Origin of the sequence: Olsenella uli, from assembly GCF_016900775.1 — a bacterium.
GTDB classification, from domain to species: Bacteria; Actinomycetota; Coriobacteriia; order Coriobacteriales; family Atopobiaceae; genus Thermophilibacter; species Thermophilibacter uli_A.
The window spans coordinates 112220-168609 of the sequence record NZ_JACJKN010000001.1 but is presented as its reverse complement, the minus strand read 5'-3'; the positions used below and the strand labels follow the sequence as shown (position 1 = coordinate 168609).

53 protein-coding genes (2 of these 53 running past the window's edge) are annotated in these 56390 nt (G+C 68.5%); 25 read left to right on the top strand and 28 right to left on the bottom strand.

The genetic code is table 11. From position 1 onward, the window contains the following. Both H6A23_RS00795 and H6A23_RS00790 read right to left on the bottom strand, forming a co-directional pair. Nucleotides 1-1279 carry the 5' portion of an FtsX-like permease family protein gene (locus H6A23_RS00795; RefSeq protein ID WP_353652985.1) on the bottom strand. Its footprint begins 2699 nt before the window's first position, so only the first 1279 of its 3978 coding nucleotides appear in the window; it begins with the start codon at nt 1277-1279; its stop codon lies off the left edge, out of view. Nucleotides 1280-1294: 15 nt separating this feature from the next. After that, nucleotides 1295-1996 (bottom strand): ABC transporter ATP-binding protein, encoded by a 702-nt coding sequence (locus tag H6A23_RS00790; RefSeq protein WP_204830298.1) that lies wholly within the window; start codon nt 1994-1996, stop codon nt 1295-1297. A gap of 174 nt (nt 1997-2170) precedes the next feature. Between H6A23_RS00790 and H6A23_RS00785 the strand changes: the two genes are divergently transcribed. Then, on the top strand, nt 2171-2716 hold the full coding sequence (locus tag H6A23_RS00785) for a TetR/AcrR family transcriptional regulator (RefSeq protein WP_204830297.1): 546 nt from the start codon (nt 2171-2173) through the stop codon (nt 2714-2716). Between the two features lie 28 nt (nt 2717-2744). Here the strand turns inward: H6A23_RS00785 and H6A23_RS00780 are convergent, their stop codons facing one another. The 4 genes from H6A23_RS00780 to H6A23_RS00765 form a co-directional block, all read right to left on the bottom strand. Continuing rightward, the gene (locus H6A23_RS00780) at nt 2745-5183 is read right to left on the bottom strand and encodes a homocysteine S-methyltransferase family protein (RefSeq protein ID WP_204830296.1); all 2439 of its coding nucleotides are present in this window, start codon (nt 5181-5183) and stop codon (nt 2745-2747) included. A 325-nt stretch (nt 5184-5508) separates the two neighbouring features. Then, nucleotides 5509-6219 carry a vitamin B12 dependent-methionine synthase activation domain-containing protein gene (locus tag H6A23_RS11625; RefSeq protein WP_204830295.1) on the bottom strand — a complete coding sequence of 237 codons (711 nt, stop codon included), beginning with the start codon at nt 6217-6219 and terminating at the stop codon, nt 5509-5511. A gap of 3 nt (nt 6220-6222) precedes the next feature. Beyond that, a complete protein-coding gene (locus H6A23_RS00770; protein ID WP_204830294.1) occupies nt 6223-7092 on the bottom strand; it encodes a methylenetetrahydrofolate reductase in 870 nt (289 codons plus the stop codon). 298 nt (nt 7093-7390) lie between these two features. Further along, a complete protein-coding gene (locus H6A23_RS00765) occupies nt 7391-7909 on the bottom strand; it encodes a prepilin peptidase (RefSeq protein ID WP_204830293.1) in 519 nt (172 codons plus the stop codon). Between the two features lie 214 nt (nt 7910-8123). On the opposite strand from H6A23_RS00765, the gene H6A23_RS00760 reads away from it, so the two are divergent. The 5 genes from H6A23_RS00760 (at nt 8124) to epsC (ending at nt 12643) form a co-directional block, all read left to right on the top strand. Then, entirely contained in the window at nt 8124-9227 is a 1104-nt protein-coding gene (locus H6A23_RS00760; RefSeq protein WP_204830292.1) for an acyltransferase family protein, read from the top strand. 49 nt (nt 9228-9276) lie between these two features. Then, nucleotides 9277-10455, top strand: a complete 1179-nt coding sequence (locus tag H6A23_RS00755) for a cation diffusion facilitator family transporter (RefSeq protein WP_204830291.1) — start codon at nt 9277-9279, stop codon at nt 10453-10455. A 44-nt stretch (nt 10456-10499) separates the two neighbouring features. Then, the gene (pth2, locus tag H6A23_RS00750) at nt 10500-10934 is read left to right on the top strand and encodes an aminoacyl-tRNA hydrolase (RefSeq protein WP_204830290.1); all 435 of its coding nucleotides are present in this window, start codon (nt 10500-10502) and stop codon (nt 10932-10934) included. Nucleotides 10935-11081: 147 nt separating this feature from the next. After that, nucleotides 11082-11993: a cysteine synthase A gene (gene cysK / locus H6A23_RS00745; RefSeq protein WP_204830289.1), complete on the top strand. Its 912-nt coding sequence runs from the start codon at nt 11082-11084 to the stop codon at nt 11991-11993. Next, complete coding sequence (epsC, locus tag H6A23_RS00740) at nt 11993-12643, top strand: serine O-acetyltransferase EpsC (RefSeq protein WP_286165703.1); 651 nt, start codon at nt 11993-11995, stop codon at nt 12641-12643. The genes cysK and epsC overlap by 1 nt, the downstream gene beginning before the upstream one ends. Nucleotides 12644-12726: 83 nt before the next feature. On the opposite strand, the gene H6A23_RS00735 is transcribed toward epsC, so the two are convergent. The 4 genes from H6A23_RS00735 to H6A23_RS00720 are packed head-to-tail and all read right to left on the bottom strand — an operon-like array spanning nt 12727 to nt 16353. Beyond that, on the bottom strand, nt 12727-13230 hold the full coding sequence (locus tag H6A23_RS00735; protein WP_286165702.1) for a pyridoxamine 5'-phosphate oxidase family protein: 504 nt from the start codon (nt 13228-13230) through the stop codon (nt 12727-12729). Beyond that, the gene (locus H6A23_RS00730; protein WP_204830288.1) at nt 13227-13706 is read right to left on the bottom strand and encodes a GNAT family N-acetyltransferase; all 480 of its coding nucleotides are present in this window, start codon (nt 13704-13706) and stop codon (nt 13227-13229) included. Before H6A23_RS00730 ends, H6A23_RS00735 begins: the two co-directional genes overlap by 4 nt. Then, the gene (locus tag H6A23_RS00725; protein WP_204830287.1) at nt 13681-14907 is read right to left on the bottom strand and encodes an ATP-grasp domain-containing protein; all 1227 of its coding nucleotides are present in this window, start codon (nt 14905-14907) and stop codon (nt 13681-13683) included. Before H6A23_RS00725 ends, H6A23_RS00730 begins: the two co-directional genes overlap by 26 nt. After that, nucleotides 14908-16353: an alpha/beta hydrolase-fold protein gene (locus H6A23_RS00720; protein ID WP_204830286.1), complete on the bottom strand. Its 1446-nt coding sequence runs from the start codon at nt 16351-16353 to the stop codon at nt 14908-14910. A gap of 201 nt (nt 16354-16554) precedes the next feature. Here H6A23_RS00720 and H6A23_RS00715 point away from each other — a divergent pair, with 201 nt between their 5' ends. From H6A23_RS00715 to H6A23_RS00695, 5 genes are all read left to right on the top strand, one after another. Then, nucleotides 16555-16932, top strand: coding sequence for a hypothetical protein (locus H6A23_RS00715; RefSeq protein WP_204830285.1), 378 nt, complete (start codon nt 16555-16557; stop codon nt 16930-16932). A gap of 82 nt (nt 16933-17014) precedes the next feature. Beyond that, nucleotides 17015-18496 (top strand): DUF1846 domain-containing protein, encoded by a 1482-nt coding sequence (locus H6A23_RS00710; RefSeq protein ID WP_087351776.1) that lies wholly within the window; start codon nt 17015-17017, stop codon nt 18494-18496. Between the two features lie 5 nt (nt 18497-18501). Next, nucleotides 18502-19329, top strand: coding sequence for a Cof-type HAD-IIB family hydrolase (locus tag H6A23_RS00705; protein ID WP_204830284.1), 828 nt, complete (start codon nt 18502-18504; stop codon nt 19327-19329). A 144-nt stretch (nt 19330-19473) separates the two neighbouring features. Further along, nucleotides 19474-20322, top strand: a complete 849-nt coding sequence (locus H6A23_RS00700; RefSeq protein ID WP_204830283.1) for a Cof-type HAD-IIB family hydrolase — start codon at nt 19474-19476, stop codon at nt 20320-20322. After that, a complete protein-coding gene (locus tag H6A23_RS00695) occupies nt 20319-21332 on the top strand; it encodes an asparaginase (RefSeq protein ID WP_204830282.1) in 1014 nt (337 codons plus the stop codon). Before H6A23_RS00700 ends, H6A23_RS00695 begins: the two co-directional genes overlap by 4 nt. 81 nt (nt 21333-21413) lie before the next feature. Here H6A23_RS00695 and H6A23_RS00690 read toward each other — a convergent pair whose 3' ends face one another. From H6A23_RS00690 to ettA, 5 genes are all read right to left on the bottom strand, one after another. Continuing rightward, nucleotides 21414-23204 (bottom strand): putative ABC transporter permease subunit, encoded by a 1791-nt coding sequence (locus H6A23_RS00690; protein ID WP_204830281.1) that lies wholly within the window; start codon nt 23202-23204, stop codon nt 21414-21416. Continuing rightward, nucleotides 23204-23983 (bottom strand): ABC transporter ATP-binding protein, encoded by a 780-nt coding sequence (locus H6A23_RS00685; RefSeq protein ID WP_204830280.1) that lies wholly within the window; start codon nt 23981-23983, stop codon nt 23204-23206. The genes H6A23_RS00690 and H6A23_RS00685 overlap by 1 nt, the downstream gene beginning before the upstream one ends. A gap of 164 nt (nt 23984-24147) precedes the next feature. Then, nucleotides 24148-25116: an L-lactate dehydrogenase gene (locus H6A23_RS00680; protein WP_204830279.1), complete on the bottom strand. Its 969-nt coding sequence runs from the start codon at nt 25114-25116 to the stop codon at nt 24148-24150. 236 nt (nt 25117-25352) lie between these two features. Beyond that, nucleotides 25353-26045 (bottom strand): hypothetical protein, encoded by a 693-nt coding sequence (locus H6A23_RS00675; protein WP_204830278.1) that lies wholly within the window; start codon nt 26043-26045, stop codon nt 25353-25355. A 108-nt stretch (nt 26046-26153) separates the two neighbouring features. Next, the gene (gene ettA / locus H6A23_RS00670; protein ID WP_204830277.1) at nt 26154-27833 is read right to left on the bottom strand and encodes an energy-dependent translational throttle protein EttA; all 1680 of its coding nucleotides are present in this window, start codon (nt 27831-27833) and stop codon (nt 26154-26156) included. A 515-nt stretch (nt 27834-28348) separates the two neighbouring features. Between ettA and H6A23_RS00665 the strand changes: the two genes are divergently transcribed. From H6A23_RS00665 to trmB, 3 genes are all read left to right on the top strand, one after another. Further along, complete coding sequence (locus tag H6A23_RS00665) at nt 28349-30016, top strand: putative manganese-dependent inorganic diphosphatase (RefSeq protein WP_204830276.1); 1668 nt, start codon at nt 28349-28351, stop codon at nt 30014-30016. 105 nt (nt 30017-30121) lie between these two features. After that, the gene (gene yfbR / locus H6A23_RS00660) at nt 30122-30724 is read left to right on the top strand and encodes a 5'-deoxynucleotidase (protein ID WP_204830275.1); all 603 of its coding nucleotides are present in this window, start codon (nt 30122-30124) and stop codon (nt 30722-30724) included. A 112-nt stretch (nt 30725-30836) separates the two neighbouring features. Further along, entirely contained in the window at nt 30837-31688 is an 852-nt protein-coding gene (gene trmB, locus H6A23_RS00655) for a tRNA (guanine(46)-N(7))-methyltransferase TrmB (protein ID WP_204830274.1), read from the top strand. Here the strand turns inward: trmB and H6A23_RS00650 are convergent. Next, nucleotides 31685-32590, bottom strand: a complete 906-nt coding sequence (locus tag H6A23_RS00650) for a glycerophosphodiester phosphodiesterase family protein (protein ID WP_204830273.1) — start codon at nt 32588-32590, stop codon at nt 31685-31687. The genes trmB and H6A23_RS00650 overlap by 4 nt on opposite strands. Nucleotides 32591-32785: 195 nt before the next feature. Between H6A23_RS00650 and H6A23_RS00645 the strand changes: the two genes are divergently transcribed. Continuing rightward, nucleotides 32786-34588, top strand: a complete 1803-nt coding sequence (locus H6A23_RS00645; RefSeq protein WP_204830272.1) for a DUF3825 domain-containing protein — start codon at nt 32786-32788, stop codon at nt 34586-34588. A gap of 333 nt (nt 34589-34921) precedes the next feature. Then, the gene (locus tag H6A23_RS00640) at nt 34922-36130 is read left to right on the top strand and encodes an NADP-dependent isocitrate dehydrogenase (protein WP_204830271.1); all 1209 of its coding nucleotides are present in this window, start codon (nt 34922-34924) and stop codon (nt 36128-36130) included. 87 nt (nt 36131-36217) lie between these two features. Here the strand turns inward: H6A23_RS00640 and H6A23_RS00635 are convergent, their stop codons facing one another. After that, nucleotides 36218-36925, bottom strand: coding sequence for a YdcF family protein (locus tag H6A23_RS00635; protein WP_204830270.1), 708 nt, complete (start codon nt 36923-36925; stop codon nt 36218-36220). A 124-nt stretch (nt 36926-37049) separates the two neighbouring features. Between H6A23_RS00635 and amrA the strand changes: the two genes are divergently transcribed. Then, nucleotides 37050-38480 carry an AmmeMemoRadiSam system protein A gene (amrA, locus tag H6A23_RS00630; RefSeq protein ID WP_204830269.1) on the top strand — a complete coding sequence of 477 codons (1431 nt, stop codon included), beginning with the start codon at nt 37050-37052 and terminating at the stop codon, nt 38478-38480. After that, entirely contained in the window at nt 38477-39340 is an 864-nt protein-coding gene (gene amrS / locus H6A23_RS00625) for an AmmeMemoRadiSam system radical SAM enzyme (RefSeq protein WP_204830268.1), read from the top strand. Before amrA ends, amrS begins: the two co-directional genes overlap by 4 nt. A 262-nt stretch (nt 39341-39602) precedes the next feature. On the opposite strand, the gene H6A23_RS00620 is transcribed toward amrS, so the two are convergent. Further along, nucleotides 39603-41024, bottom strand: coding sequence for an amidophosphoribosyltransferase (locus H6A23_RS00620; protein WP_204830267.1), 1422 nt, complete (start codon nt 41022-41024; stop codon nt 39603-39605). A gap of 186 nt (nt 41025-41210) precedes the next feature. Here H6A23_RS00620 and H6A23_RS00615 point away from each other — a divergent pair, with 186 nt between their 5' ends. From H6A23_RS00615 to H6A23_RS00605, 3 genes are all read left to right on the top strand, one after another. Then, nucleotides 41211-42149 (top strand): 3-hydroxyacyl-CoA dehydrogenase, encoded by a 939-nt coding sequence (locus tag H6A23_RS00615; RefSeq protein WP_204830266.1) that lies wholly within the window; start codon nt 41211-41213, stop codon nt 42147-42149. A 130-nt stretch (nt 42150-42279) separates the two neighbouring features. Next, nucleotides 42280-43569, top strand: a complete 1290-nt coding sequence (gene eno / locus H6A23_RS00610; protein WP_204830265.1) for a phosphopyruvate hydratase — start codon at nt 42280-42282, stop codon at nt 43567-43569. A gap of 324 nt (nt 43570-43893) precedes the next feature. Continuing rightward, entirely contained in the window at nt 43894-45087 is a 1194-nt protein-coding gene (locus H6A23_RS00605) for a diphosphate--fructose-6-phosphate 1-phosphotransferase (RefSeq protein ID WP_204830264.1), read from the top strand. Between the two features lie 36 nt (nt 45088-45123). On the opposite strand, the gene H6A23_RS00600 is transcribed toward H6A23_RS00605, so the two are convergent. The 4 genes from H6A23_RS00600 to H6A23_RS00585 all read right to left on the bottom strand — a co-directional run bounded on the left by H6A23_RS00600 (nt 45124) and on the right by H6A23_RS00585 (nt 47449). Further along, nucleotides 45124-45540: a PaaI family thioesterase gene (locus H6A23_RS00600; RefSeq protein WP_204830263.1), complete on the bottom strand. Its 417-nt coding sequence runs from the start codon at nt 45538-45540 to the stop codon at nt 45124-45126. Further along, entirely contained in the window at nt 45531-46211 is a 681-nt protein-coding gene (locus tag H6A23_RS00595; protein WP_353652984.1) for a pentapeptide repeat-containing protein, read from the bottom strand. Before H6A23_RS00595 ends, H6A23_RS00600 begins: the two co-directional genes overlap by 10 nt. Before the next feature lie 2 nt (nt 46212-46213). Further along, on the bottom strand, nt 46214-46876 hold the full coding sequence (locus H6A23_RS00590; RefSeq protein ID WP_286165701.1) for a copper homeostasis protein CutC: 663 nt from the start codon (nt 46874-46876) through the stop codon (nt 46214-46216). Between the two features lie 210 nt (nt 46877-47086). Then, nucleotides 47087-47449 (bottom strand): arsenate reductase family protein, encoded by a 363-nt coding sequence (locus tag H6A23_RS00585; RefSeq protein WP_204830262.1) that lies wholly within the window; start codon nt 47447-47449, stop codon nt 47087-47089. A gap of 86 nt (nt 47450-47535) precedes the next feature. Here H6A23_RS00585 and H6A23_RS11620 point away from each other — a divergent pair, with 86 nt between their 5' ends. Next, nucleotides 47536-48552 carry an HNH endonuclease gene (locus H6A23_RS11620; RefSeq protein WP_204830261.1) on the top strand — a complete coding sequence of 339 codons (1017 nt, stop codon included), beginning with the start codon at nt 47536-47538 and terminating at the stop codon, nt 48550-48552. On the opposite strand, the gene H6A23_RS00575 is transcribed toward H6A23_RS11620, so the two are convergent. Then, nucleotides 48549-49004 carry a hypothetical protein gene (locus tag H6A23_RS00575; RefSeq protein ID WP_204830260.1) on the bottom strand — a complete coding sequence of 152 codons (456 nt, stop codon included), beginning with the start codon at nt 49002-49004 and terminating at the stop codon, nt 48549-48551. The two genes, H6A23_RS11620 and H6A23_RS00575, sit on opposite strands and share 4 nt — an antisense overlap. 621 nt (nt 49005-49625) lie before the next feature. On the opposite strand from H6A23_RS00575, the gene H6A23_RS00570 reads away from it, so the two are divergent. Continuing rightward, a complete protein-coding gene (locus tag H6A23_RS00570) occupies nt 49626-50246 on the top strand; it encodes an HAD family hydrolase (RefSeq protein WP_204830259.1) in 621 nt (206 codons plus the stop codon). Here the strand turns inward: H6A23_RS00570 and H6A23_RS00565 are convergent. From H6A23_RS00565 to H6A23_RS00555, 3 genes are all read right to left on the bottom strand, one after another. Continuing rightward, the gene (locus H6A23_RS00565; protein ID WP_204830258.1) at nt 50243-51484 is read right to left on the bottom strand and encodes a serine/threonine-protein kinase; all 1242 of its coding nucleotides are present in this window, start codon (nt 51482-51484) and stop codon (nt 50243-50245) included. The two genes, H6A23_RS00570 and H6A23_RS00565, sit on opposite strands and share 4 nt — an antisense overlap. Nucleotides 51485-51715: 231 nt before the next feature. Further along, on the bottom strand, nt 51716-52135 hold the full coding sequence (locus tag H6A23_RS00560; protein ID WP_204830257.1) for an XRE family transcriptional regulator: 420 nt from the start codon (nt 52133-52135) through the stop codon (nt 51716-51718). A 31-nt stretch (nt 52136-52166) separates the two neighbouring features. Then, a complete protein-coding gene (locus tag H6A23_RS00555) occupies nt 52167-52679 on the bottom strand; it encodes a DUF5067 domain-containing protein (protein ID WP_204830256.1) in 513 nt (170 codons plus the stop codon). 157 nt (nt 52680-52836) lie between these two features. Here H6A23_RS00555 and H6A23_RS00550 point away from each other — a divergent pair, with 157 nt between their 5' ends. Together H6A23_RS00550 and H6A23_RS00545 are read left to right on the top strand one after the other, a co-directional pair. After that, a complete protein-coding gene (locus H6A23_RS00550; protein WP_286165700.1) occupies nt 52837-54096 on the top strand; it encodes a Wadjet anti-phage system protein JetD domain-containing protein in 1260 nt (419 codons plus the stop codon). Between the two features lie 694 nt (nt 54097-54790). After that, nucleotides 54791-55624 carry a hypothetical protein gene (locus tag H6A23_RS00545; protein WP_204830255.1) on the top strand — a complete coding sequence of 278 codons (834 nt, stop codon included), beginning with the start codon at nt 54791-54793 and terminating at the stop codon, nt 55622-55624. A gap of 237 nt (nt 55625-55861) precedes the next feature. On the opposite strand, the gene H6A23_RS00540 is transcribed toward H6A23_RS00545, so the two are convergent. Together H6A23_RS00540 and H6A23_RS00535 are read right to left on the bottom strand one after the other, a co-directional pair. Then, nucleotides 55862-56200, bottom strand: coding sequence for a P-II family nitrogen regulator (locus H6A23_RS00540; RefSeq protein ID WP_204830254.1), 339 nt, complete (start codon nt 56198-56200; stop codon nt 55862-55864). A gap of 12 nt (nt 56201-56212) precedes the next feature. After that, nucleotides 56213-56390, bottom strand: the 3' portion of a protein-coding gene (locus H6A23_RS00535) for an ammonium transporter (RefSeq protein ID WP_204830253.1). The gene runs 1100 nt beyond the window's last position; the window shows 178 of its 1278 coding nt (coding positions 1101-1278); the start codon falls outside the window, past its right edge; it ends in the stop codon at nt 56213-56215.

The window sequence follows — 56390 nt, the reverse complement described above, 5'->3', positions numbered from 1 at the left end:
CGATGGTCCCTGGGAGCGAGTCCACGGCCGCCTGGGCCTGGTCGCGCTGCTCCTCGAGGTCGCCTATCGTGACCCCCTCGGCGACCTCGACGCCGGAGATGTTCGCGCGCACGGCGTCGAGCTGGGCCTGGCCGTCTCGAAGCTGCTGCTCGGCGCCCGGAAGCGCCGCCTCGTACGCGGCGAGGCCCTGCTCATACGCGGCGAGGCCGTCCTCGTACTCCGCGGCGCCCTCCTCGAGCGTGCGGAGGTTCTCGTCGATCGCATCCTGGGCGTCCTCGAGCTGCGCGAGGGCGTCCGCGCGCTGCTCGTCGAGCTCGCGCTGGCCGTCCGCGACCTCGGCACGCCCCTCGTCGAGCTCCGCCTGCCCATCCACGAGCTCCTGCTCGGCTTCGGCCAGCTCCTCGAGGGCCTCGGCCTCCGCGTCGTCCACCTCCTCGGCGGCGTCGGAGCGAACCTGCTCCCCGCGGGCGCGCTCGCGCTCGGCGCGCGCATCCTCGACGCTCTGGAGCACCTCGTCCACGATGCCCTCGTACTCCGCCGAGTAGCAGAGCGGGTCGGCGGCCCCCTCGACCATGACGTACGCCACGGTATAGACGCTCGGATCGACGACGTCGTCCCCCGTCACGAAGAAGGAGTACTGCGAGCCTCCGCTCGAACGGAAGGACATCGTCCCCTCGCCCGCGTTGATCTCCATCGGGTCGAGCACGGACCCCACGATCGTGTAGTCCCCGCGCCCGAAGACCTCACTCGAGCCGGAGTCGAGCGCGGACTCATCCTCGCCGGACTCCTCGCCGTCGTCGGCGCCGTGGAAGCTCACCGAGTCCCCGACGGAGAGGCCGGAGTCCTTGAGGTAGCGCGCGGTCACCGCCACCTCGCCCGCGAACTCGGGCAGGCGACCCTCGAGCACGAGCGGCTCGTTCATTCCCGAGGCGGAAAGCGCCTTGACGTCCACCTTCTCCGAGGTGGTGCCCACCGTCGTGTAGCACGTCTCGGCGTAGCCCCCCTCGACGGCCTCCACGCCGTCGAGACGCGAGAGCGCGTCCACGTCCTCGTCCGTGAGCCCGAGGGTCGACTGCACCCGCACGTCAAAGAGGCCCTGATCGTCAAAGAAGGCGTCGGCGGAGTTGCGCAGGTCCACGCATGCCGCGCGCAGGCCCACGAGCATGGTCACGCCAAGCGCGGTGATCGTGGCGAGGGCCACGAAGCGCTTCAGGCTCCCGCGCACCGTGCGCAGGACGTCCTTTGAAAACGCAGGGGATATGCCGCCCCGTGCCGCCACGTCCCTCTCGCCCCGCTACCACTCGATCTGGGCGATGGGCCTGGGGTCGGGGTTCACGGTCATGTCCGTCACCCGCCCGCTCTTGAAGCGAATGAGGCGGTCGGCCATGTCGGCGAGCGCCGCGTTGTGCGTGACGATGATCACGGTGATGCCGTCGCGCCGGCAGGTGTCCTGCAGGAGCTGCAGAATCTGCTTGCCGGTGACGTAGTCGAGCGCTCCTGTGGGCTCGTCGCAGAGCAGGAGCTTGGGGTTCTTGGCTATGGCGCGCGCGATGGAGACGCGCTGCTGCTCGCCGCCGGAGAGCTGGGCCGGGAAGTTGTCCAGGCGCTCCGCCAGGCCGACCTTCTCGAGCGTCTGCGCCGCGTCGAGCGAGTCGGGGCAGATCTGCGCCGCCAGCTCCACGTTCTCCAGCGCCGTGAGGTTGGGCACGAGGTTGTAGAACTGGAAGACAAAGCCCACGTCGGCGCGCCGGTACATGACGAGGTCGTTCTCGCTGGCGTGGCTGATGTCGCGCCCGCCCACGACGACCGTGCCCGACGTCGCGGAGTCCATGCCGCCCAGGATGTTGAGGGCCGTGGTCTTGCCGGCGCCGGAGGCGCCCAGGATGACGGCGAGCTCGCCCTTCTCCACGACAAAGCTCGCGCCGTCGAGGGCGTTGATCTTGGCGCCGCCCTCGCCGTAGCTGCGCACCACGTCGGAAAACTCGATGTAGGACATGCCATCTCCGATTACTCGACAGCGTGTTGTCTAAAGGGAAGTATACTGGTCCCAACCGGCGAGAAGAACCTCGGCTCGACACCGGGTGCGCAAGTGTCGAGTCCTCTCCGCGCGCACGAAGCCACCTCGTGGAAGAGGGGCTGCCACTTTTCCACGCTCGGGGACGGGGGATCCATGAGAAAGCAGCCGCAGGTCACCGAGCAGACGCGGGCCAACCTCCGCCAGGCGTTCTGGGAGCTCTACCGCGAGCGGCCCATCGAGAAGATCTCCGTGCGCGAGATCACGGACCGCGCGGGCTACAACCGCGCCACGTTCTATCTCTACTACCACGACGTCTACGAGCTTCTGGAGGAGATCGAGGGGCAGGTGCTCGGCGTCATCGACCACCTGGTCAACAAGCGCCTGCTCCAGGGGGACCGGCTCGACTTCTCGCAGCACATGAGCCTCATCCTCCGGCTCGCCGAGAAGTCCCGCGACTACACGCGGGTGCTCCTCGGCGACCACGGCGACCCGGCGTTCACCCAGCGGCTGAAGGAGATCATCAGCCCGCTCGTGGACCGCTTCTTCCTGCCGGCAGAGCCCCTCGGCGAGCAGGCTGAGCGCATCGTCCGGGAGTTCTACCTCTCGGGGATCGTCTCCGTGATCCGCACCTGGACCGCCGAGGACAGGCCCATGCCCATCGCCCAGCTCATCCAGCTCGTGGTCGGCATCGTCATGTGAGGCGCCCCGGGGCCCGGGCGGGCCCGGGCTAGCGCCCGAGCACCTCGCCGGCGATGCGCGCGGTCTCCGTGGCGTCCTTGGCATAGTAGTCCGCGCCCACCATCCGCGCGTACTCGGGCGTGAGCACCGCGCCGCCCACGACGACCTTGCACCACGGGGCGCGCTCGCGCAGGAGCTCGATGGTCTCGGCCATGGCTGGCACCGTGGACGTCATGAGCGCCGAGAGCCCCGCCAGGCGCACGTGCCGCTCCACCACGACCTCGGCCACCGTCTCGGGCGCCACGTCTCGCCCGAGGTCGATGACGTCGAAGCCGTAGTTCTCGAGCAGCATGCGCACGATGTTCTTCCCGATGTCATGGATGTCGCCGCGCACCGTGCACACCACCACGGTGCCCTTGTCGCCCGCGGGCGCGCCGTCCTTCTCGCTCGCCGCGCGCACCACCTCAAAGCCCGCCTTGGCCGCCTCGGCAGACGCCATGAGCTGCGGCAGGAAGAAGGTCCCCGCCTCAAAGCGCCGTCCCACCTCGTCGAGCGCCGGGATGATGGCCTCGTTGATGACGAAGAGCGCGTCATGCGCGAGAAGGACCTCGCGCACCGCGTCGGGGACGGGGCCGCCGCGGCCGGCGAGCACGAGCGCGCGGATGCGCTCCACGGGGTCGTCCGGCAGGCCCGCATCGGCGGCGGGCGCGGCCGGGGCGCCCTTCTCGCCCGTCCCCGAGGCGGCGGGGGCGGCGTCCGAGCGGTCGGCGTAGTGCTCCACGTAGAAGCGCGCCTGCTCGTCCTCGCCGGAGAGCACGCGCCAGGAGTCCACCACGTCCATCATGCGCCGGCTCCCCGGGTTGATGATCGCGAGGTCAAGCCCAGCCGAGAGCGCGGCGGCGAGGAAGGTGGCGTTGACAAGCGGGCGGAACGGCAGGCCAAAGCTGATGTTCGAGACGCCGAGCACGCAGCGCACGCCCGGCAGCTCCGCCTTGACGCCGTGGATGGCGTCGAGGATCGCGCGCGGCGCGGCCTGGTCGGTGGAGGCGGCCATGGCCAGGCAGTCGATCACGACGTCGTGGCGCGGGATGCCGGCCGCGTCCGCGGCGGCCACGATCTTGCGCGCCACGGCCACGCGCCCCGCGGCCGTGGGCGGGATGCCGTCCTCGTCCAGGGTGAGCCCCACGAGCGCGCAGCCGTAGCGCGCGGCGATGGGCACCACGGCCGAGAGCACGTCGGCCCGGCCGTTGGTGGAGTTGATGAGCGGCTTGCCCGGGTAGCTGCGCACGGCCGCCTCGATGACCGCGGGGTCCGCCGAGTCTATCTGCAGCGGCAGCGTGGTCACGCCCTGGAGCTCGTCCACAAGCCGGCACATGACGGCGCGCTCGTCGATCTCGGGCAGGCCGGCGTTGACGTCCAGGATCTGGGCGCCGGCCGCCTCCTGGGCGATGGCCTCGCCGAGCACGTGGTCGTGGTTGCCCGAGCGCAGGGCCTCCTTCATCTTCCGCTTGCCCGTGGGGTTGATGCGCTCGCCGATGACGCCCACCTGGCCGGGCGCGAGCGCGCAGAGGCCCTGGGGGCCGCACACCGCAAAGCGGTCGGGACGCTCGCGCCGCACGGGCGCACGTCCCGCAAGGAGCGCACGCTCGGCCGCGATGTGCGCCGGCGTGGTGCCGCAGCAGCCGCCCGCGATGGTGACGCCCGCGTCCAGCATGCCCGCCACGGCGGCGGCGTACTCCTCCGGGCCGATGTCAAAGACCGTCCGGCCGCCCACGACGTGTGGCAGGCCGGCGTTGGCCTGCACCATCACGGGGCAGCTCGCCCAGGGCAGCATGCGCGCCACGAGCGGCGCCACCTCGGCCGGGCCGAGCGAGCAGTTGATGCCCACGACCGCCGCCCCGAGCGAGGAGAGCGTGAGCGCCGCGACCTCCGGCGTGGTGCCAAGAAACGTCCGCCCGTCCTCCTGGAAGGTCATCGTGACAAATGCCGGAAGGTCCGAGTTCTCCCGCACGGCGAGCAGGGCGGCCTTGGCCTCGGCGAGGTCGGCCATCGTCTCTATGATGAAGAGGTCCGCGCCCGCCGCCTGGGCGGCGCGCACCTGGCGGGCAAAGAGCTCGTAGGCGTCATCGAAGGAGAGGGTCCCCATCGGCGCGAGGAGCTGCCCCGTGGGGCCGATGTCGGCCGCCACGTAGCACGGGCGCGCCGCGCGGGCGCAGGCGACGGCCGCCGAGAAGACCTCCTCGACCGTGGCCGCGGAGCCGAGCTTCTCCGCGTTGGCGCCAAAGGTGTTGGTGGTCACCACGTCGGAGCCGGCCGCCACGTAGGCGGCGTGGATCTGCGTCACCACCTCCGGGCGCTCGAGGCACAGAAGCTCCGGCAGCTCCCCGGCGGCAAGCCCGCGCTCCTGCAGCTGGGTGCCCATGGCCCCGTCAAAGAGCAGAAAGCCGTCCCCGGCGAGAGCCGCCGCGAGGGTGTCGTCGTTGGTCATGGCGCCTCCTTGCGCACGTTCTTCTCGGTCGTTCTTATCGCACGTTCTTATCGACAGCATCCTAGCAGCCGATGGTTTCCGGCAAGGAAACGCGCGCCCGTTGCGGATAATTGGGTCGTGGCAATTCACGGTCCGGGGGCGTTGCCTCAATCGGGGCTGTGGCAGCAATCGCGCTGCCATTACCCCAAATCCCGCAACATGCCTATAAGAACGCCCAGGTGACGCCACGCACCGATTGCCATAACCCCGTTTTTCGCAACCCCCGCGCGCCGGCGGGCGCCACAACCCCGCCCCTCGCAACGCGCCCCCTCCGCACGTCGCGCGCTCAGCCGCGGCAGGTGCTCCCGGCGCGCAGCAGCACGCAGAAGTCCCGGCAGGGACAGCCCGCGCAGCTGGCGTGCGCGGTGCCGCGCGGCCGCTCGAAGAGCCCCACCACGGCGGTCACGCTTTTGGTGGGCGACATCAGAAGCGCCCGGGACAGCGTGATACCCAGGGCGCGCTGCGCGTCGAGCGCGGCGAGAAGGGCGGGCTGGGTCGCAAGCGGCAGGTCGCCGTAGCCCGGCGAGAAGCGCGTCCCGCAGAAGAGCCCGCGCGAGGCGGCCTCGGCCACCACGCTCGCCTCCGCGGCGTCGGCCGCGCGCTCCACGGCGGCCGTGCCCGCCGCGTCGAAGACCACCTGCGCGAGCGGGTCGGTGAGCGAGAGGCGCCTGAGCTCGGCCTCGACCCCCATCCCCACCGTCACGGCGAGCGCACCCACCGCCACGGCGCCGTCCAGGTGCTCGGCGATGGAGCGGCCGCGGAGCTCGAGCGAGGTCCCCGCGAGCGAGATGACGGGCACGCCGCCCTTCTCGCCGCGCGCCGCCACGTCGAAGACGCCCCAGGAGCCGCGGGGGCGGCACGCGGCCAGGCAGCGCGCCACGACCTCGTCGATGCGCGCGTCCAGCTCGGGCGTGATCGGCTGGCCGGCGTAGCCGAGGTAGCGCAGGACCTCGCCGCGGTCGACCGAGCGGACGTCATAGGACTCGACGGTGGCCACGCGCTAGGCCCCCAGGTATCCGCAGGCCACGAGCGCCTCGCGGGCGGCGTGCGCCACGGACGGCTTGTTCATGCTGTAGACGTGCAGGCCGTCCACGCCGTTGGCGGCGAGGTCGGCCAGCTGCTCGCAGGCATACTCCACGCCGGCGCGCGCCTGGTCGGCCGGGTCATCCCCGGCGAGCACGAGCCGCTTGACCACCTTGGCCGGGATGGAGGCGCCGCAGGTGAAGGCCATGCGCTGGATCTGCTTCACGCTCGTGAACGGCATGATGCCCGCCACGATGGGCAGGCGCACGCGGTGGCGCAGGCACTTCTCGCGGAAGCGATAGAAGTCCTCGTTGTCAAAGAAGAGCTGGGAGACCAGGTAGTCGGCGCCCGCCTCCTGCTTGAGGTAGAGCGAGCGGAAGCTCTCCTCCTCGGTGGGCGACTCGACGTGGCCCTCCGGGTAGCACGCGGCGCCGATGCAGAGGCCGGAGCCGGAGGAGCGCAGGTGCGCGATCAGGTCTGAGGCATGCTCGAAGTCGATGGGCTCGCGCCCGGGGGCGCGGTCCCCGCGCAGGGCGAGCACGTTCTCGACGCCGGCCTCGGCGAGCGATGCCACGTAGGCGTCCACGTCGGCGCGCGTCGAGCCGAGGCACGTGAGGTGCGCGAGCGCGGTGATGCCGAGGTCGCGCTCGATGGAGGCGGCAATGGGAACGGTGTTGGCCGAGTTGCCCGAGCCGCCGGCGGAGTACGTGACGGAGATCCAGTCCGGGCGGTCTGCCGCCATCTCGCTCGCCACCGCATAGGCGGTCTCGAGCGGCAGCTCGCCCTTCGGCGGGAAGATCTCAAACGAGAACGTCTGCCGCGCGGATAGCTTGTCTGTGATCCTCATGGTGTCCCCTCTCCTCGCCCCTATTCTAGCGGCACGCGCGCGGCTCGCGGGCCGCGGCACATGACGCGACGGCGGGGCGGGCATGGCGCGCCGCCCCGCCGCGGGGGTCTCCCAGGCACGACGGTCGGGGGCCGTCGTGCCCGAATACGTCGCGCACCCGGCGCGGGGCACGGGAGGCGACACCCTAGATATAACCCTCGCGCGCCCGATATGCGCGCAGAAAGTCGCAGACGGCAGGCCATAGGCCCTCTACGTCGGGTTCTGACGACGGGCGCGCGGCGAGCGGACGCCGGCGCGGCTACGCCTGCCACGGCAGGCCAAGAAGGACGATCCCCAGCGTCGCCGCGGCGATCCCCGGCGCGAGGGGCACGCCCGCCACGGCCCCGCGCCCGCGCCTGGCGCCGCCCGCCGCGACCCGACGCGCGAGCAGGACCGTCGCCCAGAGGGCGAGCGCCGCCGCGCAGGAGAGCGCCACGCACGCAAGCCCCCAGACCGGCCCGAGCCACACCCCCGCCGCGGCGAGCAGCTTGATGTCCCCGCCCCCGACGCCGGGGGCGCCCCGCACCCGCCACGAGACGAGCGCCGCCGCGAACATCACGGAAAGCGTCGCGAGCGCGCCCGCGGGCGCCGCCGCAAGGGCCGCCGCCTCGCCTCCCGCCGCGCGGGACAGCGCCGCGGCGAGCCCCGAGGCGGCGACCGCGACGACGCACCCATTTGGTATGACCCGGCGTGCCAGGTCCTCGGCCGCGGCGAGCCCGAGCGCCGCGGCGAGCGCGGCGCACGAGGCCACCCAGACGACCATGCCGACAAGAGCCATCTCGTCTCCCCTCTCCCGGACCGTGCGAGCATTCTAAGGGGCCAGGCCGCGCCGCGGGGCGCTCCCGCACGGCCCAAGATCGGTGCCAGGAGGCGATTTGTGCCCTCTCAGCTGGCATTCTTTCAAAACCGACGCCCGGCGTCAGATTCGTGGCAGATTCGCGGAAGGCCGCCCCCCGGACGTATACTTGAGCCCACCCCGACGAAAGGACCTCATGACGACCGCGCACGCCCAGGCCCCCCGCAACGCCCGCATCGAGGCGCTCAGGCTCGTGGCCATACTCGCGATCGCCGTCTTCCACACCTTCCAGCCATGGTTTGCCGCCGCGACGGCTGACTCCTGGGACGTCTGGGTGACGAGCCCCGCCATGCTCGCGGCGCTTGGGTGCATAAGCCTGCTCGGCGCATACGGCAACCACGTCTTTTTCCTCATATCGGGCCTCTTCCTCATACCGCGCGCCGCGGCCGGCGCCGACGAGCCCGGCTACTGGCGCGAGCAAGCGAGAAGAACCGTCCGGCGCGCGGCCGTCATCCTCCTGACCGTCGCGCTCTACGTCCTCGGCGCGCTCGCGGTGGACGCCTGGGTCGCCCCCATCGAGGGGCTGTCGCTCGAGAGCCCGCTCTGGATCCTCTCCTGGCTCGAGTTCGTCTGGGTCTATCTCGTTATCGTGCTCGCCACGCCGCTCATGGGCTGGGCCTGGCGCCGCGTCCGCCGACCCGTCCCCGTGGTCTGGGCGCTCGTCGCCTGCGTCTTTGCCGTCAACGCCTACATCGCCTTCGTCTCTCCGGGAGACGAGGTCCGCGGCCTCCTCGAGTGGCGCAAGCTCATGAGCGCCGTCAGCTACCTCGTGGCGTTTCTCGCGGGCGGCGCGCTCGCCGAGCGCAGGATCGGCCGGCCCGGACGAGCGCTCAGCTGCTGCGTGGCGGCGTCCGTGGCGGTGGAGGCCGCGGCGGCGCTCGCGGGCAACACGGCCCTTCTCGAGGCGCTCTCCTTCAAGTCGACCTCCGCCCTCTCCTTTGCGCTCGCCGTCTGCTCGGTCGCCGCGGCCGCCGCGCGCACCGACGAGCGCATGCCCGCCCGCGCATCCGCGCTCGTCCGCCGGCTCGCCTCGTCCATCCTCGGCTTCTACGTCGCCCAGGCGCTCCTCTCCCCCCTCTGGCGCTCCTTCGGCTGGGACCTCTGCCTCGCGGCGCTCGACCACGGGGAGCTCTCCCTTCTCGCCGCGGGCGTCATCTGGAGCGCCGTTCTTCTCGCCGTTCTTCTCGCCTTCGACCAGCTTGTGAGGATTCCCCTGCTCAGGGCGGTCCGCATCCGCTGAATCTGGGTATACTTCTCCCTTGCCGAGCAGATGGGCAGGGGGGATTGGCATGACGGGCTGGCTGATACGGACGTTTGTCCCTAACGCTGAGGACACGGGGGACCCGACGGTCCGCACGCGCTACGGGCTCGTGGCGAGCGTCACCTGCATCGTCTGCAACGCCCTGCTCTGCCTGGGCAAGGGCGCCGTCGGCGTGGTGGCGGGCTCGGTCTCCATCGTGGCCGACGCCGTCAACAACCTCTCCGACGCCTCGAGCAACGTGGTGAGCCTGCTCGGCTTCAAGCTCGCGAGCCGCCCCGCCGACGAGGACCACCCCTACGGCCACGGGCGCTACGAGTACCTCGCCGGGCTCGTCGTGGCGGTGCTCGTGTGCGCCATCGGCATCAACCTCGTCATGAGCTCGGCCAACAAGATCGCGCACCCCGAGCCCACCGAGTTCGGGCCGGCCGTCGTGGCGGTGCTCGTCCTGTCCATGGCGGTCAAGCTCTGGATGGCCGCGTTCAACCGGCGCCTTGGGCGCACCATCTCATCGGAGACCCTCGAGGCCACGGCCGTGGACTCGAGAAACGACGTCATCGCCACGGCGGCGGTCCTCGCCTCCGCCGTCGTCTCCCAGCTCACCGGCGTGGACCTCGACGGCTGGGCGGGCCTGGCCGTGGGCGGCTTCATCCTCTGGAGCGGCGTGGGCCTCGTGCGCGAGGCCGTGAGCCCGCTTCTGGGCAAGGTCCCCGACCCGGTCTACGTCGAGCACATCCGCTCCAAGATCATGAGCTACCCCGGCGTGCTCGGGACGCACGACCTCATGGTGCACGACTACGGCCCCGGCCGGCAGTTCGCGAGCGCGCACGTGGAGATGGCCGCCGAGGGCAACCCGCTCGACCAGCACGACCTGCTCGACAACATCGAGCAGGACTTCAAGGACGACGAGGGGCTCGTGATGACGCTCCACTACGACCCCATCGTCACCAACGACCCCAAGGTGCGCGACATGCGCCACTGGATCGACCTCGCCGTGAAGGACATCGACCGGCGGCTCTCCATCCATGACCTGCGCTGCGTGCCCGGCCCCACGCACACCAACGTGATCTTCGACTGCGTGCGGCCCGCCGACTGCGCGCTTTCGGCCTCCGAGCTGCGCGCCCGCATCTCCGAGCTCGTGCGCGAGCGCTACCCGCGCGCCATCTGCAAGATCACCGTCGACGAGTCCTACGTCTCCTCCCGGCAGTAGGCGCGCCCGCCCCCACTGTCTCGCCCCGTACAGATTGGAGCCCCATGCCGTCCAGCAGCTACCTCTCGAAGCAGATGATCGTCATGCGCCGCGACCTCAAGATGCGCAAGGGCAAGATTGCCGCGCAGGCGGGCCACGCGTGCGTGGAGGCCACCCTCATGGCGCTCGTGCGCGAGGGCCGCGCGGGGCAGCTCCGCGCGACGGACGCCTGGGCGTGGCTCGAGCATGACGAGGCGGACCGCTCCCCGCTCACGGACTGGTTCGACGCCGGGGTGGCCAAGGTCTGCGTCTACGTGGACTCCGAGGAGGCGCTGCTCGACCTCGCCGCGCGCGGGCGCGAGCTCGGCCTTGCGGTGGCGCTCGTGCGCGACGCCGGACACACCGAGTTCCATGGGGAGCCCACCTACACCTGCCTCGCCTTCGAGCCGCTTCCCGCCGAGACGATCGACCCCCTGACCGGCGAGCTCCCGCTCTACTAGTTGCCTAAAAGGGCCTGTCCCCTTTTAGGCATGTTTCGACCCCGTAATTCCTACTTGCGCGCAGGGGTTATACGTGCCACCCTATCGTCAGCGAGCGTCGCCGCAGCGACCACCTCGCGGCCAGCACACATACCAAAGGAGGCACCCATGCGTCACGCGCGCACCGTCGAGGCCCTCGTTGGCTCCACCCCCCTGGTGGACCTCTCCGACCTCACCAGCAGCCCTGCCACCATCCTCGGAAAGCTCGAGGCCGCCAACCCCGGCGGCTCCGCGAAGGACCGCGTCGCCCGCGCCATGGTCGACGCCGCGGAGCGCGAGGGACGCCTCGCCCCCGGGGGCACCATCATCGAGCCCACGAGCGGCAACACCGGCGTCGGCCTCGCCATGGTCGCCGCCGCCCGCGGCTACCGCCTCATCCTCACCATGCCCGAGACCATGAGCGTCGAGCGCCGCCGCCTCGCCGCGGCCTACGGTGCCGAGGTCGTGCTCACGCCCGGCACAGAGGGCATGGCGGGCGCCGTCGCCCGGGCCGAGGAGCTCGCGGCGGCCACCCCCAACTCGATCATCGCGGGACAGTTCGACAACCCCGCCAACCCGCGCGCGCACTACGAGACCACCGGCCCCGAGATCTGGGCGGACACCGAGGGCTCCATCGACGTCCTCGTGGCCGGCGTGGGCACGGGCGGCACCATCTCCGGCTCCGCGCGCTTCCTCAAGGAGAAGAACCCCGAGGTGCGCGCCGTCGCCGTGGAGCCCGCCGAGTCGCAGGTGCTCGCCGGCGGCGCGGCCGGACCCCACAAGATCCAGGGCATCGGCGCCAACTTCGTGCCCGGCAACTTCGACCGCTCCGTCGTGGACGAGATCGTGCCCGTGGCCTCCGACGACGCCGTCGCCACGATGAAGCGGCTCGCCGGCGAGCTCGGAATCCTCGTGGGCATCTCCTCGGGCGCGGCCGTCGCGGCCGCCCTCTCGCTCGCCGAGCGCCCGGGCATGGAGGGCAAGACGATCGTCGCCGTCCTGCCCGACACGGGCGAGCGCTACCTCTCGATGGACCTCTGATGGACGCCGTCGCCATGGCCACCGCGAGCAGCCCGGCGCAGGGCGAGAAGAACGCGCGGCTTGGGCTGCGCGCCATGATTCGCGAGGACGCCCAGGCCGCCTTCGCGCGCGACCCGTCCGCGGAGAGCGTCTCCGACATCACGCGCTTCTCGGCAGGCTATCGGATCGTGCGCGCCTATCGCGTCCAGCACTGGCTCTACGAGCGTGGGCACCGCTCGCTCGCGCTCTGGCTCGCCACGCGCTCCCGCATCAGGTACGGGGCCGAGATTCACCCCGCCGCCCAGATCGGCCGGCGCTTCACCATCGACCACGGCGTGGGCGTGGTCATCGGCGGGACCGCCGTCATCGGGGACGACTGCCTCATGTACCACGGCGCCACCCTCGGCATGACCGGCAAGCACGGCGGCAAGCGCCACCCCACCCTAGGCAACAACGTGCTCGTCGGGGCCGGGTCCATCCTCCTCGGCACCATCACGGTGGGCGACGGCGCCCGCGTGGGCGCGGGGTCTGTGGTGGTGGACGACGTCCCGCCCCACACCACCGTCGTGGGCAACCCCGCCCGCGTGGTGCGCACGCGCGAGTGCCCCCTCTTCGACGACGTGGTCTGCGTCACCGACGACTCCGGCAAGAGCTGGCTCGTGGAGAAGTAGCACGCAGGGGCGACCTGACAAAGGTGACAGGGTCGTTTGTCATCATGACAAACGACCCTGTCACCTTTGTCAGGTCGCCCCTGTCAGGCCCGGCGCTTGCCCGTGAGGTGCGAGATCTCGACGCGCCACACGGCCACGCGCTCGAGCGCCGGCTCGGAGAATGAGACGGGCGCGCCGGGGGCCATGTGGTCCATGATGCACGCAAGACCGTGCACCTTCTCGCCCGCGTCGCGCACGCGCGCAATGCCGCCGACCGCCATGACGCTCTCATACGCATACGAGTACGCGCAGGCGAAGTCGCCCTCGATCACGCCCGCGGGCACGTCGAGCTCGAGCGCCACCACGGGGTCGGCATCCCACGCCTCAGCCTTGCGCCCCTCGCCCGCCGAGTGCATCCAGAAGACCCAGCGCGGCTCGTCGTCCTTCTCGCCTAGCACCTCGTAGCCAAAGCTCATGGGCACGACGAAGGGGCCCTCGTCGTCCGCGGAGCCGACGTGCAGGACCTGCGCCCTATCAACGATCGACCTCAGCTCAGCCAGGTCCGTCACCTCGCGGTGGGCGCGCCGCATCGCCCGCGGTGCCGTCATAGCACCTGCTCCAGGCACGTCTTCTGCGGAACGAGGCCCATCGCGTCGTAGAACGCGCGCGCCCCGGGGTTGCACGACCACACGTTGAGCGTCAGGTTGTGGCACCCGAGCTCGCGCGCGTGCTCGACGACACGCCGATAGAGCGCCGTCCCCACGCGCCGCCCGCGGGCCCGCTCGTCCACGCAGATGTCGTCCACGTAGAGCGAAAGGATGGGCTGCATGTTGTTGCTCGAGCGGAAGTCCTGGACCTCGCAGAACGCATGGCCGAGCACCTCGCCCGGCGCCGCCCCCTCCTCCACGGCCACGAAGACCGGGCGGGCGTCATCGGCAAAGATCGCCAGCAGCTCCTCGTCCGTGTACTTGCGGGTTCCCGCGCGAAAGAGGTCGGGCCTCCCCGCGGCATGGACCTCCAGCACCTGCCGCAGCAGGCTCGTCACGCCGGGCAGGTCCTCACTTCTCGCCCTTCGGACCATCATGGCCAAAGCGCCTCCTCTCCTGGACGTACGCCACAAACTCGTCGGCCTCCCCAGAGGTCGCAAAGCGCGCCGTGTACTGCTGGTCCCCCAGGTCATCCGAGAGCGCGGCGGGGACGCGTCCGCACGAGACGATGGCATCCCCCCAGCGCGCCATGATCTCCTCGTGCGCGCGACGGTACCGATGGACGTCCCTTCGGGCGGCATAGACGCAGACCGCCGGGTCGCCCGTCGGCTTGCAGCGAAGCTCGTCATGGCACACCATGTCCGCCCATGCCTGGTAGACGTCGATGCCGTGCGCCTGGCAGATCATCTCCGGGGTCGAGCCCCCGGGCGGGCGGACGTTCACCTCGAGCCCCACGTAGTCGCCCGCGGCGCCCAGGCCGGGGCGGTCGTGCGCGAGGCGGAAGAACTCCATGTGCACGAGGCGGCTCGCAAGGCCGAAGGAGCGCGCGAGCGCCCGGCCCGCCCGGGCGAGCGCCGGGTCGACGGTCGGCAGGGACCGATAGCTCAGGTCGAGCTGCCGCTGCGCGACGTCGGCCATCGAGGGCGGGAACTCCTCCTGGTTCTCGAGCAGAGGCTCCCCCCGGCTGTCGAGAAGGGCGTCGTAGGAGCAGATGTCGCCCTCGACGTACTGCTCGACCACATACGGGACGTCCCCGTGGTCCGCGATGAGGTCGCGAAGGTCGTCATCACTCGTGAGCAGGCGCGCCCCGCCCGACCCCACGCCGACCTCCGGTTTGGCGAAGACGGGGAAGTGGCCCATCTCCCCGATGAACCAGCGCGTCTCGTCGAAGGTGGTGAGGCGCGTCTGGCGGGCCGTGGGGACCCCGGCGGCGGCATAGAGCGGCTTCTGGGCGGCCTTGCTCTGCCATGCGGCGATCTGGGCCGGGAGCGGGCCTGTGCGGACGTTGAAGTCCTCGCGCAGGCGCGCGTCCTGGGCGAGCCAGTGCTCGTTGTTGGACTCCACCCAGTCGACCTTGCCGTACTTGAACGAGAAGAACGCGACGGCGCGGAAGACCTGGTCGTAGTCCCCGAGGTCGGAGACCCAGTAGTACTCATCGAGCGACGCCCTGACCTCGGGGGCCAGGGCGTCGTAGGGCGTGTCCCCAATCCCGAGGGCGCGCGCCCCGTTGCGGCGGAGCGCGGCGCAGAACTTCCAGTAGACCTCGGGGAACTGCGGGGAGGCAAAGACGAAGTTCATTTACTCGGCGCTCGTGTCCTGCTTCTTCGCGGCCGAGCGGGTCGTCCTCTTGGCGGCCGGCTTCTTGGCCGCGGGCTTCTCGGCGGCCTCGGCCTTGGGTGCGGCCGCCTTGGCGGCGGGCTTGGCGGCAGCGGTCTTGGCGGCAGCGGTCGTCTTGGCGGCAGCGGTCGTCTTGGCGGCAGCGGTCGTCTTGGCCGCAGTCGTCTTGGTAGCAGTCGTCTTGGTGGCAGTCGTCTTGGTGGCAGTCGTCTTGGTGGCCGTGGGCTTCTTCGCGGCGGTCATCTTGGTGGCGGTCGTCTTGGTGGCCGCAGCCTTCTTGGTGGCGGCGGGCTTCTTCTCGGCGGGCGCGTCCTCCGCGGTGGCCTTGGTCGCGGCGGCCGGCTTGGCAGCGGCCTTGGTCGTGGCCTTGGCGGCCGGCTTCTTGGCCGCGGCGGCCTCGACCTTCTCCTCCGTGGCGGCAGCGGCCTTCTCCGCGGCAGGCTTCTTGGCCGCGGCGGACTTGGCGATGGCCGCCTTCTTCGTCGCGGCCGGCTTCTTGGCGGCCGGCTTCTCCTCCGTCACCGCAGCGTCCTTCTCGGCGACCTTCTCCACGCTCTTCTCGGCAACCTTCTTCGCCGCCGGCTTCTTGGCTGCGGCGCGCTTGCGGGCAGGTGCCTTCTTCTTGGCGGCTGCGGCGGCCTCGCGCTCGGCAGCCGTGGTCTTCTCCACGTCCTCGAGCACGATGGGCATGAAGTAGCGCACCTGCTTCTTCCACCAGAACCAGGTGTGCGAGACGTCGCCGCCCCAGTAGTCGCACCACGCCTCGACGCCCAGGCGCTGGAGCTGCGCGTCGATCTCGCGCGTGGTGCGGAGGCTCTCGGCCTCGCTCGGCTCCTGGCCGCAGCAGAACAGCAGCTGGCGCTGGTTGTAGAGCGCGATATAGGGGTGGTCGGTCGGCATGTTGGGAAGGAACGCGCACGGCGTGTTGTCATAGAGCGTGGCGTCCATCCAGTCGCCAAAGAAGCGGCTGGCGTCGTAGACGCCCGAGAGACAGACGCAGCCCTGGAAGAGGTCGGGGCGGCGCAGCGCGAAGATCGCGGCGTGGGTGGCGCCCATGTCAAAGCCGAGCGCCAGCGGGCGCGCGTCGGAGCCGCTCACCTCGGCCACGAGCGGGACGAGCTCCTCGCAGACCGCCTGGTAGTAGGCCTCCTGGCGGGCGGCGCGCTCGACGGCGTAGCCGTCGGAGCCCCAGGACTCGCCATCGACGTTGCTGACGCAGAAGAGCTGGATCACGCCGGCGTCGAGGTAGTCGGCCAGCTCGTCGACGAGTCCGACCTCCTCGAGGTTCTCCGGGCGCTGCCCGAGCGGCGCGAACGCCATGACCGGCTGGCCGGCAGACCCGTACACGATGACATCGAGGTCCTCGCCGAGGATCTCACTGTGACGAACGACCATCTTCTTGTCCATAGTTACTCCCCCGTGAGCACGGACTATCAAAAGCAAAGCCGTATTCTAGCGCTTATGGGCGCGGCCTGTGTATTTCGCGCGTAAGGCCTGTACCAAATGGAAACGATGCGGACCTCGATTTGCGCCCGGGAGCGCTTCTGGAACACAATGCTCCATACCCAAGAAGCCGCAGGCAGCGGCCGCAGGACAACGGGGGGCCTCATGAGGGACAAAACACGGCGGGTGCTTGCGGGCGCGGCGAGGTCGCTTCGGCTTGGGGGCGTCGCCGCGCTGGCGCTTGGCGCCGTCGCCTTCGTCTTTGCCCTCCTCACCCACGGGCTTGACTGGAAGGTCGGGCTCGACTGGGCGTGCAGGCTGCTCTACGTGACGGGGGCGCTCTGCCTTGTCGTGGGCGGGTGCGGGCTTCTCGTCTCCGGGCGCGAGCGGGCAGACGGCGCCGCGTCCCCCAACGAGGACGACGCCCCGCGCGCGTTCTGGCGCGAGGTCGGCCTTCCCTGGGAGGTGGCCATCTGCTTCGCGGCCGTGGTCCTTCTTGCGGCGGGAACCGTGGTGGAGATGCTCGTTTTGCTCGTCCGGTAGGTTCTGAGACGGGGGCGCGGGTAAGGCGTGTTACCCTTTCTGATTGGCTCACCGCCCAGAAGAGCAGAGAGGACCCCCGCAGATGCGCATAGGATTTGACAACGACAAGTACATCTCGCTTCAGGCGGAGAAGATTCGCAAGCGCATCGGGCAGTTCGGAGGCAAGCTCTACCTGGAGTTTGGTGGCAAGCTCTTTGACGACTACCACGCGAGCCGCGTCCTTCCGGGCTTTGAGCCCGACTCCAAGATCCGCATGCTCGAGAGCCTCAAGGAGGACGTCGAGGCGATCATCGTCATCAACGCCGACAACATCGAGAACGCCAAGCGCCGCTCCGACATCGGCATCACCTACGAGGAGGACGCGCTGCGCCTCATGGACTCGTTCCGCTCGCGCGGGCTCATGGTGGGCGGCATCTGCATCACCCACTTCACCGGGCAGCCGCACGCCGAGGCCTTCCAGCGCCGCCTTGAGGGCATGGGCGTCTCGGTGTGGCGCCACTACCTCATCGACGGCTACCCCTCAGACGTCAACCACATCGTCTCCGACGAGGGCTTCGGCAAGAACGACTACATCGAGACGAGCCGCCCGCTCGTGGTGGTGACCGCCCCCGGCCCCGGCTCGGGCAAGCTCGCCACCTGCCTCTCGCAGCTCTACCACGAGAACAAGCGCGGGATTGCCGCCGGCTACGCCAAGTACGAGACGTTCCCAGTCTGGAACCTGCCGCTCAAGCACCCTGTGAACGTCGCCTACGAGGCGGCCACGGCCGACCTCGACGACCGCAACATCATCGACCCGTGGCACCTCGAGGCCTACGGCGAGGTCACCGTCAACTACAACCGCGACGTCGAGACCTTCCCCGTCCTCAAGGCCATGATGGAGAAGATCGCCGGCGAGAGCCCCTACCAGTCTCCCACCGACATGGGCGTCAACATGGTGGGCCTGTGCATCTCCGACGACGAGGCCTGCCGCGAGGCGGCCAAGAACGAGATCGTGCGCCGCTGGTTCACGGCGGCGGAGGAGCTGCGCCGCACCGGCGAGGGCACCGAGGCGCTCGACAAGATCGAGCTGCTCATGCGCCAGACCGACGTCACCTGCGACTACTCCCCCGCCCACCAGGCTGCGCTCGCCAAGGAGGAGGACACAGGCGGCCCCGCCGCAGCCATGGTGCTCCCCGACGGCACGCTCGTGACCGGGAAGACCTCCGACCTCATGGGTGCCGCAGCGTCGCTTCTGCTCAACGCGGCGAAGCACATGGCGGGCATCCCCAAGCAGACCTACGTCGTGAGCTCCGAGGCGCTCGCGCCGATCTGCCACCTCAAGACCGAGCACCTGCGCAGCCGCAACCCGCGCCTGCACTCCGACGAGATGCTCATCGCCCTGTCGCTCTCCTCCGCCACCAACCCCCAGGCCGGGGAGGCCGTCGACGCGCTCGACCAGCTCGCCGGCTGCGACGCCTACTTCTCGGTCATCATCTCGGAGGCAGACAAGAGCACCTACCGCAACCTCGGCATCAACGTCTGCTGCGAGCCCAAGTACGAGCGCCACGGCTACTACCACCGCTAGACGCCATGGCCTACCAGCTCATTGCCCTCGACATGGACGGGACGCTGCTCGACGGCGCCAAGCGCGTGCTGCCGTCCTCGACCGAGGCGATCGAGGAGGCGCTCGCCGCCGGGAGGCACGTGGCAATCTGCTCGGGCCGCTGCCCGGCCATGGTGGAGGTCAGCCGCGACGAGCTCGCCGGCATCCGCTACGCGATCTGCGGGAGCGGGACGAGCCTCTATGACCTCGACGAGCGCAGGCTGCTCTGGGAGACGCGCCTCGACCACGACGCGCTCGTCCGCATCCTCGACGCCTGCGAGGGCACCGACTGCCTCCTCGAGCCGTTCGTGGGCAGCTCCTTCCTCTTCGAGAGCGACGCCCTCGAGCGCATGCCCGGCTTCGGGCTCGGGGTCTACGTCGAGTCCTACCGGCGCGCCGGCCGTCCCGCCGAGGACATGCGCGCGCTTCTCCGCGACCCGCGGACCCACGTCCAGAAGATCAACGTCCACTTCCGCGACGAGGCCACCCGCGAGCGCGTCCGCGCGCTCGTGAGCGACCTGGGGCTCGGCCTCGTGGACTTCGAGACGGCGAGCCTCGAGTTCTCCCCCACGGAGGCGAACAAGGGCACCGGCATGCTCGCCCTCGCGGAGCTCCTCGGCGTGCCGCGCGAGGCGACGATGGCCGTGGGCGACGCCGACAACGACCTGCCGATGCTGCGCGACGCGGGCCTCGGCGTGGCGATGGGCAACGCCAACGAGCGCGTTCGGACGGCGGCCGACGTCGTGGTGGCCGACAACGACCACGGCGGCGTCGCCGAGGCGATTCGCACCTACCTGCTGGGTAGCGCGCACTAGGAGCCCGGATGCCGCACAGGCCCCTCAGGGAGAGGCGTGCGCGGCAGAATTGGGGAGTTGTGCGGTATCGCGCGACGCGGCCGCCACGACGGCGCGCCGCCCGCTATCCTGTTGCCGCAGGCGACGCCACAAGGAGGAGGACCCGTGGAATACCAGCTCATGGCAATAGACATGGACGGGACGCTGCTTGACAGCTCCAAGCGCGTGCTGCCCTCCTCGACCGAGGCGATCGAGGAGGCGCTCGACGCGGGCCGTCAGATCGCCATCTGCTCGGGGCGCTGCCCGGTCATGATCGAGATGGACCGTGACGACTTCACCCGAGTCCGCTACGCGATCTGCGGAAGCGGCTCGGCGATCTACGACCTCCACGAGCGGCGCCTCCTGCGCGAGACCACGCTCGACCACGCCCTTCTCGACCTGGCGCTCGAGGCCTCCGAGGGCGAGGACTACATCTGCGAGGCGTTCTCCGGCCCCGGCTTCTACTTCGAGTCCGACATGGTCGAGCGCATGCCCGACTACTACATGGGCATCTACGTGCCGCTCTACGCAAAGACGGGCACGCCCATGGAGGGCTTCGAGCGGCGCCTGCGCGAGCCGTCGTTCCCCGTACAGAAGTTCAACCTGCACTTCCGCACCCCCGAGGCGCGCGCGCGGGTGCGCGAGCGGCTCGAGAGCGCCCCGCTCGAGCTCGCCTACTCCGACGAGGCGAGCCTGGAGCTCTCCCCCATCGGCGTCAACAAGGGCACGGGCATGCTCGAGCTCGCCGAGCTGCTCGGCATCCCGCGCGAGGCGACGATCGCGATCGGCGACGCCGACAACGACCTGCCGATGCTGCGCGACGCGGGCCTCGGCGTGGCGATGGGCAACGCCAACGAGAACGCGCGCGCCGCGGCGGCCGTGACCGTCGCCGACAACGACCACGGCGGCGTGGCCGAGGCCATCCGCCGCTTCCTGCTGGGCGCGGGCGACGCCCGAGGAGGCGAGCGCGCGTGAGCAAGAGGCGCGTGCTCCTCATCGCGACCGGCGGCACCATCGCCTCGACCGAGGACGGCTCCGGGCTCGCCCCCACGATGACCGGGCCCGAGCTCGCCCGGCAGGTCCCCCTGCTCGACACCCTCTGCGAGCTGGACTTCGTCCAGCCCATGAACATCGACAGCACCAACATGCGTCCGCGCGACTGGCTGTGCATAGCGCGCGAGGTGCGCCGCGCCTACGACGCATACGACGGCTTCGTGATCCTCCACGGCACGGACACCATGGCCTACACCGCCGCCGCGCTCTCCTACCTCATCCAGGACAGCGAGAAGCCCATCGTGCTCACGGGCTCCCAGCAGCCGATGGCCAACCCCTTCACCGACGCCAAGCTCAACCTCTACCAGAGCGTCCTGTACGCCTGCGACCCGGCGTCCCACGACGTGAGCGTGGTCTTTGGCGGCAAGGTCATCTGCGGGACCCGCGCACGCAAGCAGCGGACCATGAGCTTCAACGCCTTCTCGAGCATGAACTACCCGTCACTCGCCTACATCCGCGGCAATGGCATCGTGCGCCCAGCAGGCATGGCACCCGCGCCCGCAGGCCACCACCGCCCGCGCTTCTACGACGCCCTCGACGAGCGCGTCATCGTGCTCAAGCTCACCCCGGAGCTCAAGCCCACGATCTTCGCCCTCCTCAAGCCTGACTATGACGCCATCATCCTCGAGACCTTCGGCATTGGCGGCATCCCGGCGTACGACGAGTCCTACCAGCGGGCGATCTTCGACTGGGTCGACTCCGGCCGCGCCCTCGTGGTCACGACGCAGGTGCCGGAGGAGGGCCTTGACCTCGGCGTCTACGAGGTCGGTCATGCGTACGCGGAGAAGGACGGAATCCTCAAGGGCGATGACATGACCACCGAGGCGCTCGTCGCCAAGACGATGTGGGCGCTTGGCCAGACCCATGACCCCGCAGAGCTCTCGCGCCTCTTCTACCAAGAGATCAACCACGATCGCATGCCAAAAGGCTGACAAAGGTGACAGGGTCGTTTGTCATGTTTTTCATGACAAACGACCCTGTCACCTTTGTCAGCCTTTGTCCGGCGGCCGCGGCTAGCGCTCGCGACGGGAGAGGCTCCGCGCGCAGGGACCGAGCACCCACCACGCGAGGGCCGCGCACTCGAGCACAAAGATCGCCAGCGCAAGGCCGAGCGCCACAGGCGCCGCGAACGCGCCCCAGAGCACGCAGCCCAGAAGCGCGAGCGCGGGCAGCGCCATCACGACCGCACCAATGACGAGCCCGGCAAACACCATCAGCGTGGCGCCGCCGCCCTTGACGAGCTGCGCCTCGTTATCCCACGTGAGCCGCGGGAAGAGCGCCCCCAGCCCAAGCGAGAGAAGGCCCAGGGAGATCGTCGCGCCGAGGTAGACCAGGATGAGATATGCCCCCGACGCCGCGGGCACGCCCAGCGCCACGATGGCAATCACAAAGAGGACGAGCATCGGCACCGAGGAGAGCGCGAACGGCGCCACGAACTTGGCGGCCAGATACGCGCTCCAGTTCATGGGCAGGCCGCGCATGAAGAAGAAGTCCTCGCCGTCGCGGCTCACGCCCATCGTGAACGAGTAGGACGAGAAGCCCAGGAAAAGGCCAAAGACGAGCACGACCACCGCGCACCACACGAGCGCGGGGCTGTCGAGGGCCAGAAGGCTCGTGAGCTCGCGCGCCATCCCGAGCAGCGCCGCCGGGTCCAAGCCGGCGTCAGACGCCTGCGAGACGCCCACGACGCCGCTCACCACGATGATGGCGATGAAGTAGAGCGGCATGAGCAGCGAGCTCAGGACAAACTGGTTGAAGAACACCGGCACGCGCACCATCATCTTCCAGTCGCGGCTGAGGTTCGCCGCGAGCGCGCCCCGCGTGCGCGTGACCTGCGAGAGCTCCGCCCCCTCGACGCGGCGGCCGCGCTTGCCGCCCGCGCCCTGGAGCGCCTGCACGCCCTCGAAGTACCAGCGCCGGGAGACGGCGGAGAGCACGGCGGCATAGACGGCCACGCTCGCGAGCATGGCGAGAAGCCCGCCTGCCGCCACGAGCGCGTCTCCCGAAACGACAAGCCGCGCGAAGAGCGACGGCGGGCACAGAAGGCCCATCACGACCGCAGGGGCGCCACCCGAGAGCAGCTGCTCCGAGCCCGAGGCGAGCGAGGCCAGGCCGTCGCCCTGGAGCGCAAACTGGCTCCCCACGCCAATGACGAGCACGAGTACGATGATGATGCCGCCAAAGACGCGGGAGAAGCGGTCCTTGTCGTGCGCCAGGCGCGAGAAGCGCATGATGGGCACGCAGACGATCACGAGCGCCAGGTTGACCGCCACGGCGCACAGCACAAACGCCAGCGTCATGGCCACCCACGCCCCGGGCCCGGCCCCTGCGGACAGCAGGCACCCCAGCCCCACCGGCAGAAGAATGAGGTCGCCGATGATCGACATCCCCAGGAAGTGCGCGAGCTTGGCCCACATGATCGTGGTGGCCGAGACGGGAAGCGTGAGGTAGTAGCCGAGGTCGCGCACAAAGTAGAGGATGTTCACGGCCTGATAGAGGCCAGTGAGCAGCGTGAGGCCCACAAGGCATACCACGCAGAGGCTAAACGCCACGTAGGGCGTGGTGCCCACCTCCCCCAGCATGAAGCCCATCATGAAGAACATCGCCGCAAGGAGCAAAAACAGGAAGCCCATCGCCACCTTGCGCGCACCCGCGCCGAGCGACCCCCAGAGCCCCTTGCGCGACTCGCCGTCGCCGCCGAGGCCCATGCCCGTGCTGTCCAGGTGCTGCTCGCCGCGCATGATGACGCGCAGCATCACGCGGAACTGCCGCCAGGAGAGGCCCTGGGCCGCCGCGCGCGCCATTACCGCGCCTCCCCTGCGGCGGCGCCGTCCTTCTCGCCCTGTGCAAACGGCGAGTTGTCAGACGTGAGCTCGAGGAACATCTCCTCGAGCGAGCCGTTGGACCGGAAGTGCTCGCGCATCTCGTCGACGGTGCCCACGAAGAGCAGCTCGCCGTGCGCGATCACGCCGACGCGGTCCACGACCTTCTCGGCCACGTCGAGCACGTGCGTGGAGAAGAGCACGGTCTTGCCCGCGTCCGCATGGCGGCGCATGGACTGCTTGAGCAGCCACGACGCCTTGGGGTCGAGGCCGGTCATCGGCTCGTCGAGAATCCAGATGGCCGGGTCGGGCAGCAGCGCGCCCATGATCATCATCTTCTGGCGCATGCCGTGGGAGTAGGACTGGATCTGGTTGTCCAGCTCGCCCTCCATGCCGTACTCGTGCGCGAGCTCGGCGATGCGCTGGGCCCGCACGGCGTCCGACACCTCGTAGACGTCGGCGATGAAGCGCAGGAACTCGTGACCCTTGAGGCGAAGCAGGTGGTCGGGCGAGTCGCTCACGTAGCAGAGGTTTCTCTTGGCGGCGAGCGGGTCGGTGGCCACGTTCACGCCATCGAGCTCGATCGTGCCTGAGGTGGGCGCGAGCACGCCGGCGAGCATGTTGAGCAGCGTGGACTTGCCTGCGCCGTTGGGGCCGAGCAGGCCGAAGATCTCCCCTGAGCGAATCTCAAGGGAAAGGTCGCGCACGGCCGTGGTCGCGCCGCCGTCGTAGGACTTTGACACGTGGTCAATCTTGATCATGGGTCTCCCGTCTCTGGGGCCAGCCGGTCATGTGCGCCATTCTACGCTAGGAGAACCCCCCCCGGCAAGTTATGGGTGACTTGACAAAGGTGTCAGGGTCGTTTGTCAGGTTTCCTGACAAACGACCCTGACACCTTTGTCATGCCCGGATCTCTGCGGGACGGCTACTCCTGCTCGGGCAGGACCTTCTCGCAGTAGTCGCGAATGATCGAGCAGGACTTGCGCATGGCGCGACGCTCGTCGTAGGAGAGGTCGATCTCCAGCACGGAGTCGACACCGGTGCTGCCGATGACGCAGGGCACGCCGGCGGAGATGCCGGACTCGCCGTACTCGCCGTCGAGGTGGGCGGAGAGCGGCACCACGCGCTTCTCGTTGTGGAGGATGGAGGTCACGAGCGCGGCCACCACCGAGGCGATGCCGAACTCGGTGCAGCCCTTGCCCGAGATGATGGCGGCGCCGGACTCGCGCACGCGGCGCATGATGTCGGCAAAGTCGATGGTGTCCACCACGTCATCGCGCAGCGACAGATACTCGCGCAGGCCGATGCCCTCGACGGAGATGCGCGAGGTGGGGATGAACATCGAGTCGCCGTGCTCGCCCATACAGAAGGCCTGGATCTGGCGGCTGGAGACGTCGATGGTCTCGGAGAGCACGCGGCGCAGGCGCGCGGAGTCGAGCGAGGTGCCGGTGCCAAAGACCTGGTTGCGCGGCAGGCCGAGCTTGCGGTAGAGGTACTCCACCACGATGTCGGCCGGGTTGGAGACGCTGATCAGGATGCCGTGGAAGCCGGACTCCTTGAGCGGGCCCACGATGCCGTCGAGCACCTTGATGGTGCCGTCGAGCATCTGGAGGCGCGTCTCGCCGGGACGGCGGCTGCGGCCGGCGGTGAGGATCACGAAGTGGGCGTCCGCGCAGTCGGCGTAGTCGCCCACGCGGATGGTGAAGGAGTCGCCGAGGCCGGAGGCCAGGTCGTCGAGGTCGAGCGCCTGGGCGCGCGCGGCGTCCCGGTTGACGTCGAGAAAGACGATCTCGTTCACGAGGTGCTGGAACATGAGGCAGAGCGCCACATGGCTGCCCACGCGCCCCGCGCCGATGATGACGGCCTTACGTGTCCTGATGTCGCCCGTGTGCATTGATGCTCCTATCGTCCTGGCGCGGCGCGCCGTTGCTCACAAAAAAGGGGCGCCTTGGGGCGCCCCTCCATTCTAACCGGTTGTGGACGTTCTGTGACGTTAGTGTTTCAGAAAAACGACGCCGTTCACCGAGGAGTGCGCCTGCTCAAGCGGCGGCCCGGCGAGAACAGGCGCTCTGGCGATGGTGCGCCCCCGCTCCGCCCCGGCAGACCGCCGTAGGCACGAGACGAGGCCTCCTACTTCGCCGCCAGCCACGAGGCGAGCTGCTTGTCCTCGATGGCCCGCTTTCCGCGACCGAGGTAGTGCCGGCGGGCATCCTTGATCGCGGAGGACGCCTCGTCCACGAGCCCCGGGTTCTTCTCGACAAGCTCGCGCGGGAGAAAGAGCACGCCCGAGGCGTCCTCGTCGCGGAAGGCCCAGTTGATTCCTATGAGGTTGTAGGCAAGAGAGGCCTCCTTGCCCTTTGCCAGCACGAAGTAGGTCCCGTTGTCGCCCGCAACCGGGCGAGCGTCGAGGGCAAACCAGGGTATGTTGAGCGTTGCGGTGCTCGAGGCCTCCGTGAAGCCAAACGCGGAGAGGGTCACCGTATAGTCGGCAACGAGCTCCGCGAGCGAATCGTCGCCCGCGCTGGCGGCACCTCGCTGCGCAAACCACCTCCGCACCAGGCCCGCGCGCGTTGCGAGCAGAAGCGGCGGACGCACCGCCATCACGACACCAAACACGAGAAGCGCCACGAAGAGCAGCGTGCCCCCGACCATCTCGACGGAAGGGGCAAAGAGACACGCGAAGACGGAGGCGATGGTCATGAGCCCAAAGAGCACGGCACAGAGAATCCCGAGCTTCCGGGTGTAGCGGATCTGCTGGGCGCGGAAGAGGTCGCGGAACCCCTCGATGTCCATGTGGACGGAGTAGGACACGCCTTCGAACATATGGCTCCCTTTCACGAGACGGTCGCCTGACATGGCACAACCGTAGTCGTGTCACGTCAGGCGACCGTAAGGGAACCGTTCGAAAACTATGGGAGGGGGCACAAATCCCTAGTCGCGCGTGAGCTTACGGTGCAGGCGGTGGGGCTTGGACGCCTCCGCGCCGAGGCGCTTCTCGCGGTCAGCCTGGTAGGCCTCGAAGTTGCCCTCGAACCAGTGCCAGCGGCCAGGGTTCTCGTCCGTGCCCTCCCAGGCGAGGATGTGCGTGGCCACGCGGTCGAGGAACCAGCGGTCGTGCGAGATCACCACGGAGCAGCCGGGGAACTCCTCGAGCGCCTCCTCCAGGGACTCCAGCGTCTCGACGTCGAGGTCGTTGGTGGGCTCGTCCAGGAGCAGCAGGTTGCCGCCCTGCTTGAGCGTGAGCGCGAGGTTCAGGCGGTTGCGCTCGCCGCCGGAGAGCACGCCCGCGCGCTTCTGCTGGTCCGAGCCCTTGAAGCCGAACGCCGCCACGTAGGCGCGGCTCGGGATCTCGGACTCGCCCACGCGGATGTAGTCGTTGCCGTCGGAGACGACCTCCCAGAGGGTCTTCTCCGCATCGATGCCCGAGCGCATCTGGTCCACGTAGGAGAGCTTGACGGTCTCCCCCACCGCGAGGGTGCCGGACGTGGGCTCCTCCTGCCCCACGATCATCTTGAAGAGCGTGGACTTGCCCACGCCGTTGGGGCCGATCACGCCCACGATGCCGTTGCGCGGCAGGGAGAAGGAGAGGTCGTCAATGAGTACGCGGTCGCCGAAGCTCTTTGAGAGGTGCTCGGCCTCCAGGACCTTGGCGCCCAGGCGCGGGCCCACGGGGATGTGGATGTCGGTGAAGTCCACGCGCTTGGAGGCGCGGGCCTCGGCCTCCATCTGCTCGTAGCGCTCCAGGCGCGCGCGGTTCTTGGCCTGGCGCGCCTTGGGGCTGGAGCGCACCCACGCAAGCTCGGACTTCATCTTCTTGGCGCGGCGGGCGTCCTGCTGGCTCTGGGCCTCCAGGCGCGCGGCCTTCTTCTCCAGGTAGGTGGAGTAGTTGCCCTCGTAGGGGTAGAGCTGGCCGCGGTCGACCTCGCAGATCCACTCGGCCACGTCGTCGAGGAAGTAGCGGTCGTGCGTGACGGCCATGACGGCGCCGGGGTACTTGTGCAGGAACTGCTCCAGCCAGAGCACCGACTCGGCATCCAGGTGGTTGGTGGGCTCGTCAAGGAGCAGCAGGTCGGGTGCCTCAAGCAGCAGCTTGCACAGCGCCACGCGGCGACGCTCGCCGCCGGAGAGGATGGAGACCGGCGCGTCCGGGTCCGGGCACTGCAGGGCGTCCATGGCCTGGGAGAGCTGGGAGTCCAGGTCCCAGCCGTTGGCGGCGTCGATCTCGTCCTGGAGCTGGCCCATCTCGGCCATGAGGGCGTCAAAGTCCGCATCCGGGTCGGCCATCTCGGCGCTCACCTGGTTGAAGCGCTCGATCTTGGCAAGGAGGTCGGCAAAGGCCAGCTCGATGTTCTCGCGGACGGTCTTGTCCTCCTCGAGCGGCGGCTCCTGCTGGAGGATGCCCACGGTGTAGCCCGGCGTGAGGCGCGCCTCGCCGTTGGAGACGTCCTCGAGGCCGGCCATGACCTTGAGGAGCGTGGACTTGCCGGCGCCGTTGGGGCCCACCACGCCGATCTTGGCGCCGGGGTAGACGCCCACCGTGACGTCGTCGAGGATGACCTTGTCGTGCACGGCCTTGCGGGCGCGGTTGAACATGTAGACAAACTCTGCCATGGGGTTTCTCGCCTCTCTTGTGCGGGGCTTACCGTCACACCGAGTCTATCCCAGCCCCCTCCCCCGGGCGAGAAGAACGCGCTGCCTGCAGGAGAAATCCGCCACGGGAGGCGGGGGGACGGCGCGCCCGGCCCGCACGCCCCTCCCCGCGCTGCGGATCTGGGGGCTATGGCAATTCCCGTCGCCACAGCGTCGCGGAATTTGGGGTTATGGCAATCGACGCCACCCAACAACTGGCCGTTCTTCTCGATGTGCTGCGCTTTTTGGGGTTATGGCGGCCCAGACTCTGCCATAACCCCAACCCGCGCAACGCCTCCGGGCCGGGAATTGCCACAACCACCAGATTCGCAGCGGGAAGCGGGCGGTGGCAGCTGCGGCGGACAAACGTTGGCCCGCGACGCGCCGAGAGGCGCGTCCGGTCGCGCAGTTTTGGTACCGTTCACAAGCCGCACATCAAAACATGACCTCGTGCGTGGCACAATCAGACGAGGAAGCACCAGGGGGAAGGAAGGCACATGCCAGAGGGTATCCGCAAGGTCAACGTCATCGGTCACCTGCACCCGGACACGGACAGCATCTGCTCGGCCATCGCGTACGCGCACCTCAAGAACGCCGTCGAGCACACGGACATCTACCAGCCGCGCCGCGCGGGCGCCATCAACCGAGAGACGGCCTTCGTGCTCAGGCACTTCGGCTTTGCCGAGCCCGAGCTCATCACCTCCGTCACCCCGCAGATCAAGGACACGGAGATCCAGCGCCAGGGCGGCATCGACGGCGAGATGAGCCTCTTTGCGGCATGGAACCTCATGCGCGAGGCTAAGACCGACACCCTCTGCGTCACCGACGAGGAGAACAACCTCGAGGGCCTCATCGCCGTCAAGGACATCGCCAACGCCAACATGGACGTCTTTGACATGAGCGTGATCGGCGAGTCGCGCACCTGCTACGCCAACATCGTCGACACCCTCAAGGGCGAGATGATCCTCGGCGACCCCACCGGCCGCGTCACCGGCGGCTGCGTCCGCGTGGGCACCACGCCCGAGATGATGGAGGACACCGTCAAGCCCGGCGACATCGTCCTTGTGACCAACCGCTACGAGACCCAGCAGTTTGCCGTCGAGAGCGACGCGAGCTGCCTTGTGGTCTGCTGCAGCGCGCACATCTCGAGCAAGGTCATCTCGTCCGCCGAGCGCCATGGCTGCGCGATCATCACCACGCCGTATGATACCTATGCCGCGGCGCGCATCATCTCGATGTCCATCCCCGTGCGCGCCAAGATGCTCTCCGAGGGCATCCTCAAGGTGAGCGTCAACACCTCCGTCGACGACGCGCGCAAGATGATGGCCCACTCGCGTCACCGCTACTTCCCCGTCATCGACGAGAACAGCCACTACGTGGGTCTCGTGAGCTCGCCGAACCTCCTCGCCGCCAAGAAGAAGCACGTCATCCTCGTGGACCACAACGAGCGCTCGCAGTCCGTCGAGGGCCTCGAGCAGGCGGAGATCATGGAGATCATCGACCACCACCGCATCGGCTCCATCGAGACCGAGGGGCCCGCGTACTTCCGCAACGTGCCCGTCGGCTGCACCTGCACGATCGTCTACATGATCTATCGCGAGAACAACGTGGAAATCCCCAAGGACATCGCCGGGCTCATGCTCTCGGCCATCCTCTCCGACACGCTGGCCTTCCGCTCGCCCACCTGCACGCAGATCGACCGCGACACCGCAAACGCGCTCGCCAAGATCGCCGACGTCGACATCAACGCCTATGCCGACGAGATGTTCGAGGCCGGCGCCGACCTCACCGGCCGCACGGCGGAGGAGGTCTTCGGCGGCGACTTCAAGATCTTCAGCCGCGGCAACGTCAAGTTTGGCGTGGGCCAGGGCACCTACATGACCGAGAAGAGCCGCAAGGCGGCCGAGGAGCTCGTGGGCCCCTACCTGAGGGAGGCCGCCGCGCTCGAGGAGCTGCCGCTCGTCTTCTACCTGTTCACCGACGTCAAGAGCTCGTCGAGCGAGATGCTGTGGTACGGCGAGGGCGCCGAGGACATCATCGCGCGCGCCTTTGACGTGGAGCCGACCGACGGCATGGCCAAGCTGCCGGGCGTCGTCAGCCGCAAGAAGCAGGTCATCCCCGCCCTCATGGCCACGCTCCAGAGCATCCAAGAGGGCACGGACTAGCGCCTTGCGCCTGACGCCAGTGATGCACGACCGCCGCCCGTCGGATTGTTGTCCGGCGGGCGGTATATCATTGCTGCGACACGTTGGACGAACCAAGGAGCCGCCATGGCCGAGTCCCACTTCCTCGCGCTGCTCTCGCGCATGAAGTACATCGAGCGCTGGGCCCTCATGCGGAGCTCTCGCCCCGAGAGCCTCTCCGAGCACACGCTCGAGGTGGCGCTCATCGCCCACATGCTCTGCGTCGTGGGCAACGCTCGCCATGGCCGCTCGCTCAACGCCGAGCGCGCCGCGCTCGTGGCGCTCTACCACGACGCCTCGGAGATCATCACCGGCGACATGCCCACGCCCGTGAAGTACCACGACGGGACCATCAGAAGCGCGTACGGCGCCGTCGAGCGAGAGGCGGAGCGCCAGCTCCTGGCGGCGCTTCCAAACGACCTGCGCCCCTGCCTCGAGGACGTCTTCTGGACGCCGGAGGGGGCAGACGAGGACGAGCTCTACCTCCGACGGCTCGTGAAGGCGGCCGACAAGATCTCCGCGCTCATCAAGTGCGTCGACGAGCGCCGTGCCGGCAACGCCGAGTTCACGAGCGCGGAGCGGACCTGCCGCGCCGCGGTGGACGAGATGGCGGCAGAGCTCCCCGAGGTCGCCGACTTCGTGTCCGAGTTCCTTCCCTCCTACGGAGCCACCCTCGACGAGCTGCTCTAACCCTCCCGTTGCCTATTTGGGGACAGGCCCCTTTTAGGCATGTTTGCATGCTAGAAAACATGCCTAAAAGGGGCCTGTCCCCAAATAGGCAACGTCCGGAAACGGAGAACCCATGCCCCACGCCCTTCATGCGAGGCTTCCCAAGAACTTCGTCCTCGAGGAGCGCCTCGAGCGCTACGCGGACGCCATCGAGCTCACGCCCGAGCGCTGGCGCGGCCGGTGGGCGGAGGCCTGCTGGCGCGGCATCGGCGCCGAGGCGGGGGCCGGGCGCTACCGCGAGGTGCGCCTCGACCTTGGCTGCGGGAAGGGGGCCTTTGCCGTCGAGGCGGCCCGCCGCGAGCCCGAGGTGCTCTTCGTCGCCATGGACGCCGAGCCGATCTGCGTGGCCTACGCGGCCCAGCGCGTCTGCGAGAGCGGCCTTTCCAACGTGATCGTGGTCCCCGGCACCGGCATGCGCGTCCGCGAGTTCTTCTCGCCCGGCGAGCTCGCGCGCATCTACCTCAACTTCCCCACGCCGTTTCCCCGCAAGCGCGACGCCCATCTACGCATGGCGAGCATGGAGCGCCTCATAGACTTTCGGGGGGTGCTCGCCGCAGGCGGCGAGGTGGCCTTCAAGACCGACAGCCAGCCGCTCTTTGACTTCATGCTCACGCAGGTGCCGCTTGCCGGCTACCGCATCCTCTGGGAGTCGCGCGATGCGCGGGCGGACTATCCCGACGAGCCCACGAGCGAGTACGAGGAGCGTCTGAGCGCGCAGGGCGCGAAGGTGCTCTCCCTCGTCGTCACCCCCGGCCCCGCGCCCGAGCGCGCGGAGCAGACGGCGGAGCTCTCGCTTGCGGCCTATCTCCCCCAGGACCTGGCCTCGCTCGAGAGGCTCTCCTACGCACCGCACGGCATGCAGGCGACGGTCGCCAACCTCAGGAACCGCGCGGAGCGGCTCTCCTCCCGCGGCGCGGGCCGCTAGGCGGGGCGCGCCTCCCCGCCGACCGTGGAGAGCGAATCGGGGATGAAGCCCTCGAAGATCACCGGCGCTCCCTCGGCCTCGCTCTCCAGCATCTCCCGCTCGGAGCGGATCGTCCAGGTGACAAGGTGCGCGCCGAGCCGCCCGCAGGCCAGCCGGACCGCCGGGAGGCCCCGGTCGCGGAACCGGCACGCGATGAAGTCCGGCCGTGCCGCCACGTTGCCGAGAAGCGCCGTCGCCCCGAGGCGACGCAGCGGGTCGAGGTCCTTCTCGCCCAGGAAGCTCCGCACGAGCTGGCCGCGCAGGACGTCCGGACGGTGGGAGCGCAGCCAGCGGAGCACGCGAGAATCGAAGCTCTCCACGCAAAAGCGAAGGTCATAGCAGTCGATGCACGCCATCGCGCGGCCGGCGAGCAGCCCTGCGTTGGCATCCGCGGTCTTGAGCTCGATGATCACGGGAGGCGCCGGGGCAGCATCGGCATCGCCCGCCGCGTCAAACAGCCGCAGCACCTCGTCGAGCGTGGGGATGCCCTCGTCCGTACCCATGAGCCGGCACTCGCCGAGCTCGGCAAGGGTCAGCTGCTCGACCAGCCCCGAGCGGCCGCAGAGGCGCTCCAGACACGAGTCGTGAATCACGACGAGCGCGCCGTCGAGCGTGAGGCGGACGTCAAGCTCGACACCAAACCCCAGCTCGCGCGCCTTGGCGAAGGCGGCGAGCGAGTTCTCGGGGATGCCGGCGGCATGCAGGCCCCGGTGCGCGTAGCGGTGGCGGGCAATCTCCGCCCAGCGCTCCTCCAGCCCCTCGTCGCCGCGGCGCGGCGCCACGAGCGCGCAGGCTCCCGCCGCGATTCCCGCTGCGGCACCGACGGCGATTCCCGCCGCCCCAAGAACGTCTCGTATCCTCATGGGCGCTCCCTCCGGTCGCTCCCTCGATGCTAGCAGTTCGCCACGAGGAGGCGCCTTCTTGCCGCGCCTTTTCGGCTGACGGCGGGCGACGCCGCGAGACCGCTCGCAAGACGCGCCCGGCACCCGGCCGGAATGGGTAGTAAGGTAGTGTGCTCGCAACTTCACGCCCCAGGGCGAGCAACGCAAGGAGGCACCATGACTAGGATCACCCCCGGCAACCGGGTCTACCTGTACCAGCTCCTCTCACGCGAGCTGGGACGGAACAGGCAGACGCTCCTGCCGCGCGCAGAGGAGGCGCTCGCCGCAGACGGCATCGTGCCCGCGGACCTCGGCTGCGCCGACATGCGCGAGCTCTGCGAGCAGCTTCCCGAGTTCATCAAGCTGACGGTCTTCAAGAAGGGCTACGTGTACGCGACGGTCCTCGCGTGCGAGGAGTATGACCGCGCGCTCGAGCGGGCGCAGGGCGCCGGGGACAAGGCGGCCGCGAACGGCAAGCCCTGGAAGCGCAAGCGCGGCGCCAAGGCGCTCAAGCCCGTGAAGCCGCGGCACGTCGAGCGGCCTGACGAGAAGGGCGGGCAGGATGCCAAGGCCCCCGAGGCCGAGGTGCCCGCCGAGCCCAAGGCGGGACAGGTGCCCGCTCCCGAGGCCGAGGCACAGGCCCAGACGCCTACCGAGGAGGAGAAGAAGGTGGCAGGCGGCGAGCCGGGCACGGGGGAGGACCGGCCGACCCCTGATGCCGGCCAGCCGGATCGGGACGCCGGGCAGAGCGAGCCCACCCCAGGCGCCGAGGCGCCCGCCGGGCCCACGGCCGACGCCCCAGAGGCCGAGGCCGCCGCGGAAGAGGCGCCCGACGACGCAACGGCCGCCGAGCCAAAGACGCCCGCCGAGTCCGCACCCGCCGGGCCCGCGCACGAGCCTCCCATCTCCTTCACCATCACCTACGTGCCCGAGACCCCGCCCGCGCGGGAGGAGCCCGAGGCAGATGCCATCCCCCTGCCCGACGTCGCCCCCCGCGTCCGCGCCGACCTCCCACAGGACTTCCACGCCGACATTCGCTGCTCCGACGAGCAGCTGAGCCTCCTCTACCAGGTGCTCCCGCCCAACGTGGACCCGCTTGCCGTGCTCGAGGAGGACTTCCGCGCCGCGCGCTCGACGGACGCCCTCGAGGGCACGCGGAGCAACGTGTCCTTTTCCCTGCGCTACCTGCAGGCCGACGGCGTGACCCCGGTGCGCGTCACGCTGCGCCGCTCCGCGCGCCCCGTCTCCGGCAAGCGCTGGGCGCTCACCGAGGTCGACGCGGGCAAGGCGGAGGAGGTCGGCCTCGAGGGGCTTGGCAGCGCGCCCGCCGGGGCGTGGGCGGCCTTCGCCGGGGCCGGCGCGGATGGCGGCGCCGACCCGCTGCAGGTCCTCACCTCGACCATCGCCCTCGGCCCCTGGGATGACGCCCTCGAGCGCCTCGCGGCGCTTGCGGCGCCGGAGCCCTGGGGGGAGGGCCTCGCCATCCTCAGGGACTACCTCATGATGACGGTCACCCGCATCGTCTCCGAGGGAAAGATCGCCGTCGCCTCCGACGGCGCGGCCGCCTCCTTCGACACGGGCCTGCTCACCGCGGACGGAGAGCCCATTCGGGCGCTCCTCTCCCCTCTTGCGGGAGACATCCCCTGGCAACTGGTCGAGTTCTCCACCAAGGGCGCCGGCAGGCCGGCATGCTACCTCTCCTCGTTCGCCGAGGCGTCGTTCGACCCGACGATGTCCTCCCCCGTCTTCTCTGGGGCCGCGCTGGTCGCGCGCAACCCGCGCGCGGCAACCCCCGCCTACGACCCCGTCCTCGACAGGACCGTGCTGCTCGTGCCCAACGAGGGGTCGGCGCTGGCGCTGCTCCCGGCGGGCGACAGCTACGAGGCAATCGCCACGCTCGCGCTCGCAGACGCCTATGCCTGCGCCCGCGTAGTGAGCGCGGACCAGCCGGAGTGGCTCTTTCCCGGGCGCAGGGGCTAAAGGCTGCGCAATCAGGCCCTTGGTGCGAAGGCCGGGGCGCCGCCGCGCGCAGTCGGGCCCCTGGTGCGAAGCGTTTTCACGGGTGGTGCGAGTAGCCAGCCGAGCATTTGCCAGGTCGCAGCTCTCCCACGCCTTGGAAAAACGGCGCTTTTCCAAAAAACGCTTCGCACCAGGGGCCCGACTGCGCGCGGCGGCGCCCCGGCCTTCGCACCAAGGGCCTGATTGCGCCACATCCGTGTGTCCAACACGTCTCAAACTGACGTGGCCTGACCGGCCGTCCCGAGCACCGTGCTACATTCTTCCCCGTGAGCACCCGCGACCCTGGAGGCACGCATGGCCAAGATTGAGATGAAGATCCCGCTCGTCGAGATGGACGGCGACGAGATGACCCGCATCATCTGGCAGATCATCAAGGACGAGCTCATCTGCCCGTACGTTGACCTCAAGACCGAGTACTATGACCTCGGCCTTGAGAATCGCGACAAGACGGACGACCAGGTCACCGTTGACTCCGCCGAGGCCACCAAGCGCCTGGGCGTGGCCGTCAAGTGCGCCACCATCACCCCCAACGCGGCGCGCGTGGAAGAGTACGGCCTCAAGCAGATGTGGAAGAGCCCCAACGGTACCATCCGCGCGCTGCTCGACGGCACGGTCTTCCGTGCCCCCATCGTGGTCAAGGGGATTGACCCGGTGGTGAGCTGCTGGAAGAAGCCCATCACCATCGCCCGTCACGCCTATGGCGACGTCTACAAGAACGCCGAGATGCGCATCGACGGCCCCGGCAAGGTGGAGCTGGTCTACACCGCCGCGGACGGCACCGAGCGCCGCGAGCTCGTCCACGTCTTCGACGGCCCGGGCGTAGTCCAGGGCCAGCACAACCTCGACGCCTCCATCGAGAGCTTCGCGCGCAGCTGCTTCGAGTACGCGCTCTCCACGGGTCAGGACCTGTGGTTTGCCACCAAGGACACGATCTCCAAGACCTATGACCACCGCTTCAAGGACGTCTTTGCGGACGTCTACGAGGCGGAGTACCGCGCCCGATTCGAGGCGGCCGGCATCGAGTACTTCTACACGCTGATCGACGACGCCGTGGCGCGCGTGGTCAAGTCCGAGGGCGGCTTCATCTGGGCCTGCAAGAACTACGACGGAGACGTCATGAGCGACATGCTCTCCTCGGCCTTCGGCAGCCTCGCGATGATGACCTCGGTGCTCGTGAGCCCGCACGGCTACTTCGAGTACGAGGCCGCGCACGGCACCGTGCAGCGTCACTACTACAAGCACCTCAAGGGCGAGCCCACGTCCACCAACTCCGTGGCCACGATCTTTGCCTGGACGGGGGCCCTGCGCAAGCGCGGCGAGCTCGACGAGCTGCCCGAGCTCGTGGACTTTGCCAACCGCCTGGAGGCGGCCACGGTCCACACGATCGAGTCCGGACGCATGACCGGCGACCTCGCGCGCATCACGAGCCTCCCCAGCCCCGAGACGCTCGGCACGCGCGAGTTCATCCTCGCCATCCGCGAGACGTTCGACGCCGAGGCCTAAAGGCGACCCGACAGGACCTGACAAAGGTGACGGGGGCGTTTGTCATGATGTTCATGACAAACGCCCCCGTCACCTTTGTCAGGTCGCTCACAGATTGCCGGTGAGCGCCTCCTTCACGATGGCGGCGCACTCGCGCAGCGTCGCCTGGGGCAGGTAGAGCGGGTTCGTGCGGGCTGCCAGGCCATACGCGCCGGACAGCCCGTTCTTCTCGGCAATGCGCAGGGCCCGGTAGAGGTGGAAGTCGTTGGTGACCACGGCGACAGAGTCGCCCGGATCCAGGAGCTCGGAGGAGTTGCGGATGTTCTCCACCGTGGTGCTCGAGCGTTCCTCCTTCGTGATGCGCGCCCCGTCCAGCCCGCGCGCCTCCAGGTACTCCGCCATGGCGTCGGCCTCGGTCCGGGACTCGCCAAAGCCCTGCCCGCCCGAGACGACGCACGCCGTCTCGGGGTTCTCGTCCAGATACGCGAGCGCCGCCTCCAGGCGAAAGCGCAGGGTCTCGCTCGGATAGCCGTCGGGCCTAAGCCCCGCGCCCAGCACCACCAGGCAGTCCACGCCCGCAGGCGGCGTCGCCGCGGCCGTGGTGGCAATGAGCGCCGAGAGCGCTCCGACGACGAGCGCACCCGCCGCAAGCACGACGCATATCGCAAGGCGCACGCGCTCCACGCGAGCAGCCGCGATCAGCGCCGCCCCGATCGCCATCCATGCCAGAAAGAACCCGCCCGCCGGATAGAGCGCCGCCATGAGTGCCCCATAGGCCACAAAGATGGCCCCCAGCACCGTCAGCGCCACAACCACGCCGCTTCACCCCCGCTCGCCCATTGGTGCCCGCCGCCCGGGCTCCCATGGGCACAATGGTACTAGGCACAGCCCGAGGCAAACAAATCTGACGAGACTGTCACCCGCCGGAAGGGAGGCCCGCATGCCCATCGTCATAGCCGCAGCCGTACCGCACCCGCCCCTCATCGTCCCCGGCGTGGGGCACGGGCGCGAACGGGAGATCCAGTCCACCGTGGACGCCTACCGCAAGGTCGCCCGCCGCATTGCCGCCCTCGAGCCTGACACCATCGTCATCTCGAGCCCGCACACGGCCATGTACCTCGACTATCTGCACGTCGCCCCCGGCCCGGGCGCGCGGGGGACGTTTGCGCAGTTTGGCGACGTCGCGGACGGCTCCCGCGTCACCTACGACGAGGAGCTTGTCGCCACGCTCTGCCGCCTCGCGCAGGAAGAGGGCCTTCCCGCCGGCACCGCAGGCGAGCGGGAGCGCGAGCTCGACTGGGGCATCCTCGTGCCGCTCCACTTCATCCAGGACGCCTATGCGGAGCTGCGCGCCGCCGGCCACGAGCCCGCCCCCTACCGCGTGGCGCGCATGGGCATCTCCGGCCTCTCCCCGCTCCAGCACTACCGCATGGGCCAGCTGGTCGCACGCGCCGCGGAGCGCCTGGGCCGGCGCGTGGCCTATGTGGCCTCGGGAGACCTCTCGCACAAGCTGGCGGCGGACGGCCCGTACGGCTTCTCTCCGGACGGTCCCGCCTTCGACGAGCTGGCCTGCAGGGCGCTCGGCTCTGGCGCCTTCCTCGAGCTGCTCACGGCGGACCCGGGCCTTTGCGAGCGCGCCGCGGAGTGCGGCCTGCGCTCCTTCCAGATTATGGCCGGCACCCTCGACCGCACGCCCGTCACGGCCGAGCTCCTCTCCTACGAGGGCCCCTTCGGCGTGGGCTACGGCGTCACGTGCTTCTCGCCCTCCGGGGCGGCCGGCAGCGACCCCGCCCGCGCCTTCGGGGAGGCGTATGAGGCCTGGCACGCCGCGGACATGGGCCGCCGCCGTGCCGGGGAGGACGCGTACGTGGCGCTTGCCCGCGCCTCGCTCGAGCACCGCGTGCGCACGGGCCGGCACCTTGAGCTCCCGCAGGGCCTCCCGCCCGAGCTCTGCTCCCGCCGCGCCGGAGCCTTTGTCTCGCTGAAGAAGAACGGCCAGCTCAGAGGCTGCATAGGCACCATCGCCCCCACACGCGCGAGCCTTGCGGAGGAAATCGCGGCCAACGCGGTCTCCGCGGGCCTCCACGACCCCCGCTTCCCGCCCGTCACAAAAGACGAGCTTCCCGAGCTCGTCTATGACGTGGACGTCCTCGGCACCCCGGAGCCCGTAAGCGGCCCCGAGGGGCTGGACCCGCGCCGCTACGGCGTAATCGTGAGCGCGCCGGGCGGGCGCCGCGGCCTGCTCCTCCCCGACCTCGACGGCGTGGACACCGTCGACGAGCAGCTGCGCATTGCCGCGCGCAAGGGCGGGGTGGACCTCGCCGAGCCCGGCGTGCAAATCGAGCGCTTCGTCGTGGAGCGCCACGAATGAGCGCCGAGAAGGACGGCACGCTCGTCTGCCCCGCCTGCCCGCGCCGCTGCCGGCTCGCCCCGGGCGCGCTCGGGGCCTGCCGCGCGCGGCGCAGCGCGGGCGGCCGCATCGTGCCGGAAGGCTATGGTCGCGTGACCTCCATCGCGCTCGACCCCATAGAGAAGAAGCCGCTCGCCCGCTTCATGCCCGGTACGTACGTGGTCTCCGTCGGGGGCTACGGCTGCAACCTGCGCTGCCCCTTCTGCCAGAACTGGGAGATCTCCCAAGCGGGCGAGAAGGACGTGCGCTGGCGCGAGCTCTCCCCGCACGAGCTGGTCGCCCTTGCACAGGAGGCCCGCCGGCGCGACCCGCGCGTCTCGGGCATCGCCTATACCTACAACGAGCCGCTCGTCTGCTGGGAGTACGTCCGCGACTGCGCGCGGCTGGCGCACGAGGCTGGGCTCGTCAACGTGCTCGTCTCCAACGGGTGCGCGGGTCCGGGCGTGCTCGACGCGCTCGCGGGGCTCATCGACGCGGCGAACATCGACCTCAAGGGCTTCTCGGACGCGTTCTACGATGCCTGCGGGGCCGCGCCGGGCTCCCTCTCGTGCGTGCGTGCCACGATCGAGCGGCTCGCGGCGGACCCCACCTGTCACCTGGAGGTGACCACGCTCGTCATCCCCGGCATGAACGACGCCGAAGGCGAGGTCGACGCCATCGCCCGCTGGCTCGCCGGACTGGGGGACGTCCCCTACCACGTGACGCGCTTCTTCCCCTGCTGGCGCATGACGGATCGCCCGCCCACGCCCATTCCCACCGTGCGGAGGCTAGCCGACGTTGCGCGCCGCCACCTCACCTACGTCTCCGTGGGCAACTGCTAGCGTGGGGCGAGAAGAGCGACGGCCCGGCGTTCTTCTCGCCCCGCGCCGCGCCAACTCCCCGCTATTGGGTGGCATCTTTGATATCGGGCAGCCGCAGAACGAAGACATCCGCCCAGAATTAAAGCAAAACTTGTCCTGCCCGCTCGTTTTTTGCTAAAAGTGGGTGGCATCTTTTATTGAGTCAAGACTCTATATAAAAGATGCCACCCACCGTCGCATGGTTTGCCCTCGCGCGAACGGCGCCGCCGAGGGGCCTAGGTGCCTACTCCTTGCCGTTCCAGCAGTAGGTGCAGACCTTCTTGCGGTCGATGCCAATGGCCTCGAGCATGCCGTCGAGGCTCTGGTACTCCAGCGAGTCGAAGCCCATCTCCTCGCAGATGGAGCGCAGCAGGCAGCGCCCGCGCTCGGAGCGGCCATCCGCGTACTCGTCGAGGTGCTTCTCGCCCTCGTCCCCCTCGAGCTCGCGGACCTTGCGGCGCGCGATGAGCTCGTACTCGGAGCGGCTGCGGGAGAACGAGAGGTACTTGCAGCCGTACATGATGGGCGGGCAGGCCGAGCGCATGTGGACCTCGGAGGCCCCCGTGTCGCGCAGGAAGTCGATCGTCTCGCGCATCTGGGTGCCGCGGACGATGGAGTCGTCCACGAGCAGCAGGCGCTTGTCGCGGATGAGCTCGGGCACCGGGATCTGCTTCATCTTGGCCACGCGGTTGCGGACCTCCTGGTTTGCGGGCATGAAGGAGCGCGGCCAGGTGGGCGTGTACTTGACGAAGGGGCGCGCGAGCGGAACGCCGGACTCGTTGGCGTAGCCGATGCCGTGCGGCAGGCCCGAGTCGGGCATGCCGGCCACGTAGTCAACCTCGGGGAGCAGGCCCGCCTCGCGCTCGTCGCGGGCCATGATGGCGCCGTTGCGATAGCGCATGCACTCGACGTTGACGCCCTCGTAGTTTGAGTTGGGATAGCCGTAGTAGACCCAGAGGAACGCGCAGATGCGCATCTCGTCGCGCGGCTCGGAGAGCGTCTCGTAGCCGTCCGCCGTGATGCGTACGATCTCGGCCGAGCCGAGCTCGTACGCATCGACATAGCCGAGCTTGCCGTAGGCAAAGGACTCGAAGGTCACGCAGTAGCCGTCTTCGTCCTTGCCGATGAGCACCGGCAGGCGGCCCATCTTGTCGCGCGCGGCGATGAGCGTGCCGTCCTCGGTCATGACGAGCAGCGTGAGCGAGCCCTCGATCTCGTCCTGCGCGTAGCGGATGCCCTCGACGATGCTCCCCTGCGAGTTAATGAGCGCCGCCACGAGCTCGTTGACGTTGACCGCGCCCGACCCCATGGCGCCAAACTGATGGCCCGCCTCCTCGAAGCGCGCCACGAGCTCGTCCTGGTTGGCGACAGCGCCCACCGTGGAGATGGCGTAGACCCCCAGGTGGGAGCGGACGAGCAGCGGCTGCGGGTCGTTGTCGGAGATGCAGCCCATGGCGCAGGTGCCCGAGAGGTCGGGCAGGTCGTGCTCGAACTTGGTGCGGAACGGCGTGTTCTCAATCGAGTGGATCTGCCGGTTGAAGCCGCCCCCCTCGCGGCACGACACCATGCCGGCACGACGCGTGCCGAGGTGCGAGTGATAGTCGACGCCAAAGAACACGTCGAGTGCAACGTCGCGATGCGAGACCGCGCCAAAGAACGCTCCCATGAGTACCTCCCCGTCTGCGGCGCCGCCCCCGCGCAGCCCGCGTCCTGCCAACTGTCACAGTATATCGTCCGGCACGCGCCGACGAGGAACGCGAGAAGAACGTGCGTGAAATAGTTACAGGCTTCTGGGTAGGAGGAAGGCATCCGCGCGGCGACCCCCGCCGCGCCCAACGGAAAGGACTCTCCCATGAAGTTCACCAAGGTCGCCGTCGCCGGAGGCGGCGTGCTCGGAAGCCAGATCGCCTTCCAGTGCGCGTACAGCGGATGCGACGTCACCATCTGGCTCCGCTCGGAGGGCTCCATCGAGCGCTGCCAGCCCAAGCTCGACCACCTGCGCGAGGTCTACCTCGCCACGCTCGAGGCCATGAAGACCAACCCCGCCGCCTACGCCTACGGCCTTCTCCCCCGCGAGGACGTCACGCCCGAGGCCTGCGAGGCCGCCAAGGCGCGCGTCGAGGCCGCATACGAGGGGATCCGCCTCACCACGAGCTATGAGGAGGCCTTCTCCGACGCCGACCTCGTGATCGAGTGCATCGCCGAGAACCCCCAGCAGAAGATCGAGTTCTACACCGCCGTTGCCCCCATCATGCCCGAGCGGACCATCGTGGTGACCAACTCCTCCACGCTCCTGCCGAGCGCCTTCGCCGAGCACACCGGACGCCCCGAGAAGTACCTCGCGTTGCACTTTGCCAACGAGATCTGGAAGAACCCCACCGCCGAGGTCATGCCGCACCCCGGAACGGACATGGCGCACTTCGACGAGGTGGTCGAGTTTGCCGCGGACATCCGCATGGTGCCCCTCAAGGTCATGAAGGAGCAGCCCGGTTACCTGCTGAACAGCATGCTCGTGCCCTTCCTCACCGCCGCACAGGCGCTCTGGGCCGGTGAGGTGGGCTCGGTCGAGGACATCGACCTCGCCTGGAGGCTCGGCACCGGCGCGCCGGCGGGCCCGTTCCAGATCCTCGACATCGTCGGGCTGACCACCGCCTACAACATCACGCTGCTCGACCCTGCGGCAGCCGACCCCACCACCATCAAGGGCCGCATCGCCGCGCTGCTGAAGGAGAAGATCGACCGCGGCGAGACCGGTCGCGCCGCCGGCAAGGGCTTCTACGACTATCGCTAGCGCGGCGTTGGGGGCGGCGGGCACGCGAGGCCGCCGCCCCTTTTTCATGTGCGTTCCGCGTCGCGGTATGTCGATTGTTAGATTGGGTATACTCAAGATAACTTAGCTCAGTCAAACAGAAAGGTTCGCCATGAGCAAGATCGCAAAGGTCTACGGCCGCGAGGTGCTCGACTCCCGCGGCAACCCCACCGTCGAGGTGGAGGTCACGCTCGAGGACGGCTCCTTCGGCCGCGCCATCGTCCCGTCCGGGGCGTCCACCGGCGAGTTCGAGGCCGTCGAGCTGCGCGACGGCGAGAAGGACCGCTACCTGGGCAAGGGCGTCACGCAGGCCGTGGCGCACGTGAACGACGAGCTCGCCAACGTGCTCATGGGGCGCGAGGCAACTGACCAGCGCGGCGCCGACGAGGCCATGATCGCCGCGGACGGCACCCCCAACAAGGGCCGCCTGGGCGCCAACGCCATCCTCGGCTGCTCGCTTGCCATCGCGCGCGCCGCCGCGGCCTCCGCCGGGCTGCCGCTCTACGCCTACCTCGGCGGCCCCAACGCGCACACCCTCCCCGTCCCGATGATGAACATCCTGAACGGCGGCGTCCACGCGGACAACAACGTCGACTTCCAGGAGTTCATGATCATGCCCGTGGGCGCGCCCGACTTTGCCACCGGCCTTCGCTGGTGCGCGCAGGCCTACCACACGCTCAAGGACACCCTCAAGAAGGCCGGGCTCTCCACCGGCGTGGGCGACGAGGGCGGCTTTGCGCCCGACCTCAAGACCAACGCCGAGCCCTTCGTCTACCTGATGGAGGCCGTGGAGACCGCCGGCTTCAAGCCGGGCGAGGACTTCATGTTCGCCATGGATCCCGCCACCTCCGAGTGCTACAACAAGGAGACCGGGATGTACGAGCTCAAGGGTGAGGGCCGCACGCTCACGTCCGACGAGATGGTCGACTACTGGGCGGAGCTCGTGGAGAAGTACCCCATCATCTCCATCGAGGACGGCCTGGCCGAGGAGGACTGGGACGGCTGGGTCAAGCTCACCGAGCGCCTGGGCAAGAAGGTCCAGCTCGTGGGCGACGACCTCTTCGTCACCAACACCGAGCGCCTCAAGAGGGGCATCGAGGTGGGCGCCGCCAACGCCATCCTCATCAAGGTCAACCAGATCGGCAGCCTCACGGAGACGCTCGACGCCATCGAGATGGCCAAGCGCGCGGGCTACACCGCCGTGGTCTCTCACCGCTCCGGCGAGACCGAGGACACCACGATCGCCGACCTGGCCGTCGCCACCAACGCCGGCCAGATCAAGACCGGCGCCCCGGCTCGCACTGACCGCGTGGCCAAGTACAACCAGCTCCTCCGTATCGAGGACTCCCTCGGCACGAGCGCCGAGTACCTGCAGAAGGCGGCATTCTACAACCTGGCGTAAACGCCCGGCAGCGACGACTCGGCAAGCCTTTGGCGCGGCCCCGGACCATCCGGGGCCGCGCCTTTGCGCAATCAGGCCCTTGGTGCGAAGCCTTTTTTGCCCAAAACCCGACACATCTCATGTAGCGGCTGATTTGGAATCACATAATGCCAGGTCACCTCCAGCCTCTATAAGGACGGACCCTCATAACGCTTCGCACCAAGGCCCCAACTGCGCGCCGCCGGCCCTGGCTTTCGCACCATCGGCTCTTTTGCGCACCGGCGCGCGCCGCCCATGCGCTGAGGTATGCTTACAGCAGCGCAAACGACGAAGGGAGCACCCCAAATGGCCGAGAGATGCGTGCTGGTAGGACAGTCGGGCGGGCCCACCGCCGCCATCAACGCGAGCCTCGCCGGCGTGATTGCCGCAGGCATCCTCGAGGGAGCGCGCGTCGAGGGCATGCGCTATGGCATCCAGGGATTCCTCGACGGCCGCTCCGTGCGCCTCGACGAGGCATTCGTCAGCAGGGTCGACCTCGAGCTTCTTCGTAACACCCCGGCGAGCTGGCTCGGGAGCTGCCGCTTCAAGCTCCCCGCGCCCGGAACGGATGATGTCGTCTACCAGCAGCTCTTCGAGCGCTTTGAGCAGCTGGGGGCCTCCGCGGTCCTCTACATCGGCGGCAACGACTCCATGGACACCATCTCCAAGCTCGCCGCCTATGGTCAAAGCACCGGGAGCGACATCCGCTTCATCGGCGTGCCCAAGACCATCGACAACGACCTCGTGGGGACCGACCACACCCCCGGCTACGGCAGCGCCGCGCGCTTCGTGGCGACCGCCATGAACGAGCTTGCCTACGACGCCGACGTCTACAACCTCAAGAGCGTCACCTTCGTCGAGATCATGGGGCGCGACGCCGGCTGGCTCACCGCCTCGAGCGCCCTTGCCTCCGTCGAGCCCGACCTCGTGCTCCTTCCCGAGGTCCCGCTCGACGAGGATGCCCTCATCGAGCGCCTCACCCAGGCACTCGAGAAGAAGAACACCGTGATGGTGGGCGTGAGCGAGGGCGTCCGCACGCCAGACGGCAAGCTCATCTGCGAGCGTGCGGCCGCGCCTGGAGTGGGGACCGATGAGTTCGGGCACCTCGCCATGCTCTCGGGCGCCAGTCGCTACCTCGCCGCCCTCACCAAGGAGCGCATCGGCTGCAAGACCCGTGCCGTCGAGCTCTCCACGCTCCAGCGCTGCGCGAGCTACGTCGCCAGCAGGACCGACCTCAACGAGGCCTACGACGTGGGCTATGCCGCCGTCGAGGCCGCCTTTGCCGGCGAGACCGCAAAGATGTGCGCCATCGAGCGCGTCTCCAACGACCCGTACGAGTCTCGCACCAAGCTCATCGACGTCGCCGCCGTGGCCAACCAGGTGCGCAACATCCCGAGCGAGTGGATCTCTGCCGACGGCATGGGCATCGGGGACGAGCTGCGCGCCTACATTCGCCCGCTCATCGGCGAGCTCCCCGCCCAGCTCGCCTCACTCGACTAGGCCCGTCGGGGGGCGCCCCGCGCCCCCCGGCAGTCCCTACTGGCGCAGGTGCATCGCCGTCTGGGTCACGCGCGCCACGGGCGTGCCCAGCTCGTCCGTGACGAGGCAGTTGTAGAACCCCAGCGTGCGCCCGTTCTTGTCCACGTCCGCCGTGGCGATGAGCTTCTCGCCCTTTGCGGCGCTCATGAACTCAATCGAGCTGCTCACAGACACCGTCACCGGCTCGCCCACGTTGGACGCCACGGCAAAGGCGAGGTCCGCCACCGTGAAGATGGCGCCGCCCATGACGCCGCCCTTCTCGTTGCGATGTCCGGGCGTGATGTCAAACTCGCACACCGCATGCCCGCGCGAGGCCTCAACCACGCGGCAGCCGCACGCGTCCGTCGCAAAGCGGTCGTTCCTGAAGACCCGCTGGACCTCCTCGAGCGGAGCGCCCTCACCAATCAGAGCCATTCGTCCTCCTTCACCTTCACGCCCAGAAGCCCCGCCAGTTGCACGGCCTGCGCGGCGCTCACCACGGCACCGCGCAGCTCGCGGAAGTCTCCGGACACGCGTATGCCCGATATGTCGCACGTGGAGAGGTCAACGCCCGCAAGGCTCGAGCGATAGACCGTCGCCCGCGTGAGGTCACAGCCATCAAGCTCCACGTGCGAGAGCTTGGTCAGGTGGATATTTGCCTCCGCGAGGTTCGTCTCCGCAGCGCGCAGGCGGCTCACGGAGGCCTCCGAGAGGTCGCAGTATCCAAACTGGGAGTCCGCCATGAGGACCCCGGTGAGCCGACCCTTGTGAAAGCTCATCCCCGGCGCCGAGCACGAGCGAAAGTCCACCCGGTTGAGCCACGAGCGCGCCATCGTGCAGGAGATGAAGCGGCAACTCAGAAACTGAACGTCCGTGAACGTGCAGCCTGAGAAGTCCACGCCCTCAAAGACGCAGCCGCGAAACGCCACGTTCTCAAAAGCTGTGCCGGCGGCGGAAACCTCGTCGAGCTCAAGCCCGGAGAACGCCGTTCCCCGCACGCGCGCCTCCCCCTCCGCCAGGCTGGCGAGAAGGACCTCACGCCCCATATGCTCGCCGAGCTCGGGCGTTACCTGAGCAAAGCCCCTTGCCTGCCTAGGACGCGCCACGGTCAGGCCACCTTGACGATCTTGGTCCCATGCACCTCGGAGACGCCCAGCGCAGCGGCGACGTCCTCGGCGTTCTCCCAGGTGATGCCGCCTCCAGGCAGGATGATGATGCGTCCGTCCGCGCGCTCCACATAGGAGCGCAGGCGGTCGAGGTTGTCCGCGATGGGCGTGCCGGCCGCGCCTCCGTGCGTGAGGATGCGCTCCACGCCCTGTTCGGCGAGCCAGTCGATGGCGAGAAGCTGGTCAGCCGGCGACAGCGCGTCAAAGGCCATGTGGAAGGTCACCGCCACACGGCCGGGGGCCTCGGGAGTGTCCTCATGGGCAAGGCGGATCAGCTCAGAGGTAAGCTCGCGGTCCAGGCAGCCGCCTCGCAGGCAGCCAAAGACCACGCCCGTGACCCCCAGGCTCTTGGCCATGATGAGGTCGTCGCGCATCATGGCGACCTCGGCGGGCGTGTGCTCGAAGCTGCCGCCACGCGGACGAATCATGCACATCACGTCAACGTTCTTCTCGCGCGCGAACGCGACGGCGGCTCGGATGACGCCGTAACTCGGCGTGGTGCCACCTACCGCGAGGTTGTCGCAGAGCTCGATGCGCGCCGCGCCCGCGGCAACCGCCGCCGGGACGAGCTCCATGTTCTCGGCGCAGAACTCCCTTGTCAGCATGTCTCCCCCATTCGCCTCACTCTGCCCAGTATGCCACGAACGCCGGACACCACGCCCCCGGCCCCGATTGATAACAAGAAGGCAACTAGAACTCTCACGGCTGGACGAGAAGAACCGCAGGTAGAACGCCCGCGTAACAATCGGGGCCCCTCTCGGGACCCCGATTTGTGATTCTGGCGCAACGAGAAACCGGATGTCCGGGCGAGGCCACTACAGCAGCGCGGCCTCCCACTCCGCCTCGCGGAAGCCCACGAGCACGAAGTCCTCCCCCACCACGATGGGGCGCTTGACCATCATGCCGTCCTCGGCAAGAAGCGCGAAGGCGTCGGCGTCCGCCATGCCCGCGTCGAGCAGCGCCTTCACGTTGCGCTCCCGGTAGAGTCGGCCGCTCGTGTTGAAGAAGCGCCGGACGGGCAGCCCGGAGCGAGCCTGCCATGCGGCGAGCTCATCGGCAGTGGGGTTGTCCTCCACGATGTGACGGTCCACATACGAGACGCCATGCTCGTCCAGCCACGCCTTGGCGCGACGGCAGGTACTGCACTTGGGATATTCAACAAAGAGCACGTCAGACATGGTGTTGTCCTTTCGCTCGAGATTCGTGGGGCCAGTGTAGCACGGGAATCGCTAACGTATAATCAGCTCATCGAAGGAGGGCGGCGGTGAACAGTCAGATCATCTATGAATGTCAGGCCTTCTGCCCGACCCTCAGGCGGGCGAAGAGACGCGTCCCGGAAGAGTTCATCCCCTGCTACGACTGGTTTCAGCAAAACACCGGGGAAACAATCCCGCGCCTTCCCCATCACATGAAGAATCGCCCTCGAACCCCCATTCCCCTGAGCCGTGACGCTGGGATCTACATACCGGGCGCGTCTCTTGTCTCCCATAAAAGAGGGAGAAGGTACGCCCTCTCCATCCATTCCAACGGACGGGGAGCCTACAACGATCGCAGACCCATCAATCTTGCAGATGGAACCTGGGTACTCGATTACGCGGCCCACAGCGGAGCTGACACGAGGCAGAACTACAACAGCTCGCTTATGAACTGCCTGACGGACGGGGTTCCCGTTGGAGTCATGGTTCGCGAGGCAAACGGCTACCGCATACTTGGCCTCGCCTTCGTAGAGCGCTTCAATAGTGCAACGAACATGTTTACGCTCCACGGACCAATTACCGAGAAAAGCGAGGCAGAGGGGGCGTTCGCCTTCCCCGGCTTCGACGCCCTTGCCGAAGACGACCGCTCGATTCTTGCCGAGATCGACGACGGGGACGAGCGCAGGCTGGTTAAGGCGGAGCAGGTGCGCCGCGAGCAGCAGGATGCGTTCCGAAAGACGCTTCTCGACGCGTATGAGGGAGCATGCGCCATCACCGAGACCGATGTTCCCCAGGTCCTTCAGGCGGCGCACATCAACCCCTACCGGGGAAGGAAGTCCCAGATCGTTAATAACGGAATCCTACTGCGCTCAGACGTGCACCTCCTGTATGATGCCCACCTGATCTCGGTGGAACCCGATACGCTGAGGATCAGCCTGAGCGAGCGCCTGGGCAGCACAGCCTACGTCCCCCTTGCCTCATGCCGACTGCGCCTTCCCCACGACGAGGCAAGCCACCCCAGCCGCAACCTGCTTGCCGCCCATTACGAACAGTTCATGCAGGAGAACCACGTTCTTGTCGCCTAACCAGACGCGCATGCCCACGGAACAAGGCGCATGCGGGCGGCGCACTCCCTGACAACCTCCCGGAACGCCGGCGTCCCAACCAAGGGACCGCCCTCGAAGACGCTGGCGTCCTCGAGGGCGCAGCACCACCGCCCAAAGTCAACTCTCAGCAGCTCGGGAACGCGCAGAAAGCTGTCCCCGCGCCGTCTTGCGGGAATGGCCGCCATGCAGCGCGCCAACGATTCTGGCCACGAGCCGCCCATTTCCTCAAGCGTTTCCACGTCGCTCACCGCAACGGGCCAGAACTCGCGGCCCGCCTCCTCATCGCACTGCAATCGTCTTCCCAGCAGGGGATCGAAGAGAAAGACTCCCTCGGCAAACTCGTATGCGTTGCCATACCCCCAGAAGTTCCCGCCCTGCTCCTCATCCCACTGTCCAGCCTCCCCAGAAAAGACGATCCATTTTCCGTCCATGGGAACGCAACCCCCGTCAGGGGCATCTCCGACCTCTGGAGCTTCGCCGGACGCAATCACCCGCAGCAGCTCTATCGGGGCCCTGCTCGGCGGGCCAGGGCAATACACCCACGCCGCCTCCGCATCTTCGCCATCAAACAAGTTTCCCCCTTCCGTCCGCAGCTTTCAGCCTGATCAACTTGGAGCGGAAGATGCAGACGGAGCACGGATACGATCAAATAACAGGATTCGTTCTCCTCGCACGCCGCCCCACCGCTTAGGAATCCGGGCCAGTTGCAGGTTGCGCGCGATGATGGGTTAGGAAAGTGAGGTCATTGCATCAAGAGGACGCACCCAGACCCGCAGGAGGGTGCAACAACTGCGCTTTTCTAAGCACTTCTCGCCTGCCAGGAGAGCGGCTCGGGGCAACCGGCCCTTCCGGGCTGCAATGCGCGGCCTTTCTTAAGCAGCGCGGCCCCACTCCCCGCAACGACCGGCAATCTCTAACCCGCTTATCAGAAGGGCACGCAACGAGCAGCCTTTTCTAACCGCGCGGCGAGAAGAGCCGCGCTCCGGCATCCGCCCGCAGGCCGCACGTCAACGGGATATACTTTCCCCAGCGGCCACGACAGAGGAGGCATCATGCCCGGCAGCGAGAGCACGCCTATCCGCAACGTCATCTTTGACATGGGCAACGTGCTCATGACCTTTGACGGGCCGTACTTCGCGCGCCTCTTCACGGACACGCCGGAAGACGCGGAGCTGCTCGACGGCGCGCTCTTCGGCAGCACGATGTGGTCGCTTCTGGACTCGGGCACCATCGACCGCGAGACCATGCGCCGCTACGCGCTCGCCCACCTGCCCGAGCGCCTGCACCCCAACCTCAACGAGTGCTTTGACCACTGGCCGGAGCACTCCGAGCCCATCGCCGGCACCAACGAGCTCGGAATCCGCCTCAAGCAGGAGGGCTATGGCATCTACGTGCTCTCCAACGCCAACACCCGCATCATGGACCAGCTCCGCCACGCGCCCGTCACGCCATACCTGGACGGCTGCGTGGTCTCGGCCAAGGAGCGCATCATGAAGCCGGACCCGGCGATCTTCCGCCTGCTCTGCCTGCGTTATCGCCTTGACCCGGCGGAGTGCCTCTTCGTGGACGACAACGCGGACAACTGCGCGGGCGCACGCATCGCCGGCATGCGCGCGTTCCACTTCACCGGCGACGTTAAGGCGCTGGAGGCGTCCATCCGACAGGCCGGCTAGACCCGCGCGACCAGCGAGGCCAGAATCCACAGGACGAGCAGCCCCAGGATGGCAAGGAGCCCCACGCGGGTCTCCCGCCCCACGGTGAGCTGCGCAAGCAGGGGAATCTCCCTGCGCAGCGGCCGGCGGTCGAGCATCAGGTAGCAGGCGATCACAAACGCCGGCATCAGGAACACGAGGTACGAGAAGAACCGGTACCAGACGGGCCACCTCGCGTTCTCGGGCGTGGGCTGGACAAACCCCATCACGCATCCCATGATGCAGAGGCCACACGCCGAGAGCACCGCAAGGTTCCAGACCGCCCCCAGCCAGCGCGGAACCCGCGCGAGCAGCGCCCCAGGCGACGGTCGCGCGGGCTCAAAGCTCGGCGGCTCCTCCGTGGGCGAAGATTCCCTCCCGCGCGTCACGTCGCCGAGCGCGGACACGAGCGCGTCGCGCAGCTCACGGACCGTGGCATAGCGCGCCGCGGGATCAAGCTGGGTCGCGCGAACGATGACGAGGCATAGCGGCTCGGGGACGCCCGCGTCCACAAAGCCGCGCTCGCGGTCACGCGCCACGGGCTCCCGGCCCGCGGCGCAGAAGAAGAGCAGCATGCCGAGCGCGTAGACGTCGCTCCGCGCATCCGTCTGCCCAAAGCCGAACTGCTCGGGCGGCGCGTAGGCGCGCGTGCCAAAGTGCGTGGTGTCCCGCTCGCCTCCCTGCCGGAACGCACGAGCGATTCCCAGGTCAATGAGGGTGACCCCAGCATCGGAGACCATGACGTTCTCCGGCTTGAGGTCGCGATGGATGACCGGCGGGCTCAGCCGCTCGTGCAGCTCGCTCACGGCATCGCAGAGCTCCGGGAACACGCGGGCGAGAAGAACGAGCCGCTCGTAAGGCCCCTCGGCCCGGGCCACGCGCGCGGCCAGCGTCTCCCCGCGCACGCACTCCATCACGACGACGATCCTCTCGTCCCGGCGGTAGCATTCGAGGATGCGCGGCAGATGCGGAAGGGCCACGCCCCGCCGCTGCGCCGCGAGCACCTCCTCGTACGCGCCGCCCAGCCCGGACTCGGCGCTCAGGTACTTGCGCACGAACGGTCCCAGCTCGGCGCCGCTCCTCCCCACAAAGAAGACGCGCTGCGTAGTCTCGAGCGGGCCCTCCTTGAGCACGGCGTCGACGCGATACGAGTCCTCGCGCCCGAGCGAGTCGAGGTAGCGCGCCAGGTCCTCTTCGAGGGTGTCTTCGTGTGTCTCCATGTGGCAATCCTAGCAGAGGGGCCAGACAGATCGGCGTCCGCCCCACGGGGCCGCTGCGCAATCTGGAGTCGTGGCAACCTCGTCTCGGCACGCGTTGAGAAAAGCGGGGTTATGGCAGCCGGCACTTCTCGCGAGCTGGGGTTCTTCTCGCTCCTGTTGCCAAATGCGGGGTCGTGGCAGCCCAAATCCTGCCACGACCCCCAAATCGGCAACGCGCCAGAATCGCAGACCCTAACAGATGGTCCGCTCGCCAAAGCGATAGAGCTCCTCGTTCACCTTCTGGAGCGAGCAGCCGCGGTCGAGGCAGAAGATGATGATTGCGTCGCGGCGGTCCTTGCAGTAGAGCTCGTTCGCGCCGGAGGCCTTGAGCGCGCGGTTGGTCTCGCGCAGCGTGAGGGCCATGGCAAAGGCGATCTGTAGAACTTTGTCCCTGCTCGGATGGCGCGTGCCCTGAAAGATCTGATAGCCAAAGGTGTCGTTGAGGTTGGCCATGCGCACCACGCGCGAGCGCTCGAGCCCCTTCTCGGCAAGGAGCTGCCGCAGGTACTCGGAGAGCGTGCGGCCACCCGGCTCGTGCTCCTCGAGGTAGCCCTCGAGGTCGGAGGTGGAGAGGAGCTCGTCGAGCAGCTCCTCAGTCAGTCGTTCCGCCATGGCATCGCACCCCTCTCCGCCTGCGCGTTCTCTACGCGACCGAGAACGTGGCCTCCGCGAGCATCGTATCATCAAGCGAGAAGAGCTCCTGGACCTCGACGGTGACGTCGGACTCATCCGTCAGGCTATAGGCAATGCGCGCCGTGGTCGTAGAACCAGGCTTTATCTCTGCCATGTAACCATTCCCAAGGTCCTCGGTCACAATCGCGCTCTCAAGCTGAACCCCGTTCTGGAACGCCTTCTGAGCGCACGCAACCGCAAAGGACGTGTCCTCGTCAGAGTTGTTGGTAAAAGTGTAATCGACGATGATCGCAGGGGCTCCCTCGTAGTCAGTCGTCACCGTCGACCCATCGATGGTGACCGCATAGTCAGACTGCGTCGGCTCGGAAACCTGGCTCTCGGCGGGCTGTTCCTCGGCGGGAGTCGAATCTTCCGCGGAAGACGACGTCCCTCCGCACCCGGAGAGGGCAAACGGAGCCAACGCGGCGGCCAGCGCAAGCGTGGCGGCGAGACAGCGACGGGGAATTGGAGCAAGCTTACTCATTGATACCACCCGTTCTTTCGACGAATTGGTCCTGATGGCTGCAGCCTATCAGGGCAAAAGAAGGAATTCATTAGCTGCGAGCTAATGGCCGCCATCCGCATGCCCGCACCGCCCGAAACGCTATCCTGTACTGAGCAACCCCCAAAGAAAGGCACCCATGGCACAGAAACTCACCGAGCAGGAGCACGACGCGATCGTCTCCCTGGCAAAGCTCCTCAGCAGGGAGCTGCCCGTTCAGCAGCGCAGCGTCTCGGGCGGCATCGCAAGCGGGCTCGTCCGCCTGCGCAAGAACCCGCTCGGACGAGACGACGTGATGGGCGTCCTCACCAAGTACGGGACGGGCGAGCTCACGCTCAAGGCCCTGCTCGACCTGCACGTGCTTGAGCGGGAGAAGGGCGGCGAGGGCTACGTTCTTCTCGCCGGCGGAACACCGCCAAAGGACACGGGCAAGAAGGGCGTGCGCGAGAAGGGCACAGGCGAGAAGAACGCCCGGCCGGGGGACCGCCCCCAGGCCATCGCCCGCGCGGAGCGCCCCCGGCCTCCCGCGCGCCGGCCCGCCCGCAGCCTCTCCGGCCTGGACACCGTACGCAAGCAGACGCCCGAGCTCGAGGACATCCGCCGCAAGATCATCGACCTCGACCCGCGCCTGTGGATCAACGGCTGGCTGCTCAGCACGCCCGACGCCTACGTCCGCTTTGAGCGCGAGCTCCGTGCCCTCGACTCCGCGCTCGCGGAATCGGTCTCCATTGGCGACGGCACCCTCAGCACGCGCGAGCTCTCCTACCGCCTCTTCGGGGACGAGAAGTTCCTGGCGCTTGACTCGGACGGCCGCAAGCTGCTCCACCTCATGGGCCTCTCGGACGCGGTGGCCACGCGCCCGCAGACCAAGCTCGAGCTCATGCACCACATCCCCAAGCACCACCGCCACCTGCGGCTCGTTGTCTCCGAGAACCTTGACCCCTGGGTCAACATGAGAAACGCGATGTTCCTGGAGGGCCGCAAGCGCATCCTCGACGAGCGGGTCCACGGCGTGGTCTTTGGCAACGGCTACATCGTGGACGACCCGCACAAGCTGCCCGACCTCATCGCCTCGCTCGGGGCCGAGGACGTGCGCGTGCTCTACTGGGGCGACATCGACCGCGCCGGACTCTCCATCCTGGCCAAGCTCGCCTCCCTGGCCGACGGGCGCTTCGGGGTGGAGCCGTTCGTCCCTGCGTATCGCCTCATGCTGAGGCGCGCGATGAGGCGCTTCCCCGATCCGCTGGAAAACGAGGAGACGGACCAGGGCGGCGTGCGCATCGAGGGGCTCGAGCTGCTGGAGCCCGTCCTCAAGCCAAAGGAGGCCGCGTACCTGCGCGCCGTCGTGGAGGGAGCGCGGCTCATCCCCCAGGAAATCGTCACGGCTGCGGACCTGTAGGGTTTGACCCGCTACGTAAATCGGAGTCGTGGCAATTCCCCCGCCGCCGGCGTTGCGCGGGTGGGGGTTATGGCAGCCCGCACTTCTCGCCACCTGCGGTTCTTCTCGGCGCTGTTGCGGAAAACGGGGTCGTGGCAGCGCGATTTCTGCCACGACCCCGATCTTCGCAACGCGCCTCGGCGCCAGGCTGCCACGGCCCCAATTTTGACAACGGCGCCGAGCCGCGGCGCTCGCAACACGTTCCCTCCACAAATAATAGTTCACTATTTCATTCCATTAACTTATGTCAAGTGAACTGACCTGCGCAGATGGCCTTTCTCGTCAGCACCGCGACAGCAGCCCGTCAGCTGCGAGAACAGCTTTCTTCGAATCTAAACCCCCACGCCGAGGCGATGCCCTAGCCTCAAGCCATGAGCATCCTTCTCTCGCATACCACGGCCCTGGAGGCGATGCGCAGCAAGCGGCTGCGCTGGCGTCTCGAAAAGGGGGACGCTGTGACGGCAACGTTCCCGGGCAAGTACCGGACAACGCGGAAACTGCGCGACTCATCCAGACCGTCCCCGAGCTGGCCCAAGCGAGCAAGCCCCTTCACCTGCTCGTCTCGCAGGGGACGCCTCGAGCGAGAAGATCGCTGGTCCACACCCGCGCCTCCCCCGACCTTCCGCCTGGGTCCGCCTTTGAGGTTGCCCCGGGCGTGCGGTGCATCTCGCCCGAGCACCTCCCTGTGGTCATGGCGCCACAGCTCACGGACCTCGAGCTCATCTACCTGCTCTCGGAGCTTCTTGGCATCTACGCCATCGACCCCACGTCGGAGAAGGGGATGTTCCAGCGAAGGGCGCCTCTCACCACGCCCGAGCGCATCCGCGAGCACCTCGACGCCCTCGGAGCGGAGCGTGGAACCCAGCGGGTGCGCCGTGCGCTGCGCCACGCCTGCGTGCGATCGGGCTCTCCCCGTGAGACAAAGCTCTCGCTCCGCCTGGGGCTGAGGAGGTCGCTTGGAGGATACGGGCTCGAGGTGCTCTCCATGAACGAGCCGCTCAAGGTGCGCCGCGTGCACGACCGAATGAGGACGGGGGTGAGAAAGCCCGACATCCTGCTCCGCGGCCGTGCGGGCGAGGCGGGAGGCGCGCCGCGCATCGCCGCAGTCGAGTACGACGGCCGCGACCACGCGACCGAGCAGGCCCACGCGCGAGACGCCGCGCGAAGCACCGAGCTCGCGGCCATTGGGCTCACCGAGCACGTGGTAACGAAGGTCCAGTACCGCAGCCTCGCCTACATGGACGGGCTTGCCGACATCCTCCGCCAAGAGCTCGGGCTGCCCCAGCATCGCGTGACCCGCAAGGTCGCCGAGCTGCGACGCTCACGGCGCCGGGCGCTCTATGAGGAGCTCGAGCGCATCGACGGCGTCCACTGGGACGGTCGCGCCCGCGAGCGTGCGCGCGGCGAGAGGAACTCCCCCGCCGCCGCGCCCCAGGCCATCGATGACGGATGGGACGTCGTGCCCGTCGAGGCATACGGCCTGGAGTAGGGTCAACTCGGCGCGTTGCGGGAATCGGGGTTATGGCAATCTGGCGCCGCGGGGCGTTGTCCAGATTGGGGTTATGGCAGAAATCTCGCTGCCACAACCCCAATCTGGACAACGCGGGCGAGAAGAACCGCAGGTGGCGAGAAGTGCGGGCTGCCATAACCCCCATCCGCGCAACGCCGGCGGCGGGGAAATTGCCACGACCCGGATTTACGCAGCGCGCCCGGCCCGCAGCGCCCCCTACACGGCCTTGACACCGCGCTCGCCGGTACGGATGCGCACGCACTCCTCCACGGGGTAGACAAAGATCTTGCCGTCGCCCACCTCGCCGGTGCGGGCCACGTCGCAGACGAGCCCAATCAGGTCGTCAACCTGCGCGTTGTTGACCACGAGCTCAACTTTCACCTTGGGGATCATGTTGAGCATGACCTCCTTGCCGCGATAGTACTCGGTCCAGCCGTGCTGGCTGCCGCAGCCCATGACCTCGTAGACGGTCATGCCGTGGATGCCCTTTTCGTTGAGCGCGTCCTTGAGCTCCTCGAGCTTCTCCGGACGGATGATGGCGGTTACCTTCTTCATGATGCACGCTCCCTATGCGTCGAGTCCGGTGAAGGCGGGGTAGGCGCTCTCGCCGTGCGCGGCCACGTCAAGGCCAAGCGCCTCGTCGTGCTCGCTCACGCGCAGGCTTCCGCCAAAGGCGGCGCGCACCGCGGCCACGAGCACAAGGTCGAGCACGACCACGATCACGAGCGTGACCAGAATGCCTACG

Coding starts and splice junctions, on each gene's coding strand:
- epsC (WP_286165703.1), top strand. CDS start 11,993: ATGGACGCCGTCGCCATGGCCACCGCGAGCAGCCCGGCGCAGGGCGAG.
- H6A23_RS00715 (WP_204830285.1), top strand. CDS start 16,555: ATGAGGGACAAAACACGGCGGGTGCTTGCGGGCGCGGCGAGGTCGCTT.
- H6A23_RS00540 (WP_204830254.1), bottom strand. CDS start 56,200: ATGAAGAAGGTAACCGCCATCATCCGTCCGGAGAAGCTCGAGGAGCTC.
- H6A23_RS00705 (WP_204830284.1), top strand. CDS start 18,502: ATGGCCTACCAGCTCATTGCCCTCGACATGGACGGGACGCTGCTCGAC.
- H6A23_RS00770 (WP_204830294.1), bottom strand. CDS start 7,092: ATGAGGATCACAGACAAGCTATCCGCGCGGCAGACGTTCTCGTTTGAG.
- trmB (WP_204830274.1), top strand. CDS start 30,837: ATGCCCCACGCCCTTCATGCGAGGCTTCCCAAGAACTTCGTCCTCGAG.
- H6A23_RS00565 (WP_204830258.1), bottom strand. CDS start 51,484: ATGGAGACACACGAAGACACCCTCGAAGAGGACCTGGCGCGCTACCTC.
- H6A23_RS00555 (WP_204830256.1), bottom strand. CDS start 52,679: ATGAGTAAGCTTGCTCCAATTCCCCGTCGCTGTCTCGCCGCCACGCTT.
- yfbR (WP_204830275.1), top strand. CDS start 30,122: ATGGCCGAGTCCCACTTCCTCGCGCTGCTCTCGCGCATGAAGTACATC.
- H6A23_RS00790 (WP_204830298.1), bottom strand. CDS start 1,996: ATGTCCTACATCGAGTTTTCCGACGTGGTGCGCAGCTACGGCGAGGGC.
- H6A23_RS00605 (WP_204830264.1), top strand. CDS start 43,894: ATGGCCGAGAGATGCGTGCTGGTAGGACAGTCGGGCGGGCCCACCGCC.
- H6A23_RS00710 (WP_087351776.1), top strand. CDS start 17,015: ATGCGCATAGGATTTGACAACGACAAGTACATCTCGCTTCAGGCGGAG.
- H6A23_RS00590 (WP_286165701.1), bottom strand. CDS start 46,876: ATGCTGACAAGGGAGTTCTGCGCCGAGAACATGGAGCTCGTCCCGGCG.
- cysK (WP_204830289.1), top strand. CDS start 11,082: ATGCGTCACGCGCGCACCGTCGAGGCCCTCGTTGGCTCCACCCCCCTG.
- amrA (WP_204830269.1), top strand. CDS start 37,050: ATGCCCATCGTCATAGCCGCAGCCGTACCGCACCCGCCCCTCATCGTC.
- H6A23_RS00720 (WP_204830286.1), bottom strand. CDS start 16,353: ATGGACAAGAAGATGGTCGTTCGTCACAGTGAGATCCTCGGCGAGGAC.
- H6A23_RS00730 (WP_204830288.1), bottom strand. CDS start 13,706: ATGATGGTCCGAAGGGCGAGAAGTGAGGACCTGCCCGGCGTGACGAGC.
- H6A23_RS00585 (WP_204830262.1), bottom strand. CDS start 47,449: ATGTCTGACGTGCTCTTTGTTGAATATCCCAAGTGCAGTACCTGCCGT.
- H6A23_RS00640 (WP_204830271.1), top strand. CDS start 34,922: ATGGCCAAGATTGAGATGAAGATCCCGCTCGTCGAGATGGACGGCGAC.
- amrS (WP_204830268.1), top strand. CDS start 38,477: ATGAGCGCCGAGAAGGACGGCACGCTCGTCTGCCCCGCCTGCCCGCGC.
- H6A23_RS00665 (WP_204830276.1), top strand. CDS start 28,349: ATGCCAGAGGGTATCCGCAAGGTCAACGTCATCGGTCACCTGCACCCG.
- H6A23_RS00685 (WP_204830280.1), bottom strand. CDS start 23,983: ATGATCAAGATTGACCACGTGTCAAAGTCCTACGACGGCGGCGCGACC.
- H6A23_RS00645 (WP_204830272.1), top strand. CDS start 32,786: ATGACTAGGATCACCCCCGGCAACCGGGTCTACCTGTACCAGCTCCTC.
- H6A23_RS00735 (WP_286165702.1), bottom strand. CDS start 13,230: ATGACGGCACCGCGGGCGATGCGGCGCGCCCACCGCGAGGTGACGGAC.
- H6A23_RS00765 (WP_204830293.1), bottom strand. CDS start 7,909: ATGGCTCTTGTCGGCATGGTCGTCTGGGTGGCCTCGTGCGCCGCGCTC.
- H6A23_RS00650 (WP_204830273.1), bottom strand. CDS start 32,590: ATGAGGATACGAGACGTTCTTGGGGCGGCGGGAATCGCCGTCGGTGCC.
- H6A23_RS00760 (WP_204830292.1), top strand. CDS start 8,124: ATGACGACCGCGCACGCCCAGGCCCCCCGCAACGCCCGCATCGAGGCG.
- H6A23_RS00725 (WP_204830287.1), bottom strand. CDS start 14,907: ATGAACTTCGTCTTTGCCTCCCCGCAGTTCCCCGAGGTCTACTGGAAG.
- H6A23_RS00785 (WP_204830297.1), top strand. CDS start 2,171: ATGAGAAAGCAGCCGCAGGTCACCGAGCAGACGCGGGCCAACCTCCGC.
- pth2 (WP_204830290.1), top strand. CDS start 10,500: ATGCCGTCCAGCAGCTACCTCTCGAAGCAGATGATCGTCATGCGCCGC.
- H6A23_RS00560 (WP_204830257.1), bottom strand. CDS start 52,135: ATGGCGGAACGACTGACTGAGGAGCTGCTCGACGAGCTCCTCTCCACC.
- H6A23_RS00755 (WP_204830291.1), top strand. CDS start 9,277: ATGACGGGCTGGCTGATACGGACGTTTGTCCCTAACGCTGAGGACACG.
- H6A23_RS00620 (WP_204830267.1), bottom strand. CDS start 41,024: ATGGGAGCGTTCTTTGGCGCGGTCTCGCATCGCGACGTTGCACTCGAC.
- H6A23_RS00680 (WP_204830279.1), bottom strand. CDS start 25,116: ATGCACACGGGCGACATCAGGACACGTAAGGCCGTCATCATCGGCGCG.
- H6A23_RS00615 (WP_204830266.1), top strand. CDS start 41,211: ATGAAGTTCACCAAGGTCGCCGTCGCCGGAGGCGGCGTGCTCGGAAGC.
- H6A23_RS00690 (WP_204830281.1), bottom strand. CDS start 23,204: ATGGCGCGCGCGGCGGCCCAGGGCCTCTCCTGGCGGCAGTTCCGCGTG.
- H6A23_RS00570 (WP_204830259.1), top strand. CDS start 49,626: ATGCCCGGCAGCGAGAGCACGCCTATCCGCAACGTCATCTTTGACATG.
- H6A23_RS00550 (WP_286165700.1), top strand. CDS start 52,837: ATGGCACAGAAACTCACCGAGCAGGAGCACGACGCGATCGTCTCCCTG.
- eno (WP_204830265.1), top strand. CDS start 42,280: ATGAGCAAGATCGCAAAGGTCTACGGCCGCGAGGTGCTCGACTCCCGC.
- H6A23_RS00675 (WP_204830278.1), bottom strand. CDS start 26,045: ATGTTCGAAGGCGTGTCCTACTCCGTCCACATGGACATCGAGGGGTTC.
- H6A23_RS00600 (WP_204830263.1), bottom strand. CDS start 45,540: ATGGCTCTGATTGGTGAGGGCGCTCCGCTCGAGGAGGTCCAGCGGGTC.
- H6A23_RS00575 (WP_204830260.1), bottom strand. CDS start 49,004: ATGGACGGAAAATGGATCGTCTTTTCTGGGGAGGCTGGACAGTGGGAT.
- H6A23_RS00780 (WP_204830296.1), bottom strand. CDS start 5,183: ATGACCAACGACGACACCCTCGCGGCGGCTCTCGCCGGGGACGGCTTT.
- ettA (WP_204830277.1), bottom strand. CDS start 27,833: ATGGCAGAGTTTGTCTACATGTTCAACCGCGCCCGCAAGGCCGTGCAC.